General features: G+C 59.5%; 37 protein-coding genes, 1 tRNA gene, 2 other RNA genes and 7 pseudogenes (1 of these 47 running past the window's edge). 16 read left to right on the top strand and 31 right to left on the bottom strand.

The features are described from left to right. Positions 1-78 precede the first annotated feature (78 nt). A complete protein-coding gene (locus tag AC1M2H_RS01425) occupies positions 79-1,092 on the top strand; it encodes a magnesium transporter (protein WP_480150026.1) in 1,014 nt (337 codons plus the stop codon). 48 nt (positions 1,093-1,140) lie between these two features. On the opposite strand, the gene AC1M2H_RS01420 is transcribed toward AC1M2H_RS01425, so the two are convergent. Further along, entirely contained in the window at positions 1,141-1,722 is a 582-nt protein-coding gene (locus AC1M2H_RS01420; RefSeq protein WP_480150025.1) for a nuclear transport factor 2 family protein, read from the bottom strand. Between the two features lie 109 nt (positions 1,723-1,831). Here AC1M2H_RS01420 and AC1M2H_RS01415 point away from each other — a divergent pair, with 109 nt between their 5' ends. After that, positions 1,832-2,725 (top strand): LysR substrate-binding domain-containing protein, encoded by an 894-nt coding sequence (locus AC1M2H_RS01415; protein ID WP_480150024.1) that lies wholly within the window; start codon positions 1,832-1,834, stop codon positions 2,723-2,725. A 4-nt stretch (positions 2,726-2,729) separates the two neighbouring features. Here AC1M2H_RS01415 and AC1M2H_RS01410 read toward each other — a convergent pair whose 3' ends face one another. Further along, positions 2,730-3,923, bottom strand: coding sequence for a BaiN/RdsA family NAD(P)/FAD-dependent oxidoreductase (locus AC1M2H_RS01410; RefSeq protein ID WP_480150023.1), 1,194 nt, complete (start codon positions 3,921-3,923; stop codon positions 2,730-2,732). Positions 3,924-4,152: 229 nt separating this feature from the next. On the opposite strand from AC1M2H_RS01410, the gene pitA reads away from it, so the two are divergent. Next, entirely contained in the window at positions 4,153-5,649 is a 1,497-nt protein-coding gene (pitA, locus tag AC1M2H_RS01405; RefSeq protein ID WP_480150022.1) for an inorganic phosphate transporter PitA, read from the top strand. A 718-nt stretch (positions 5,650-6,367) separates the two neighbouring features. Here the strand turns inward: pitA and uspB are convergent. Beyond that, a complete protein-coding gene (uspB, locus tag AC1M2H_RS01400) occupies positions 6,368-6,703 on the bottom strand; it encodes a universal stress protein UspB (protein WP_480150021.1) in 336 nt (111 codons plus the stop codon). 377 nt (positions 6,704-7,080) lie between these two features. On the opposite strand from uspB, the gene uspA reads away from it, so the two are divergent. The 3 genes and pseudogenes from uspA to AC1M2H_RS01385 all read left to right on the top strand — a co-directional run. Beyond that, on the top strand, positions 7,081-7,518 hold the full coding sequence (uspA, locus tag AC1M2H_RS01395; protein ID WP_041143102.1) for a universal stress protein UspA: 438 nt from the start codon (positions 7,081-7,083) through the stop codon (positions 7,516-7,518). 320 nt (positions 7,519-7,838) lie between these two features. Further along, positions 7,839-9,311 carry a dipeptide/tripeptide permease DtpB gene (gene dtpB, locus AC1M2H_RS01390; RefSeq protein ID WP_480150020.1) on the top strand — a complete coding sequence of 491 codons (1,473 nt, stop codon included), beginning with the start codon at positions 7,839-7,841 and terminating at the stop codon, positions 9,309-9,311. Continuing rightward, a pseudogene (locus AC1M2H_RS01385) lies at positions 9,311-9,550 on the top strand (NAD(P)/FAD-dependent oxidoreductase); the annotation flags it as partial. The gene dtpB and the pseudogene AC1M2H_RS01385, both read left to right, overlap by 1 nt. 47 nt (positions 9,551-9,597) lie before the next feature. Here AC1M2H_RS01385 and rsmJ read toward each other — a convergent pair. The 3 genes from rsmJ to AC1M2H_RS01370 form a co-directional block, all read right to left on the bottom strand. Continuing rightward, a complete protein-coding gene (rsmJ, locus tag AC1M2H_RS01380) occupies positions 9,598-10,350 on the bottom strand; it encodes a 16S rRNA (guanine(1516)-N(2))-methyltransferase RsmJ (RefSeq protein WP_480150019.1) in 753 nt (250 codons plus the stop codon). Positions 10,351-10,475: 125 nt separating this feature from the next. Further along, a complete protein-coding gene (prlC, locus tag AC1M2H_RS01375; protein ID WP_480150018.1) occupies positions 10,476-12,518 on the bottom strand; it encodes an oligopeptidase A in 2,043 nt (680 codons plus the stop codon). A 185-nt stretch (positions 12,519-12,703) separates the two neighbouring features. Next, complete coding sequence (locus tag AC1M2H_RS01370) at positions 12,704-13,975, bottom strand: acid phosphatase (RefSeq protein ID WP_480150017.1); 1,272 nt, start codon at positions 13,973-13,975, stop codon at positions 12,704-12,706. Positions 13,976-14,168: 193 nt separating this feature from the next. Here AC1M2H_RS01370 and AC1M2H_RS01365 point away from each other — a divergent pair, with 193 nt between their 5' ends. Together AC1M2H_RS01365 and gorA are read left to right on the top strand one after the other, a co-directional pair. Next, a complete protein-coding gene (locus AC1M2H_RS01365; RefSeq protein WP_480150016.1) occupies positions 14,169-15,011 on the top strand; it encodes a 23S rRNA (adenine(2030)-N(6))-methyltransferase RlmJ in 843 nt (280 codons plus the stop codon). Between the two features lie 71 nt (positions 15,012-15,082). Further along, positions 15,083-16,435, top strand: a complete 1,353-nt coding sequence (gene gorA, locus AC1M2H_RS01360; protein WP_480150015.1) for a glutathione-disulfide reductase — start codon at positions 15,083-15,085, stop codon at positions 16,433-16,435. Positions 16,436-16,452: 17 nt separating this feature from the next. On the opposite strand, the pseudogene AC1M2H_RS01355 reads toward gorA, so the two are convergent. Next, positions 16,453-16,662: pseudogene (locus AC1M2H_RS01355) on the bottom strand (serine hydrolase domain-containing protein); the annotation flags it as partial. A gap of 86 nt (positions 16,663-16,748) precedes the next feature. Continuing rightward, positions 16,749-17,372, bottom strand: coding sequence for a glutathione S-transferase family protein (locus AC1M2H_RS01350; protein WP_480150014.1), 624 nt, complete (start codon positions 17,370-17,372; stop codon positions 16,749-16,751). A 259-nt stretch (positions 17,373-17,631) separates the two neighbouring features. On the opposite strand from AC1M2H_RS01350, the gene AC1M2H_RS01345 reads away from it, so the two are divergent. The 3 genes from AC1M2H_RS01345 to AC1M2H_RS01335 all read left to right on the top strand — a co-directional run bounded on the left by AC1M2H_RS01345 (position 17,632) and on the right by AC1M2H_RS01335 (position 21,308). Beyond that, positions 17,632-18,780, top strand: coding sequence for an iron-containing alcohol dehydrogenase (locus tag AC1M2H_RS01345; protein WP_480150013.1), 1,149 nt, complete (start codon positions 17,632-17,634; stop codon positions 18,778-18,780). A 257-nt stretch (positions 18,781-19,037) separates the two neighbouring features. After that, positions 19,038-20,690, top strand: coding sequence for an alpha,alpha-trehalase (locus tag AC1M2H_RS01340; protein WP_480151816.1), 1,653 nt, complete (start codon positions 19,038-19,040; stop codon positions 20,688-20,690). A gap of 69 nt (positions 20,691-20,759) precedes the next feature. Beyond that, positions 20,760-21,308 (top strand): GNAT family N-acetyltransferase, encoded by a 549-nt coding sequence (locus AC1M2H_RS01335; RefSeq protein WP_480150012.1) that lies wholly within the window; start codon positions 20,760-20,762, stop codon positions 21,306-21,308. Positions 21,309-21,357: 49 nt separating this feature from the next. On the opposite strand, the gene AC1M2H_RS01330 is transcribed toward AC1M2H_RS01335, so the two are convergent. Both AC1M2H_RS01330 and AC1M2H_RS01325 read right to left on the bottom strand, forming a co-directional pair. Then, positions 21,358-22,544 (bottom strand): IS3 family transposase gene (locus AC1M2H_RS01330; protein ID WP_480151815.1). Its coding sequence is split into 2 segments (ribosomal slippage): positions 21,358-22,268 and positions 22,268-22,544, totalling 1,188 coding nucleotides; the frame shifts between segments, so codons are not numbered across the junction. After that, positions 22,542-23,297: pseudogene (locus AC1M2H_RS01325) on the bottom strand (SDR family NAD(P)-dependent oxidoreductase); the annotation flags it as partial. The gene AC1M2H_RS01330 and the pseudogene AC1M2H_RS01325, both read right to left, overlap by 3 nt. Before the next feature lie 118 nt (positions 23,298-23,415). Between AC1M2H_RS01325 and AC1M2H_RS01320 the strand changes: the two are divergent. The 3 genes from AC1M2H_RS01320 to AC1M2H_RS01310 all read left to right on the top strand — a co-directional run bounded on the left by AC1M2H_RS01320 (position 23,416) and on the right by AC1M2H_RS01310 (position 27,061). Next, positions 23,416-24,315 (top strand): LysR family transcriptional regulator, encoded by a 900-nt coding sequence (locus tag AC1M2H_RS01320; protein ID WP_480150011.1) that lies wholly within the window; start codon positions 23,416-23,418, stop codon positions 24,313-24,315. A 122-nt stretch (positions 24,316-24,437) separates the two neighbouring features. Beyond that, positions 24,438-25,469 carry an inner membrane protein YhjD gene (gene yhjD / locus AC1M2H_RS01315; RefSeq protein ID WP_480150010.1) on the top strand — a complete coding sequence of 344 codons (1,032 nt, stop codon included), beginning with the start codon at positions 24,438-24,440 and terminating at the stop codon, positions 25,467-25,469. Between the two features lie 269 nt (positions 25,470-25,738). After that, on the top strand, positions 25,739-27,061 hold the full coding sequence (locus tag AC1M2H_RS01310; RefSeq protein ID WP_480150009.1) for an MFS transporter: 1,323 nt from the start codon (positions 25,739-25,741) through the stop codon (positions 27,059-27,061). A gap of 47 nt (positions 27,062-27,108) precedes the next feature. On the opposite strand, the gene AC1M2H_RS01305 is transcribed toward AC1M2H_RS01310, so the two are convergent. Further along, on the bottom strand, positions 27,109-29,160 hold the full coding sequence (locus tag AC1M2H_RS01305) for an AsmA family protein (protein WP_480150008.1): 2,052 nt from the start codon (positions 29,158-29,160) through the stop codon (positions 27,109-27,111). 194 nt (positions 29,161-29,354) lie between these two features. Here AC1M2H_RS01305 and kdgK point away from each other — a divergent pair, with 194 nt between their 5' ends. Then, positions 29,355-30,284 (top strand): 2-dehydro-3-deoxygluconokinase, encoded by a 930-nt coding sequence (kdgK, locus tag AC1M2H_RS01300; RefSeq protein WP_480151814.1) that lies wholly within the window; start codon positions 29,355-29,357, stop codon positions 30,282-30,284. Positions 30,285-30,341: 57 nt separating this feature from the next. Here kdgK and AC1M2H_RS01295 read toward each other — a convergent pair whose 3' ends face one another. From AC1M2H_RS01295 to AC1M2H_RS01280, 4 genes and pseudogenes are all read right to left on the bottom strand, one after another. Further along, entirely contained in the window at positions 30,342-31,838 is a 1,497-nt protein-coding gene (locus AC1M2H_RS01295; protein ID WP_480150007.1) for a M16 family metallopeptidase, read from the bottom strand. A 218-nt stretch (positions 31,839-32,056) separates the two neighbouring features. Beyond that, positions 32,057-33,343, bottom strand: a pseudogene (locus AC1M2H_RS01290) (dicarboxylate/amino acid:cation symporter). Positions 33,344-33,498: 155 nt separating this feature from the next. Further along, entirely contained in the window at positions 33,499-35,505 is a 2,007-nt protein-coding gene (gene hmsP / locus AC1M2H_RS01285; protein WP_480150006.1) for a biofilm formation regulator HmsP, read from the bottom strand. Positions 35,506-35,744: 239 nt separating this feature from the next. After that, positions 35,745-36,113 (bottom strand): annotated as a pseudogene (locus AC1M2H_RS01280) (cellulose synthase subunit BcsC-related outer membrane protein); the annotation flags it as partial. Here AC1M2H_RS01280 and bcsG point away from each other — a divergent pair. Next, a pseudogene (bcsG, locus tag AC1M2H_RS01275) lies at positions 36,103-36,426 on the top strand (cellulose biosynthesis protein BcsG); the annotation flags it as partial. The pseudogenes AC1M2H_RS01280 and bcsG overlap by 11 nt on opposite strands. A gap of 39 nt (positions 36,427-36,465) precedes the next feature. On the opposite strand, the gene AC1M2H_RS01270 reads toward bcsG, so the two are convergent. The 16 genes and pseudogenes from AC1M2H_RS01270 to eptB form a co-directional block, all read right to left on the bottom strand. Further along, positions 36,466-37,485: a family 8 glycosyl hydrolase gene (locus AC1M2H_RS01270; protein ID WP_480150005.1), complete on the bottom strand. Its 1,020-nt coding sequence runs from the start codon at positions 37,483-37,485 to the stop codon at positions 36,466-36,468. Positions 37,486-37,496: 11 nt separating this feature from the next. After that, positions 37,497-37,973 carry a cellulose biosynthesis protein BcsD gene (gene bcsD / locus AC1M2H_RS01265; RefSeq protein WP_480151813.1) on the bottom strand — a complete coding sequence of 159 codons (477 nt, stop codon included), beginning with the start codon at positions 37,971-37,973 and terminating at the stop codon, positions 37,497-37,499. Continuing rightward, positions 37,973-42,025, bottom strand: a complete 4,053-nt coding sequence (locus AC1M2H_RS01260) for a cellulose biosynthesis protein BcsC (protein ID WP_480150004.1) — start codon at positions 42,023-42,025, stop codon at positions 37,973-37,975. Before AC1M2H_RS01260 ends, bcsD begins: the two co-directional genes overlap by 1 nt. Next, the gene (gene bcsB, locus AC1M2H_RS01255) at positions 42,022-44,418 is read right to left on the bottom strand and encodes a cellulose biosynthesis cyclic di-GMP-binding regulatory protein BcsB (RefSeq protein ID WP_480150003.1); all 2,397 of its coding nucleotides are present in this window, start codon (positions 44,416-44,418) and stop codon (positions 42,022-42,024) included. Before bcsB ends, AC1M2H_RS01260 begins: the two co-directional genes overlap by 4 nt. Continuing rightward, positions 44,415-46,526, bottom strand: a complete 2,112-nt coding sequence (bcsA, locus tag AC1M2H_RS01250; RefSeq protein WP_480150002.1) for a UDP-forming cellulose synthase catalytic subunit — start codon at positions 46,524-46,526, stop codon at positions 44,415-44,417. The genes bcsB and bcsA overlap by 4 nt, the downstream gene beginning before the upstream one ends. Before the next feature lie 19 nt (positions 46,527-46,545). Then, positions 46,546-47,338 (bottom strand): annotated as a pseudogene (locus AC1M2H_RS01245) (cellulose synthase operon protein YhjQ/BcsQ). 1 nt (position 47,339) lies between these two features. Beyond that, complete coding sequence (gene bcsO, locus AC1M2H_RS01240) at positions 47,340-47,906, bottom strand: cellulose biosynthesis protein BcsO (protein ID WP_480150001.1); 567 nt, start codon at positions 47,904-47,906, stop codon at positions 47,340-47,342. 484 nt (positions 47,907-48,390) lie between these two features. After that, the gene (gene dppF / locus AC1M2H_RS01235) at positions 48,391-49,404 is read right to left on the bottom strand and encodes a dipeptide ABC transporter ATP-binding subunit DppF (RefSeq protein WP_480150000.1); all 1,014 of its coding nucleotides are present in this window, start codon (positions 49,402-49,404) and stop codon (positions 48,391-48,393) included. Continuing rightward, positions 49,401-50,384, bottom strand: a complete 984-nt coding sequence (gene dppD, locus AC1M2H_RS01230) for a dipeptide ABC transporter ATP-binding protein (RefSeq protein ID WP_480149999.1) — start codon at positions 50,382-50,384, stop codon at positions 49,401-49,403. The genes dppF and dppD overlap by 4 nt, the downstream gene beginning before the upstream one ends. A gap of 10 nt (positions 50,385-50,394) precedes the next feature. Next, positions 50,395-51,297, bottom strand: coding sequence for a dipeptide ABC transporter permease DppC (dppC, locus tag AC1M2H_RS01225; RefSeq protein ID WP_426813818.1), 903 nt, complete (start codon positions 51,295-51,297; stop codon positions 50,395-50,397). A gap of 9 nt (positions 51,298-51,306) precedes the next feature. Further along, positions 51,307-52,326, bottom strand: a complete 1,020-nt coding sequence (gene dppB / locus AC1M2H_RS01220) for a dipeptide ABC transporter permease DppB (protein ID WP_464415063.1) — start codon at positions 52,324-52,326, stop codon at positions 51,307-51,309. A gap of 106 nt (positions 52,327-52,432) precedes the next feature. Beyond that, positions 52,433-54,040, bottom strand: coding sequence for a dipeptide ABC transporter periplasmic-binding protein DppA (gene dppA, locus AC1M2H_RS01215; RefSeq protein WP_480149998.1), 1,608 nt, complete (start codon positions 54,038-54,040; stop codon positions 52,433-52,435). Positions 54,041-55,515: 1,475 nt separating this feature from the next. Further along, positions 55,516-55,649: non-coding RNA, RtT sRNA (locus AC1M2H_RS01210), on the bottom strand. A 33-nt stretch (positions 55,650-55,682) separates the two neighbouring features. Further along, positions 55,683-55,816: non-coding RNA, RtT sRNA (locus AC1M2H_RS01205), on the bottom strand. Positions 55,817-55,849: 33 nt separating this feature from the next. Then, a tRNA-Pro gene (locus tag AC1M2H_RS01200) sits at positions 55,850-55,926 on the bottom strand. 90 nt (positions 55,927-56,016) lie between these two features. Next, on the bottom strand, positions 56,017-57,671 hold the 3' portion of the coding sequence (gene eptB, locus AC1M2H_RS01195; protein WP_480149997.1) for a kdo(2)-lipid A phosphoethanolamine 7''-transferase. It continues 37 nt past the right edge of the window; 1,655 of the gene's 1,692 nt are visible here — the last part of the coding sequence; its start codon lies beyond the right edge, outside the window — the gene reads right to left on this strand; the stop codon is at positions 56,017-56,019.

Below are 57,671 nucleotides of genomic sequence, written 5' to 3'. Positions count from 1 at the left end.
AGGGATCTGCTCACGATCTGCCTGTGCTCATCCTGTCTTGTTCGCCCCTATGAGTGATTTTTTATAGGGAATTACACCATGTCATCCATCCAATACTGCGCCACCCATCCGGCTACCGCCGCCTTCGACGGCGATGCGATCGCCCAGTACATGCGTACCGATTTTATTACGCTGCCGGAGCAGCTCAGCGTCCATGAAGCGCGCGAGCGCTTCGTCTCGCAGCTCAGCAGCGATGATATTCCAGGCCAGGTTTTCGTCGTCGCCGGCAGGAAGCTGCGCGGCAGCCTGTCAGTTAAAAAGCTGCTGCAGGAGAGCGATACCACTCAGCCCATTCGCTACTTGATGGACAGCTGCCTGTTCCGCGTAAAGCCCGACGACGAGCGCCAGCAGGTGGTGGCCGAACTGGCCGATCGCGGGCTTGAGCTGGTGCCGGTGGTCGAAAAAGGCGAGCTGGTGGGCTGCCTGATGGAGAAGGAGATCGCCCACCTGCTGGAAGATGAGGTCACCGAAGACGCGCATCTGCAGGGCGCCACGCTGCCGCTGGAGAAACCCTATCTGGAGATAAGCCCGTGGACGCTGTGGAAGAAGCGTTCGGTCTGGCTGCTGCTGCTGTTCGTCGCTGAAGCCTACACCAGCAGCGTGATCCAGCACTTTGAAGAGGCGCTGGAATCGGCCATTGCGTTGGCCTTCTTTATCCCGCTGCTGATTGGCACCGGCGGCAACAGCGGCACGCAGATCACCTCCACGCTGGTGCGCTCCATGGCGCTGGGCGAAGTGCGGCTGCGCGATATGGGGCGGGTTATCCGCAAAGAGGTCTCGACGTCGCTGCTGATTACCCTTACGCTCGGGCTGGCGGGTTGCCTGCGCGCCTGGATGATGGGCATCGGCATGGAAATCACGCTGATCGTCAGCCTGACGCTGGTGTGCATTACGCTGTGGAGCGCGCTGGTATCGTCGGTGATCCCGCTGGTGCTCAAGCGCGTCGGCATTGACCCGGCGGTGGTCTCCGCGCCGTTTATCGCTACCCTGATCGACGGCACCGGGCTGATTATCTACTTCAAAATCGCCCAGTATTTTCTTGGTCTGAACTAACGGCGTACGGGCCCGCCGGCTCGCGCCCGGCGGCCCGCTTTGCCCACGCTATGCCGAGAGCCAGCGCATGCCTGCCGCCTTCATCTCCCGCTCCAGATCGCTGCCTCGGGTGGCAAAAACCCGCTGTACCGGAAAACCGCTCTGCTCAAGCAGATAGCCCAGCGCGGCGTACTCCCGCGGGTACTTTGCCGCCAGCGCCGAATCAATCTCAGTCGGCCCCAGCGGGAAGGTAAAGGTCCCCATATCGTAGATACTCTGCCGGTGGAAGAGCCGCCACACGCCGTCGCGCTTTTCCGCCATATCGTAAAAACGGTTGTGGCACTCGCAGCCGATATTCAGCCGGGTGTTTTCCGCAATAATCATCGCGCAGGTTTCGAGGATCGCGCGGCTGCCGTCGTCGCTGAACTGTACGACCGGAGAGCTAATAAGGTGGCGGGTCCGCAGCTCAGAGGCACCCATGCGCATCGAACCATCGATAAAATCGCTGGCCAGCCCTGCAAACCAGGTAATTTCTATCGTTCCTTCCGGGTGAAACAGCTCGCGTAATTTATCCCATTCGCTCAGGTCGCGATGGATCCAGCCGGTCATCAGGTCGTTAAGCTGCTGGCGGTCCTGCAGGTGGCTATGCATGTTGGTCTCTCCGATTAGTGAACCGGGTGTAGTTTGTGCCCGTGATGCAATAAACTCAAATATACAGATTTCATCGATCAATCACTTTAAGTGATGAATGAGGTTCCCTATGGAACTACGCCACCTACGCTACTTTTTGGCCGTCGCCGAGGAGAGCCATTTCGGCCGAGCCGCCGAGCGCCTGCACATCGTGCAGCCCGCGCTGAGCAAGCAGATTAAAGACCTCGAAAACGAGCTGGGGGGCGCGCTATTTATCCGCTCAAGCCGCCGGGTGACGCTCACCGAAGCCGGGAAACTGCTGCAGGTTCAGGCGCAAAATATCCTCGCCCAGACCGAGCATAGTCGCCTAATGGTCGAACGGTCGCTCAAAGGGGAGATGGGCCAGGTGCGGGTCGGCTTTGCCGGTAACGCGGTGCTCAGCGGGCGGCTGATTGCCGATATGCGGCTCTTCCACCGGCGCTATCCGCAGGCAGAACTCAAGGTGCAGGAGTTGGAGCCTCGCCAGCAAATCGAAGCCATTTTGCATGACCAGTTGGATATCGGCTATCTGCCGGATTTTCAGGGCGCAAACCACCCGGCGCTGCGCCGGGAGGCGGTCGGCAGCTGGCAGCGATTTGTGGCGATGAGTGCGGAGAGCCCGCTGGCTGCTCACGCTCGGCTGACCGTTGAGATGCTGGCGGACGAAGCGCTGATCCTCTACGCCAGCCACGATGCGGACGCGCGGTTGGCGTCAACGCTGCAGGCGCTCAGCGGCGGGGAAAGTCACCTCGTCTCGCGCGCGTCGGGGACGCTGAGCGTGCTGGCGATGGCCGGTGCCGGGCTGGGCGTGGCGCTGGTCCCCGAGCCGGTGGTGCAGGTCGGCATTCCGGGCATCGTCTATCGCCCGCTGGATGCCCCGGAGCTCTGCGCCAATCTGATCCGGGTCAGCCGCAAAGAGGAGATTAACGGGGCGGCGCGCGCCTGGCTGTCGCTGTTTACGCCTCCTTCTGCCGCCGGGGAGTAGCGCCCTACTTCTCTGCCAGCGCCTGGGCGCAGGCCCAGGCCGAGGACCATGCCCACTGGAAGTTATAGCCGCCGAGCCAGCCGGTGACGTCCATCACTTCGCCGATAAAATAGAGTCCCGGCACTTTTCGCGCTTCCATCGTGCGGGAAGAGAGTTCGTTGGTATCAACGCCGCCGAGGGTCACCTCCGCCGTGCGGTAGCCCTCGGTGCCGTTGGGCTGCACGCGCCATGCGGTCAGCATTTCAACCAGCGCCTCCTGCTCGCGAAGGTTGAGCTGCTTCAGCGTGACGTCCGGGATCTGCCCCCGCTGCTGCAGGCACTCGACCAGACGCTTCGGCAGCTGCATGGCGAGGGTATTTTTCAGACTTTGATTCGGATGCTCCGCCCGCTGCTGGTTGAGGAACGCCTCAAGATGGCAATCCGGCAGCAGATTAACGCTGACGAACTCCCCCGGCTGCCAGTAGCTGGAAATTTGCAGCACCGCCGGGCCGGAGAGCCCGCGATGGGTAAAAAGCAGATTCTCGCGGAAAATCGTGCCGTTCTCGGCGGTAATGGTCGACGGCACCGACACGCCGGAGAGCGTCTGCAGCTGCTCGAGCAGCGGTTTATGCAGGGTAAAAGGCACCAGCCCGGCGCGGGTCGGCAGCACCGTCAGGCCAAACTGTTCGGCAAGCTTGTAGCCGAACGGCGAGGCGCCAAGGCCCGGCATCGACAGGCCGCCGGAGGCGACCACCAGCCGGTTCGCCGCCGCCGTTTCGCCGTTAAGCTGTAGCGTGAAGCCCGCGTCGTCGCGCTCGACGCTCAGGATCTCCGTGCGCAGGCGGATCTGCACGCCGCCCTTTTCGCACTCGGCCAGCAGCAGGTTGACCACCTGATCGGCAGAGTCGTCGCAGAACAGCTGGCCGAGGGTCTTCTCATGCCAGGCGATACCGTGTTTCCCCACCAGCTCGATAAAATCCCACTGGGTATAGCGCGCCAGCGCCGACTTGCAGAAATGCGGGTTCTGGCTGAGATAGGCCGCCGGCTCAATATACATATTGGTAAAGTTGCAGCGCCCGCCGCCGGACATCAGGATTTTACGCCCCGGCTTTTTGCCATTATCCAGCAGCAGCACGCGCAGCCCCGCCTGTCCCGCCTGCGCCGCACAAAACATTCCCGCCGCCCCGGCGCCGATTACAATGGCATCAAACCTTTCCACACTGCTTCCTCATGTCCCGATTGTCGGGAATTGTAAATATTTCACGCTGGTCACACCAGCGAGAAAAATTAAGTATTTATGTACATCATTGAAAGATATAGGATTACTCCCAAGCGTTTTGCGCCTGAAGAGTAAGGAAATCAAAAAAAGTCTATATTTCACTTTGCCCGCGCCGCCAAAGTCACTGATAATGCGCCGCGTTCATGTCCTCAAAATGGCGTAACGTCCTATGCTACATTTATTTGCCGGTCTGGATTTCCATACCGGGCTATTACTATTGCTTGCTTTAGCTTTCGTACTGTTTTACGAAGCGATTAACGGTTTTCATGATACCGCAAACGCTGTTGCAACTGTGATCTACACGCGCGCAATGCGCTCGCAGCTTGCTGTGGCGATGGCGGCCCTCTTCAACTTTTTCGGCGTTCTGTTGGGTGGTCTTAGCGTAGCCTATGCCATTGTGCATATGTTGCCGACCGACCTGCTGCTTAATATGGGTTCTGCTCATGGCCTTGCTATGGTGTTCTCCATGCTGCTGGCGGCGATTATCTGGAACCTCGGCACCTGGTACTTCGGTCTTCCGGCCTCCAGTTCGCATACCCTGATCGGCGCCATCATCGGGATTGGTTTAACCAATGCGTTGATGACCGGCACCTCGGTGGTTGACGCGCTGAATATCCCGAAAGTCATCGGTATTTTCGCCTCGCTGATCGTCTCGCCGATCGTCGGTCTGGTGATAGCGGGCGGCCTGATTTTCATTCTGCGCCGCTACTGGAGCAACACCAAGAAACGCGCCCGTATCCACCTGACTCCTGCTGAACGTGAAAAGAAAGACGGCAAGAAAAAGCCGCCGTTCTGGACCCGTATTGCGCTGATTCTGTCAGCCATAGGCGTGTCATTCTCGCACGGCGCGAACGACGGTCAGAAGGGCATCGGCCTGGTGATGCTGGTGCTTATCGGCGTCGCGCCGGCAGGTTTCGTGGTAAACATGAACGCCTCCGGCTACGAAATCACCCGTACCCGCGATGCGGTCAATAACGTGGAAACCTTCTTCGAGCAGCGCCCTGAGCTGCTGAAGAAAGCAACCGGCGTTGACCAGCTGATTCCGTCGCCGGAACCCGGCGTGGCCGCTGCGGGCGAGTTCCACTGCCATCCGGCGAACACCGTCAACGCGCTTAACCGCGTGAAAACGATGCTCACCGGAATCGAAAGCTACGACGCGCTCTCTCTCGATCAGCGCAGCCAGATGCGCCGCATTATGCTGTGTATCTCCGACACCACCGACAAAGTCGCGAAGCTGCCGGAAGTGAACGGCGATGATAAGCGTCTGCTGAAGAAGCTGAAAACCGATATGCTGAGCACCATCGAGTACGCGCCAATCTGGATCATTATGGCGGTGGCTCTGGCGTTGGGTATCGGCACCATGATCGGCTGGCGCCGCGTGGCGACCACTATCGGCGAGAAGATCGGTAAGAAAGGCATGACCTACGCCCAGGGCATGTCGGCCCAGATGACCGCTGCCGTATCGATTGGTCTGGCGAGCTACACCGGGATGCCGGTTTCCACCACCCACGTGCTCTCCTCCTCGGTTGCGGGGACGATGCTCGTTGACGGCGGCGGGCTGCAGAAAAAAACCGTCACCAGTATTCTGATGGCGTGGGTTCTCACCCTCCCGGCGGCGATTGTGCTGTCAGGCGGGCTCTACTGGATAGCGCTGAAGCTTATCTAAGTAGCTGAGAGCGACAAAAAAGCGGGTCAGGAAACTGACCCGCTTTTTTTATGTCCCTTGTTTTACTTAATCTTTTTCTGGCTTGAGGAAAGTCTGAACATTTTTTTTCAAAAAACCTGGAGGGGAAAAAATATCATCCCGGGCAGGATAAAATAGCACACAGTGGAGAATGTATGGCTTCTGTCCCCCTACCCGGACCTGGTTCAATCGTCATAGCGAGCAATATGCGTGAAGCACGCCGTCAAGGAATGTCGCGTAATATGGAGATGACCCTACGGAACGGCGCAATATCAGAGAAGGGATAAATTATGCCATTCAGCACGGCTATTAGATGGATCCATCGGTTCGTTACGCTGGCACTTCTGGCCCTGATCGAGCGATGAGCTCCAGCGTGTTTATAAATTGTCTGACGGCGTCTGGCTCTATATGACCGTCAACAACCGGGGTGGCGCAACGGTGCCTACAATCTATCGTTACTATCTGTCGCATGAGATAGCAGGGAACAATACAGAAATTATCCAGCAGCTTACGCAGAAGAGCCCGGTGATTGAGGGGACCGGTAGTCTTACGAGCGCCGACATAGATAAAAACGGGGACGTGAACCTCTCTTACAGCGGGAAGGTTATCTCAATCCAGGACAATATCTCGAACCTCAGATTCTCAGTTAAGCCCTGACTCCGATGTAAAGAAGGCGAGACTAGCCTCGCCTTTCTTATGCTCAGTGCCAAATCATCAATGCAATCAGACTCACCACCACCAGGCCGCACAGCGCGCTGGTCAAAATAAACTGCCGGCGCACCCGTTCACAGCGGCGAATAAACTCGTCGTCGTGATGATCGCGATAGCGCTGGGCGTAGATATACCAGACCAGCCTCATCTGTTTACCCGGCTGGCCGTGAGAGGTGAAAAAGCCTCCGCCATCAACATATTGATACAGCAAGGGATCGCAACCACGCAGCACTACCAGTAACGCACGCAATGATGAGAAGTAGCGTGCCATATTCACCACACAAACGATACACAGGGCCCAAAACAGCGCAATTGTGCTGATCATACTTCCTCCCCGGCGACCCGCCCTCGGAGACGTCTCCGGGGCTAGCGCTCCCCAATACCCAACCCATACAATAGAAGAGTGCGATACCAATCACGTTTATTTATTCGATCGGCTCATTAAATAGTGTAGGAGATCAGTTAATTTTTTTACCACAAGGTTAATCGTTATCAATACCTAAGACGGATATATTTGTTTAACTATTAGGTGAACCAGGCGCATTGACGGCGCGCGAGGGGCGCTATAAGGTAGAAATATCTTCTACAATTAAGTCCTTAACGGACTGCACCCCCGCGAATTAGCACGCAGGACGCGGGCGAAGCGGCAGCGCTAGCTGTCTGGTCCAACGGTCATCGACAACTTATGGAAGGAGTAACACTATGGCTTACAAACATATTCTTATTGCAGTAGACCTCTCCCCGGAAAGCAAAGTGCTGGTAGAGAAAGCCGTTTCTATGGCGCGTCCCTACAATGCCAAGGTTTCCCTGATCCACGTCGATGTGAATTACTCCGACCTCTACACCGGTCTTATCGATGTCAATCTGGGCGACATGCAAAAGCGCATTTCTGAAGAGACCCACCATGCGCTGAGCGAGCTCTCCGGCAACGCGGGCTATCCGATTACGGAAACCCTGAGCGGCAGCGGCGATCTCGGTCAGGTGCTGGTCGATGCAATTAAAAAATACGATATGGACCTGGTCGTCTGCGGCCACCATCAGGACTTCTGGAGCAAGCTGATGTCCTCCGCGCGCCAGCTGATCAACACCGTACATGTCGATATGCTGATTGTGCCGCTGCGCGACGAAGAAGACGAATAACGTTGCCGCTTTTTTCAAGATCGGCCTGTCCGCGCCCGCTTATGCGGGCGTTTCTTTTCCCTCCGCACCGGTGACACCCGCCCGCGATTATCCGAAGCTCTCCAACGGACCATTTACATCGGCCCGCCGCTCATCACCAGAATATCAATCCATACATTTAATATCAGTTAGTGTGATCAACCAATTATAAGAAAAAATATCTATATAATAATCTAATTATTCAGTCAGTGAGCGCAGCATAGCGCGTCACCATACTTTTTCAGCGCGTTCTGGCATACGCGTTCATACTTTTTTGGGATAGCACGACAAGGCGAAGGAATATGAAAACAACTGCACCTACGGGCCTGCTGCAGCAACCGCGGCCGTTCTTCATGATTTTTTTCGTAGAGTTATGGGAGCGATTTGGCTATTACGGCGTCCAGGGTATCCTGGCGGTATTCTTTGTTAAACAGCTCGGATTCTCTCAGGAACAGGCGTTTATTACCTTTGGCGCATTTGCGGCGCTGGTCTACGGCCTGATCTCCATCGGCGGCTACGTCGGCGATCACCTGCTAGGCACCAAAAGGACGCTGGTGCTGGGAGCGATTGTGCTGGCACTCGGCTATTTCATGACCGGGCTGTCGCTCTTAAAACCCGATCTCATTTTTATCGCTCTGGGCACCATCGCCGTCGGGAACGGGCTATTTAAGGCCAACCCCGCCAGCCTGCTGTCAAAATGCTATCCCCCGGACGACGCGCGTCTGGACGGAGCCTTCACCCTGTTTTACATGTCGATTAACATCGGCTCGCTGCTGTCGCTCTCGCTGGCGCCGGTGATTGCCGAGAAGTTTGGCTATGCCGTCACCTACAATCTGTGCGGCGCGGGGCTGATTATCGCCCTGCTGGTCTATTTCGCCTGTCGTGGGATGGTTAAAGATATCGGTTCGCAGCCCGACCATCGGCCGCTGGTTCTACGCAACCTGCTGTACGTGCTGGCCGGTACGGTGGCGATGGTCTTCCTCTGCGCCTGGCTGATGCATAACGTGAAAATCGCCAATCTGGTGCTGATCGTCCTCTCCATCGCGGTGGTTATTTTCTTCTTTCGCGAGGCCTTTAAGCTGGATAAAACCGGCCGCAACAGGATGTTTGTCGCCTTTATCCTGATGCTGGAAGCAGTGCTGTTCTACATCCTGTACGCGCAAATGCCCACCTCGCTCAACTTTTTTGCCATCAACAACGTGCACCACCAAATCTTTGGTATCACCATTAACCCGGTCAGCTTCCAGGCGCTGAATCCCTTCTGGGTGGTGGTCGCCAGCCCGATGCTGGCGGCAGTTTACACTCATCTGGGCAACAAAGGCCGCGACCTGACCATGCCGATGAAATTTACCCTCGGGATGTTCTTGTGCTCGCTGGGCTTCCTGACCGCCGCTGCCGCCGGCATCTGGTTTGCCGACGCGCAGGGGCTCACCTCGCCGTGGTTTATCGTGCTGGTCTATCTGTTCCAGAGCCTCGGCGAGCTGCTGATTAGCGCGCTCGGCCTGGCGATGGTCGCCGCGCTGGTGCCGCAGCAGCTGATGGGCTTTATCCTCGGAATGTGGTTCCTGACGCAGGCGGCGGCCTTCCTGATGGGGGGATACGTGGCGACCTTCACCGCGGTGCCGGAAAATATCACCGACCCGCTGCAGACCCTGCCGATCTACACCAACGTGTTCGGCAAGATTGGCCTGGTGACCCTGGCGGTGACGATCGTGATGGCGATTCTGGTGCCGTGGCTCAACCGTATGATTAATACCCCTGCCGACGGCAAATAGCGGCGGCGAGCCTGCTGGAAGTCGCGCCGCTGCCCTATCTTCAGGAAAACTACGTCACCTGCCTGGACCTAGGCGCCTGGGGCGCGGTCTATACCGAAGGCTGGGACCAGCAGGTGAAGCTTACGCGAGAGGAGGCGAAAAAGGTGAAGATATCGATAACCAGCGAGCTTATCTATCCTCCGAAGGCCGATAGGGCTATCGCCTTTGCGATTGCCGATCCGCTGGCGCCGTTTGTGTAATCCGGAGCCCGACCAGCACCTTTGCGCCGCTGGCCGGGAACGGCCGTTTACTCCGCCGTCCCGGCGTAAATATCAAACCGATGGCCCTTGGTGACTACCGCGTTCGGCGTGGCGACGTCCGCCAGCGGCGGCGCGTAGTCGGGCCGTTTGACCACCACGCGTTTGGTCGCCAGCCGACGCGCCGGCTCCAGCAGGCCGTCGGCGTCTAAATCGGGCCCCACCAGCGACTGAAAGACGCGCATCTCTTTTTTCACCAGCGCGCTCTTCTGCTTGTGCGGGAACATCGGGTCGAGATAGACCACCTGCGGCCGCGGCGTAATATCGCCCAGCGCCGTCAGGCTAGAGGCGTGAATAAGCCGCAGACGCTGCTGCAGCCACGGGCCGATTTCCGGGTCGGCATAGCCGCGGGCCAGGCCATCATCAAGCAGCGCCGCCACCACCGGGTTGCGCTCCAGCATCCGCACGCGGCAGCCTACGCTGGCGAGCACAAACGCGTCGCGCCCCAGCCCCGCCGTGGCGTCCACCACCTCCGGCAGATAGTCGCCCTTAACGCCCACCGCTTTGGCCACCGCCTCGCCGCGTCCGCCGCCGAACTTACGCCGATGAGCCATCGCTCCGCCGACAAAATCAACGAAGATGCCGCCCAGCTTCGGCTCATCGCGCTTGCGTAATTCCAGATGCTCCGGCGTCATCGCCAGCGCCATCGGGTTATCTTCGTCATGCTCCAGCCCCCAGCGGGCGGCAAGAACGGATAAGGCGCCGTCTCCGGCGCCCGTTTCATCAATTAAGCAGATTTTCACTTCCGCTTTACCCTAAATCATTTGCGTTGCCTCAGGACAACGAGGGAAAAAATCCCCGGGAGCGTACGCGCCCGGGGTGAGTGAGTGCGGTTGCCGCAGAGGCAGCCTGAAGTATGACGGGTAAATTAGCCCTTAATCCCGTAGTGATCCAGCATCGCGTCAAGCTGCGGCTCGCGGCCGCGGAAGCGTTTGAACAGGATCATCGGCTCTTCAGAACCGCCGCGGCTCAGGATGTTATCGAGGAACGACTGGCCGGTTTCGCGGTTGAAAATCCCCTCTTCCTCAAAGCGGGAGAAGGCGTCCGCCGCCAGCACGTCGGCCCACAGGTAGCTGTAGTAGCCCGCCGCGTAGCCGCCGGCAAAAATATGGCTGAAGGCGTGCGGGAAGCGGCCCCACGACGGACCCGGCACCACGGCGACCTGCTTTTTGATCTCCGCCAGCGTCTCGAGGATTTTCGCCCCCTGCTCCGGCTGGTACTCCGCGTGCAGGCGGAAGTCGAACAGACCGAACTCCAGCTGGCGCAGAATAAACAGCGCGGCCTGGTAGTTCTTCGCGGCGAGCATTTTTTCCAGCAGCGCCTGCGGCAGCGGTTCGCCGGTCTCGTAGTGGCCGGAGATAAACGCCAGCGCCTCCGGCTCCCAGCACCAGTTCTCCATAAACTGGCTCGGCAGCTCAACCGCATCCCACGGCACGCCGCTGATACCGGACACGCCGGCGGTATCGATGCGGGTCAGCATATGGTGCAGACCGTGGCCGAATTCATGGAACAGGGTGATCACTTCATCGTGGGTGAACAGCGCCGGCTTGCCGCTAACCGGGCGGTTAAAGTTGCAGGTCAGATAGGCCACCGGTTTCTGCAGCGAACCGTCCAGCTTGCGCATCTGGCCGACGCAGTCGTCCATCCACGCGCCGCCGCGCTTGTGCTCGCGCGCGTAGAGATCGAGATAGAAGCTGCCGCGCAGCTCGCCTTTTTCGTCATACAGCTCGAAGAAGCGCACTTCCGGGTGCCAGACGTCAATATCGGTACGCTCTTTGGCGGTGATGCCGTAAATGCGTTTAACCACTTCGAACAGGCCGTTAACGGCTCTGTTTTCCGGGAAATAGGGGCGCAGCTGCTCATCGCTGATGCTGTAGAGATGCTGCTTCTGCTTTTCGCTGTAGTAAGCGATATCCCACGGCTGCAGCTCGTCAACGCCAAACTCCGCTTTGGCGAAGGCGCGCAGCTGGGCCAGCTCTTTCTCCCCCTGCGGACGGGCGCGTTTCGCCAGATCGGTCAGGAAGTCGAGCACCTGCTGCGGGTTCTCCGCCATTTTGGTCGACAGCGATTTTGAAGCGTAGCTGTCAAAGCCCAGCAGCTGCGCCAGCTCGTGGCGCAGGGCAAGGATCTCGGCCATCACCGGGCTGTTGTCCCATTTACCGGCGTTCGGCCCCTGGTCAGAAGCGCGGGTGGAATAGGCGCGATAGAGCTCTTCGCGCAGCGCCTGGTTGTCGCAGTAGGTCATCACCGGCAGGTAGCTCGGGATATCCAGGGTCAGCAGATAGCCCTCCTGCTCTTTGGCCTGCGCCTGAGCCTGGGCCGCCGCCAGCGCGCTCTCCGGCATCCCGGAGAGCTCGGCTTCGTCGGTCACCAGCTTGCTCCAGCCCATCGTGGCGTCGAGCACGTTGTTGCTGTACTGATTACCCAGCTCTGAGAGGCGCGCGGCAATCTCGCCGTAGCGCTTCTGCTGCTCTTTCGCCAGGCCGATACCGGAGAGTTCAAAATCACGCAGCGCGTTATCCACCGCCTTTTTCTGGGCGGTGTTGAGGGTGGCGTAGTGGTCGCCGTCGCGCAAATCGCGATACGCTTTGTACAGACCTTCGTGCTGGCCCACCCAGGTGCTGTATTCCGACAGCAGGGGCAGGGTTTGTTCGTAGGCTTCGCGCAGCTCCGGGCTATTTTTTACCGAATTCAGGTGGCTGACGGGAGAGAAAATGCGCCCCAGCACGTCGTCGACTTCCGCCAGCGGCTGGCACAGCGTCTCCCAGCTATAGGGCGCGCCTTGCGCCACGACGCTCTCTACCGCTGCCCGGCAATCGTCCAGCGCTTTGGTGACCGCAGGCACCACGTGCTCCGGCTTGATTGCGGAAAAAGGCGGCAATGAAAAAGACGTCAGTAATGGATTGGTCATATGCGCAGTCCTGTTGAAAAGGGGAAATGAAGCGCGCGTTCCGGCGCTTTAGCATGGGATCTAGAATGGGGGATAGTTGGGTGAATTTCAATGTCGCACGATGCGCAGCGCCGGGTATTGCTGCAATAAGCCCGGCCGTTGGGCAAAATCCCGGCGGGCGCGCTGCTTCGCCGGGCTGGGTGAGATTAATGCGCCTTCTGCGCCATCTGCCAGGCGGCAGGCAGGTTGAGGCGCTGCCAGAACTGCTGGTCGGCGGTTTCGCCCGATAGCGGATAGCCGGCCGGAAGCGCGGTTTTCACCATCAGCGTCCGACGCTGGGCGGCGGAAAGATGCGGCAGGGCGGTCTCCAGCAGCACCTCGGCCCCTTCCGGTACCTTCAGGGCCTGCTTCTCGCCCTTCTGCTGCGGCAGATCGTAGGTCATGGTAAAGCGATAAAACGCGCTCATGGCCGGGTCGCGATAGGGATCGTCCCTGCCGGCGGTTTTCGCGCATTCGGCAAGCGAAGTGCCGCACTCTTTCTCCAGCGCGGCGCGCAGCTGGTCGCGCGCTTCGTTAAACAGCGCACGATATTTTGCATCGTTGAGATAGTGGGCGACGTTACGCTGCGCCACCATCCGCGAGCCCATCACGTCCAGCGGATAGTGCAAGCCGAGCACGATGCGGGAATAGCCATAGCGCGCCCCGCGGGTCACCAGCGCATCGAAGCGCTCGGGGATCATTTCGGCCATCAGCAGGGCATCGGTATAGCCGGTGTTGGTGTGCCCGCTGGGGAAAGAGCCTTCGTCGGCGGAATAGGGCTGGTTATCCTTCACCACCACGTCGTCCGGCACCAGGTGGATGGTGTTGCCCTGAATCAGGAACGGGCGCGGGTTATTGAAGTGCTTTTTCGCCGCCCCGGTGCTGACTTCGCTGGCCTTAATCAGCGCCGCCGCCTTGCCCAGCTCGCCCTTGTCGTAGGCCGCAAGGAACGCTTTGCCGAGCCGGGGTCCCAGCGCATCGCTGAGGAAATAGAGATAGTTTATCCCCTCGGCATCGGCCAGCGCCTGATGACGGGTGGCCTGGGTGGCATCGCGGTTAATGGCGGTGACGGTAGCGAGGTTATCCTTCACCACCGCATCCGGGAGCTTGCTGAACGCCGAGAGCAGCGCAATCCCCGCCTGCTGGTTCGCTTTCCCCTGGAAGTCATAGCCGCTGGCCTTAAGCCAGGCCTTATCCGCCTGGGTTTTCGTCTGCTTAGCGTGCTCCAGCTGGGCGCGGGTGAGCGTCGCGGCGTCCCCTTTCAGCGCCTGGCGCAGCGCCGCCAGCGTCTGGCTTTCCAGCGCGTCAAACGCCGGGCTCTGCGCCGCAGGCGTTACGCTGGCGGCGATCGCCGCCGCCTGATTCAGCGGAACGTCTTTGGCCAGCGCCGGCAGCGCCAGGATCAGCGCCGACGTCAGAAGTGTGATTCGCAGTTTCATTATTTTTCCTTTTATTCAAACGATTACCTTGCCTGCACGCGACGCTAGCGCGACCGTTTGACGCTTTTATGACACCGTTATGTTTTGCAACGCTTTTGGCACAATTGAAACAGCACGGCGCTACAGCGGTAATCCGTACGGATCTGCGGTAAACTATCGGTTATCTTGTTTAATTCCCGGAATCTCTGCATCCATGCTCAGTTATCGCCACAGCTTTCACGCAGGCAACCACGCCGACGTCCTCAAACACACCGTTCAGAGTCTGATCATTGAATCGCTGAAAGAGAAAGAGAAGCCGTTTCTCTATCTGGACACCCACGCCGGCGCAGGGCGCTACCACCTGAGCAGCGAGCACGCCGAGCGCACCGGCGAATACCTGGAAGGTATCTCCCGCATCTGGCAACAGGATGACCTGCCGGCCGAGCTGGAGCCCTATATATCCGTGGTTCAGCACTTCAACCGCAGCGGCCAGCTGCGCTACTATCCGGGCTCGCCGCTGGTTGCCCGCCATCTGCTGCGCGAGCAGGACAGCCTGCAGCTGACCGAGCTGCATCCGAGCGACTTCCCGCTGCTGCGCGCGGAGTTCCAGAAAGACGAGCGCGCGCGCGTGGAGAAGTCCGATGGCTATCAGCAGCTGAAGGCTAAGCTGCCGCCCGCCTCCCGCCGCGGCCTGATTCTGATCGACCCGCCGTACGAAATTAAAAGCGATTACCAGGCGGTGGTTGCCGGCATTCACGAAGGCTACAAGCGCTTCGCGACCGGCACCTACGCGCTGTGGTACCCGGTGGTCCTGCGTGCGCAGATTAAGCGCATGATCAAAGAGTTAGAAGCAACCGGCATCCGCAAAATCCTGCAGATCGAGCTTGCCGTACGCCCGGATAGCGACCAGCGCGGCATGACCGCGTCGGGGATGATCGTGATTAACCCGCCGTGGAAGCTGGAACAGCAGATGAACAACGTCCTGCCGTGGCTGCACAAAAAGCTGGTGCCGACCGGCATCGGCCACGCAACGGTTAGCTGGATCGTTCCGGAGTAATCGCAGTCATCGACGGAACCTATTGATTTCCGGTATACAATCGCAGCATTCAGATATTAAGGATATGACTCATGAGCAAACATTATGACTACATTGCTATCGGCGGCGGCAGCGGCGGTATTGCCTCCATCAACCGCGCGGCGATGTACGGCCAGAAGTGCGCCCTGATTGAAGCGAAAGATCTGGGCGGCACCTGCGTTAACGTTGGCTGTGTACCGAAGAAGATCATGTGGCACGCGGCGCAGATCCGCGAAGCGATTCACCTGTACGGCCCGGACTACGGTTTCGATACCACCATTAATCACTTCGACTGGGAAAGGCTGGTTGCCAGCCGCAGCGCCTATATCGACCGCATTCATACCTCTTACGACAACGTGCTGGGTAAAAACCGGGTCGACGTGATTAAAGGCTTCGCCCGTTTTATCGACGCCAAAACGATTGAAGTCAACGGCGAAACCCTGACCGCCGATCATATCCTCATCGCCACCGGCGGCCGTCCGAGCCACCCGTCGATTCCGGGCGTAGAGTACGGTATCGACTCCAACGGCTTCTTCGAGCTGCCGGCGCTGCCTAAGCGCGTGGCGGTGGTTGGCGCGGGCTATATTGCCGTTGAGCTGGCGGGCGTGATTAACGGTCTGGGGGCCGAGACGCATCTGTTCGTGCGCAAGCACGCGCCGCTGCGCAGCTTCGATCCGCTGATTGTCGAGACGCTGGTTGAGGTGATGAACGCTGAAGGCCCGCAGCTGCATACCCAGGCCATTCCGCAGGCGGTGGTGAAAAACGCCGACGGCAGCCTGACCCTGACTCTGGAAGATGGCCGCAGCCAGACCGTCGACTGCCTGATTTGGGCCATCGGCCGCGAGCCGGAGACCGATAACTTCAACCTCCAGGCTACCGGGGTGAAGACCAATGACAAAGGCTATATCGTCGTGGATAAGTTCCAGAACACCAGCGTGGCGGGGATCTACGCGGTGGGCGATAACACCGGAGCGGTCGAGCTGACGCCGGTCGCCGTTGCCGCCGGTCGCCGCCTCTCCGAGCGTCTGTTCAACAACAAGCCGGAAGAGCATCTGGACTACAGCAACATCCCGACCGTGGTCTTCAGTCATCCGCCAATCGGCACCGTTGGCTTAACCGAGCCGCAGGCCCGCGAGCAGTACGGCGATGAGGCGGTGAAGGTCTATAAATCGTCCTTTACCGCGATGTACACCGCCGTGACCTCGCACCGCCAGCCGTGCCGCATGAAGCTGGTCTGCGTCGGCCCGGAAGAGAAGATTGTCGGCATTCATGGCATAGGCTTCGGCATGGATGAAATGCTGCAGGGCTTTGCGGTCGCGCTGAAAATGGGCGCTACCAAGAAGGACTTCGACAATACCGTGGCGATTCACCCTACCGCCGCGGAAGAGTTCGTTACTATGCGCTAATCCTCAAGGCCCCGTGCTCACGGGGCCCTTTTCAACGCCTCACGGCGCAGTCGATAATCCGTTCCCGCCGTCTGATTTTGCAAAATCGCATGCCCGATGTAGTTACTTCAGTTAAAGCTATTTTGCAGCACCACCACCGCATTGTGGTTCGCTTTGTCAAAGCCGATATAGCTGGAATAGCCGCCGATATAGCCCACCTGATAGGTAATCTTCTGCCCGCCGATCGTCACGGCAGTCATCGGTGATTGCAAAGCGAATAGGCTGAATTTAACGTCCGCGGCGATGTAAATCTGGACGTTTTTTTATCCTGCCGTCACGCCGTACCGTTATTGCCGTGGCGCATAAATGCCGGACGTTGATTGAGCGCCATATACCAGTGCTCAACCGCCGGCAGTTCCGGGTGGGCAAAAGGGGTCATTTTCCAGCGGTGAACCGACAGGCCGAGCACGATATCCGCCAGCGTAAATTGATTACCCGTCATCCACGCGCCGGTGCGTTGCAGCTGTGATTCAACGATGTGCACGCAGCGGGTCCAGCTGGCAATGCTCTCTTTCAGCGCCGCCGGGTCCTGAAAGCGCGGGTCCTTACGCACCAGCCCCATAAACGCGTAGCGCCAGGCGTTATTAAACTCCGTGGCCTGCCAGTCCATCCAGTGCTCGACCTCGGCTGCAGCCTGCGGCGCGGCGGGCAGCAGATCGTCCCGTCCGGCTTTGCGCGCCAGGTAGCGACAGATGCTGTTTGACTCCCACAGGACAAAGTCGTCATCCAGCAGCACCGGCACCAGGCTGTTCGGGTTCAGCGCACGGAACTCCGCGGTATCAATCGGCTGAAATCCGCTACCGTAATCTTCCTGCTGATACTCAAGGCCCGCTTCTTCGCAGGTCCACAACGCTTTACGGACGTTAATTGATGAGCGTTTACCCAGTATTCTTAGCATTGTCAGGGATTCCTTAACCGAAGGGACGTTTTATTCACCATACTCCATCGGCTGCGCGAGTACAGCCAGCAACGGGGCAGCCTGCCGGATAATATGTAATGACATGTGCGTTGGCTTTCCTCGCTCGCGCTCGCGCCAGCCGCTGGCCTGGGTAAGCTCCCGGGAATTCCCTGCGTTGCCGCCTTCCTGCAACCCAAATGATTTAGGGTATAGTTGATGCTTGCCTTTGTTTGCCTTTTTGCCGATACAGGAGCCCGTGATGCTGACCCCCTTTAACGTTTTAACCCCGGGAAATATCCGTTTTGGTCGCGGCCTGGCGCAGAGCGCTGCGCCCTGGCTGGCCCAGCGCAGCGACAAGGTGCTGCTGGTGCACGGCGCCAGCCCGCAGCGCGCCGACGTTCTGCTGGCCGAACTTCGCGCCCACGCGCTGGAAGTCACGACCCTCTCCATCGCCCATGAGCCCGACCTGCAGGCGATCGAGCAGGGCGTACGCCTGGCCCGCGAAAGGGGCGTCGGGGCGGTGGTGAGCCTCGGGGGCGGCGCGGTTATCGACGCCGGGAAAGCGATCGCCGCGCTGGTGCCGGCATCCGGAGAGGTTATCGAATATCTGGAAGTGGTCGGCAGCGGGCGGGTGCTGGAAGCGCATCCGCTGCCGTTTGTCGCCATCCCCACCACCTCCGGCACCGGAGCCGAGGTGACGAAAAATGCGGTAATTAACGTCGTGCCGCAGCAGCGTAAGGTCAGCCTGCGCGACGACCGGATGCTGCCGGACCTGGCGATCGTCGACCCGTCGCTTACCGATAACGCGCCGCGGGCGGTGACGCTGGGCTCCGGCCTCGATGCGATCACCCAGCTTATCGAACCCTGGCTGTGCACCCGCGCCAACCCGTTTACCGACGCCCTGTGCCGGGAAGCGATCCCGCGCGGCATTAAGGCGCTTAAAACGCTGATGACCAAAGAGTGCCCGCAGAGCCGCGATGAGATGGCCTGGGTCAGCCTGTGCGGCGGCCTGGCGCTGGCCAACGCCGGCCTCGGGGTGATTCACGGCCTCGCGGGGCCGCTGGGCGGCCTGAGCAACGCCTCCCACGGCGCGCTGTGCGGCTGCCTGCTGCCCTTCGGCCTCGCGCTGAATGAATCGCTGGTCACCGATGAAAGCCTGCGCGGGCGCTTCACCGACGTGCGCCGCTGGCTGGCCGACGGGCTCAACGTCGATCCTGGCACCGCCTGGGAGAGCCTGCGCGAATGGAGCCGCGGCGCGGGGCTCGGCAATCTGCATGAACTTGGCGTGGCGCATCGGGCGCTTGAGCCCGCCGCGCTGGCCGCCAGCGGCTCGTCGTCGATGAAAGCCAACCCGGTCACGCTGAGCAGCGAACAGCTGCTGGAGATGCTGGAAGCGGCGTGGGAGTGATCCCATGCCGGCATGAAAAAATAAGATTTTGTTGCAAAACGATTGCTCTGAATTTCTCCGCGCGACTCAGAGCATCAAATCGTAAATTATCATTAAAAATCAAAGAATAATAAAAAACCCCGCTTCAGGATTTTGCGCAGAAGCGTGACCTGACGCACAGTTTACCCCACGAAAACCGAAGCGAATGACTAAGCTTAAAAACCATGCCGGAGAAACCCGGCGCCATTAAGCGACGCGATCCGGAGGTCCGTATCACTATGTCCAGCCAGACATTACGCAACGATAATAGCGATGAGTTGAAGATCGACGTCGATCTGCGCTACGAAGCCGATCCGTATGAGTTAAAACTGGATGAAATGTTCGACGCCGAACCGGAGCCAGAAATTATCGAGGGGTTCCCGGCATCTGACGCCCTGACCCCCGCCGATCGCTATCTGGAGCTGTTTGCCCACGTGCAAAAATCGCGCATTTTCGCCGACAGCAAAACCTTCCCCGACTGCGCGCCAAAGCAGGATCCGCTGGATATTTTAATCCACTACCGGCAGGTGAAGCGCACCCCCGGGTTCGATTTGCGGCAGTTTGTCGAGGATCACTTCTGGCTGCCGGATCATCGCGCGGAGGATTACGTTTCCGATCCTAAGCGATCCCTGAAAGAGCATATCGATCATCTGTGGCCGATCCTCACCCGCGAGCCGCAGGATCATATCCCGTGGTCGTCGCTGCTGGCGCTGCCGCAGTCGTATATCGTGCCCGGCGGCCGCTTTAGCGAGACCTACTACTGGGACTCCTACTTCACGATGCTGGGGCTGGCGGAGAGCGGCCGCGAGGACCTGCTGAAGTGTATGGCGGATAACTTCGCCTGGATGATTGAAACCTACGGCCATATCCCTAACGGCAACCGCACCTACTATCTCAGCCGTTCCCAGCCGCCGGTGTTTGCCCTGATGGTCGAGCTGTTTGAAGAGGACGGCGTACGCGGCGCCCGCCGCTACCTTGAACACCTGAAGATGGAGTACCGCTTCTGGATGGACGGCGCCGAGTCGCTGATCCCCAACCAGGCGTATCGCCACGCGGTGCGCATGCCGGACGGTTCGCTGCTCAACCGCTACTGGGACGATCGCGACACCCCGCGCGACGAGTCCTGGCGCGAAGATGTGGAAACGGCAAAGCGCTCCGGCCGCCCGCCTAACGAGGTGTATCGAGACCTGCGCGCCGGAGCCGCCTCCGGCTGGGACTACTCCAGCCGCTGGCTGCGCGATATTACCCGCCTGGCGAGCATTCGCACCACCCAGTTTATCCCCATCGACTTGAACGCCTTCCTGTTCAAGCTGGAAAATACCATCGCCAATCTCTCCGGCGTGGAGGGCGATCGCGAAACGGAAGCCGCTTTTCGCCAGAAGGCCAGCGACCGCCGGGCGGCGGTGACCCGCTATTTGTGGGACGACGAAGGCGGATGCTTTCGCGACTACGACTGGCGCCGCGAGCAGCTGGCGCTCTTTTCGGCCGCCAGCATCGTGGCGCTGTACGTCGGAATGGCCACCCATGAGCAGGCGGATCGCCTTGCCGACGCCGTGCGGGCCCGTCTGCTGACGCCCGGCGGCATTATGGCCACGGAGTACGAGAGCGGCGAACAGTGGGATAGGCCCAACGGCTGGGCGCCGCTGCAGTGGATGGCGGTGCAGGGCTTTAAAATGTACGGCCAGGACCCGCTCGGCGATGAAATAGCCCAAAGCTGGCTGCAGACGGTGAACCACTTCTACAAGCAGCACCACAAGCTAATTGAGAAGTACCATATTGCCAGCGGCGTCCCGCACGAGGGCGGCGGCGGGGAATACCCGCTGCAGGATGGTTTCGGCTGGACCAACGGCGTGGTGCGTCGGCTGATCGGCCTCTACGGCGAGCCATTATAACCAGGTGCTATTCCTGCGGAGAATGTCCTGCTATGGTCAGGCTATTGACCTGTGCTGGAACCCTTACCGATGCCCGAACTGCTTACGCCACGGCTGCGCTGCTCGCCGCTGCAGCTGGATGACTGGTCCTTCTTTTTAGCCCTGCAGCGCGATCCGCAGGTGATGCTCTATATTGCCGACTCGCGCCCGCTCACCGAGATCCGCGAAGCGTTCGATTCCCGCCTGGCGCCGTGGGCGCCGGGCGCCAGGCACTGGCTGTGCCTGATCGTCCGCGATCGACACACCCATGTGCCGCTCGGCATAACCGGCTATCGGCACCACGAGGACGACTGCGCTGAGGTTGGATTCCTCTTCACTCCCCAGGCCCAGGGCAAAGGTTACGGCTACGAATCGCTGCAGGCATTGTGCGATTTCGCCTTTTCCGCAGGCGGGGTTCGTCGCCTGACCGCCACCGTTACCGCCGGCAACATCGCCTCGAAAAGCCTGTTACAGAAAACCGGCTTTCTGCTGGAGGGCGAGCTGCGCGAATGCTACTGGCTCAACGGCCGCTGGCATAACGACTGGCTATTTGGCCTGCTGCCGCGCGACTATCACCGCTCCGCCTCCGCGGCGGGCTAGCGCCGCGGCCTGGGGGCCTACAGGTACATCCCGCCGGAAACTGATCTGGTCAAGTTAAACAGGACACTTTTTTCTCAGCCATCTGTTCATATCGCACTGGCGATAAATACCCATTCGAAGCATGGTTTCTGTCAAGATTGTAATAACGCATATAGTCTGCAACATCACGTTTCATACCTGCCCGCGTCTGCTGCGGGATCAACAGCACCCATTCATGTTTCAAACTGCCCCAAAAACGCTCCATTACCGCGTTATCCCAGCAGGCGCCAACATCTCCCATGCTGCTTCTGAGTCCGTAACTGGTTAACAGCGTTTGGAAGCGCTTGCTGGTATACTGCGCTCCACGATCGGTATGGACGACCAGCCCTGTCGGTGGATTGCGCAGGTTGTAAGCCTGCATGAGAGCCCGGCAAACCAGCGACGATGTCATTTTCTTGTCAATGTGCCAACCGACGATCCGGCGGGAATATAAATCCATGATCGCAGCCAGGTACAACCAGCCTTCACCCGTTTTCAGATACGTAATATCACTCACCCATATCTGGTCCGGTCCGGGAGGATTGAAGTTCTGATTCAACAGATTTGGTGCAAAATCAGCCCCTTTCTTCGGTTTCGTTGTGACCTTCCAGGCACGGAGTTGCCGGCAGAGAAGTCCCTCTTCGCTCATGATTTTTCTAACGCGCCAACGACTTATGGTGACGCCTTCTTCACGGAGCTTTTTAACCAGCGTTCGGCTCCCGGCACTTTCCCGACTGGCAGAGAATAACGCCTTGAGCATCACCCTGACTGCGGTATCTTTCGACGGGCAGGCTATCGGCTTTTTTCGCCAGGCATACCATGCGGACGGGCTAATGCGCATCACGCGACAAAGCGTCCGTAGCCTGTAATTACCTGCGTTATCGAGGATAAACTGGTATCTCACGACATGTGCTTCGCAAAGAAGGCGCTCGCCTTTTTTAATATTTCCTTCTCAATGCGTAACTCTTTGTTTTCTAGACGTAGCCTTCGGAGTTCAGCTTGTTCATCTTCACTAAGCGGACTTTCATGGCGCTGGCGCGCGGCGGCGACCCAACTGCGCAATGTTTTGGCGCTGATCCCCAAAGAAGTTGCGGCACGCGCAATGGAGTAATTTTGCGTCAGCACCAGGGCCACCGTTTCCTTCTTAAATTCTGGCGTAAATTTTCGCTTCTGATTCACTAAACACCTCCATTTTGGATGTAAGTTTAGTGTCCTGATTATTCGACCACAGCAAACCTCCACGCGCTGGGCGTTCATCCACTGCAGATCGTCGCTCAGCAGCGCCGCTATCGCATCGCCGATATCGTCCGGCAGCCCTACCCGCCCCAGCGCCGTTTGCGCCGCGATATGCTGGTTTACCTGCGCATTATCGCGCACCACGCCGCCGGCAAAGTCCGTCTCAATGGCCCCCGGCGCAATAACGTTCACCGAGATCCCGCGCGCGCCCAGCTCTTTTGCCTGGTAGCGGGTCAGCACCTCCATCGCCCCTTTCATTGATGCATAGGCGGCGTATCCCGGCAGCGCAAAGCGGGCCAGCCCGCTTGAGACGTTGAGGATGCGCCCGCCGTCCTGCAGCAGCGGCAGCAGACGCTGGGTCAGAAAGAACGGGCCTTTAAAATGGATATTCATCAGCTCGTCAAACTGCGCTTCGCGGGTCTCAGCAAAGGCGACGTTGAGACCAATCCCGGCGTTGTTTAATAAATAATCAAAGGTGCCGCGCTGCCAGCGCTGCTGCAGGAGTTTTTCCACCTGCAGAACAAAGCTTTCGAAGCTCGCCGTATCGCCGACGTTAAGCGCTAATGCCGCAGCGTTACCCCCTTTTTGTTCGATTTCAGCGACAACTTCCAGCGCCGCCTGCCGGTTGCTGTGGTAGGTCAGGATAATATCGGTTCCCTTCGCCGCCAGCTTCAGAGCCGCGTTTTTTCCCAATCCACGGCTGCCGCCGGTCACTAAAGCAATACGTTGCGTCATCAGAAACCCCTTATCGGTTGCGTTTGCATCGTTAAAGAGCTTATTAGCTGACAGGAAAACAATAAATACGCTAGATTACGTTTTACTGTTTCTTTGAAAACAACAATGGGCCTCAGGCATGGATAAAATTCACGCAATGCAGCTGTTCATTCGCGTGGCGGAGCTGGAGAGCTTTTCCCGCGCCGCCGACACCCTGGGCCTGCCGAAAGGCAGCGTGTCGCGCCAGATCCAGGCGCTGGAAAGCCACCTCGGCGCACGCCTTCTGCACCGCACCACCCGCCGGGTGCAGCTGACGCAGGACGGGATGGTCTATTACGAGCGCGCTAAAGACCTGTTGAGCAACCTCGAGGAGCTGGACGGAATATTCCAGCACGATCCCTCCAGCATCAGCGGACGGCTGCGGGTAGATATGCCCATCGGCGTGGCAGCAAAGCTGATTATTCCGCGGCTGCCGGCCTTTTTGCAGCAGTATCCGGGGATCGAGCTCGAGCTGAGCAGCAGCGACCGGCTGGTTGACGTGATCCGCGAAGGATTCGACTGCGTCGTTCGCGTCGGCGCGCTGAAAGATTCCGGGCTGATCGCCCGTCCTCTGGGTAAGCTGACGCAAATTAACTGCGCCAGCCCGCAGTATCTGGCGCGCTTCGGCTACCCGCACTCTCTTGACGATCTCGGCGATCATGCCCTGATCCACTATGCCAGCACTCTCGGCGTCCGTCCGGCGGGTTTTGAGGTTGTCAGCGACGGCGCCGCGCGCTGGGTGAAAACCGGCGGCATACTGACCGTCAACAGCACCGAGACCTACCAGGCCGCCTGCCTCGCCGGGCTGGGCATTATTCAGGCGCCGCGCATCGGCGTTCGTGACGCGCTGCGTACCGGCGAGCTGATTGAAATTCTGCCGCAATACCGCGCGGAACCGCTGCCGGTCTCGATTATCTATCCGCATCGGCGCAATCTTTCGCGCCGCGTACACCTGTTTATGGAGTGGCTGGGTAAGGTGATGAAAGAGTACGTCGATTAACCCGCGGCGGGCCCGTTTTGCCTGCCGGCGCGCGGTCGGGTTTACCGCTCCGCCGCCGCAATCGGCATTTTGCGTATATAATTTTTGCTGAATCTCGCTGTAAAGAAAGGAAGAAATAACTAATGACACCGGAAAACGACGCCACACGCCCGACCCAGGATCCGGGCCAGCAGCCGGAAAAAAGTAAAAGCAAGCTGGCCGCCATCAACGAATCCGCCGTGGGGCAGAAAGCGAACCAGGCGCTGAAAAGCGTGACCGGGACGGCGGAAAAGGTCCAGCGGAATCCGATTATTGCGCACCTGATCCGCGCGGCCGAGCGCTTCAACGACCGCCTGGGCAATCAGTTCGGCGCGGCCATCACCTACTTCTCGTTTCTGTCGATGATCCCGATACTGATGGTCTCCTTCGCCGCCGCCGGCTTTGTCCTCACCTGGCATCCGACGCTGCTGCAGGACATCTTCGATAAAATCCTGCTCAACGTCAGCGATCCGACGCTGGCGGCGACGCTGAAGAACACCATCAGTACCGCGGTTCAGCAGCGCACCACCGTCGGCATCGTCGGACTGCTGGTCGCGCTCTATTCCGGCATTAACTGGATGGGCAACCTGCGGGAAGCCATTCGCGCCCAGTCCCGCGACGTCTGGGAACGTACGCCGCAGGATCAGGAAAAGATCTGGGTAAAATACTTCCGCGACTTTATTTCATTAATCGGCCTGCTGGTCGCCCTGATTATTACCCTCTCCATTACCTCCATTGCCGGCGCCGCGCAGCAGACCATTATCTCCGCGCTGTATCTCGATAACATTGAGTGGCTAAAACCGGCCTGGCGGCTGATTGGCCTCGGGATCTCGATTTTCGCCAACTACCTGCTGTTTTTCTGGATATTCTGGCGTCTGCCGCGCCACCGTCCGCGGCGCAAGGCGCTGATTCGCGGCACGCTGATTGCGGCAATCGGCTTTGAGGTGATTAAAATCGTCATGACCTGGACGCTGCCGGCGCTGGTGAAGTCGCCGTCGGGCGCCGCGTTTGGCTCCGTTTTAGGGCTGATGGCCTTTTTCTATTTCTTCGCGCGCCTGACGCTTTTCTGCGCGGCGTGGATTGCCACCGCCGAGTATAAAGACGACCGCCGGATGCCGGGGAAAACCCACGATTGATGCCGTAGCGGGCTGAATGGAGAGGTATCATTCAGCCCGATCGATCATTTCAGCAGATAAATCCAATGCGTAACTTTTATTTAACCTAAACCTGGTTTTATCTGCCATTATTTTATTTATGTGAAGCATTTCATAGAAGATATTTTACAGGCACGAAAATTATCCGCTTTTTGCCCATTTTTTCGCCTCTCCCGCCCCCTGTTACAGATTGAAATGTCGCTTTTGCTGTGGCTATATGGCCTTTCGTTCGCTAAAAATAAGAAAGATCTATGCAAGCCACAGCCACCACGCTCGACAAGGCGCAGGAAACCACACCGGTTAACTCGCGCAATAAGGTCGTCGTTGCCTCACTCATCGGTACCGCCATTGAGTTCTTCGACTTCTACATTTACGCCACCGCCGCGGTTATCGTGTTTCCGCATATCTTCTTCCCGCAGGGCGATCCGGCCGCCGCGACGCTACAGTCGCTGGCAACCTTCGCCATTGCCTTCGTCGCGCGCCCGATTGGCTCAGCGCTGTTCGGCCACTTCGGCGATCGCGTCGGCCGTAAGGTGACGCTGGTCGCCTCGCTGCTGACCATGGGGATCTCTACCGTAGTCATCGGCCTGCTGCCGGGCTATGAGAGCATCGGCATTCTGGCGCCGATGCTGCTGGCGCTGGCGCGCTTTGGTCAGGGGCTGGGCCTGGGCGGCGAATGGGGCGGCGCGGCGCTGCTGGCCACCGAGAACGCCCCGCCGCGCAAGCGCGCGCTGTACGGCTCCTTCCCGCAGCTGGGCGCGCCGATCGGCTTCTTCTTCGCCAACGGCACCTTCCTGCTGCTCTCCTGGCTGCTGACCGACCAGCAGTTTATGGCGTGGGGCTGGCGCGTACCGTTTATCTTCTCCGCGGTGCTGGTGATTATCGGGCTGTATGTCCGCGTTTCGCTGCATGAAACGCCGGTCTTCGCCAAAATCGCCGCGGCGAAGAAACAGGTGAAAATCCCGCTGGGGACGCTGCTGACTAAGCACGTGCGGGTCACCGTGCTCGGCACCTTTATCATGCTGGCCACCTATACCCTGTTCTATATCATGACCGTCTACTCGATGACCTTCAGCACCGGCGCGGCGCCGGTGGGCCTCGGCCTGCCGCGCAATGAAGTGCTGTGGATGCTGATGATGGCGGTGATTGGCTTTGGCGTGATGGTGCCGGTTGCCGGCCTGCTGGCGGACGCGTTTGGCCGTCGTAAGAGCATGATCGTCATCACTTCGATGATTATTCTCTTCGCTCTGTTCGCCTTTAAACCGCTGCTGGGTTCCGGTCAGCCGGCGCTGGTCTTCGCGTTTCTGCTGATCGGCTTAAGCCTGATGGGGCTGACCTTCGGCCCAATGGGCGCCCTGCTGCCGGAGCTGTTCCCGACGGAAGTACGCTACACCGGCGCATCGTTCTCCTATAACGTATCCTCGATTCTTGGCGCCTCCGTTGCGCCCTATATCGCCGCCTGGCTGCAGGGCAACTACGGCCTGACGGCGGTGGGGATCTATCTGGCTTCGATGGCCGCGCTGACGCTGATTGCGCTGCTGCTGACCCACGAAACCCGCCACCGGTCGCTGTAACCCTTTACTGCCCGGCGCGCCGCGCCGGGCATCTCTCCTCTACTCTTCTACTTTTTCATCTGCGATAAAATCGTCTGACACTGGTTGGCTTCGCCCTCCGCCGGCGACACCAGCGCCAGCAGCGCCGCCGCCGGCGTGACCAGCGTCGCCAGCGCGGCCGCAACCGCACCGCGCGCAATCAGCGGCCCCACCTTCACCCCGGCGTTCGGCGATTTAAACGTGCCGCGCACGTACAGCGGCGAGCGCAGGGTAATAATGCGCAGCCCCTTGCTTTCGGGGTCGATGGTTAAGTCGAGCTGCTCCGAGGCGAAGCTGGCGGTGCCGGTGACGTTAATCAGCGCATTTTCGGTATCAAAGGCAAAGATCTGCGGCCGCGCGACGCCGTTAACCACGTCAACGTTCGCCGCCGCGCAGTTGACCCGCACCTCGTCGTCGCCAAAGATCTGCCCGATAAGATAGTTACCGACGTTCAGCCCCAGAATTTCCATCAGGTTGCGGCTAATCAGGCCATCGTTCATCAGCAGCTTGATATTGCCGTTGCTGTTGCCCAGCAGCGCCGCCACCGAGTTACCGGTGCCACGCAGCTGCATATCGCCGTTCATCTCGCCGAGGGTCTTCTGCATCATCTCCACCTTCGGCATCAGCGCCTTGAGCTTCAGGCGCCTGGCCTGCAGGTTGGCGCTGCCCTGCAGCGGCTTTTTATCGCCCTGCAGGTGCAGGCTGCCGGCGATGGTGCCGTTGGCGAGGCCAAAGCGCAGCGGCTGCAGGCGCAAATCGCCGCGCTCGAGGATAACGTGGGTATTGAGGTCGCTAATCGGCAACGTGCCGCCGTGTTCAATCCGCCGCCCCTTGAAGCGGACGTCGGCATCCATCAGCTGCCACTTATCGGTCTCGAAGCGATCGTAGGGCAGGACTTTCCCGGCCGGCTGCGGCGCCGCTTCGCCTTTACGCTGCCCGGTTTTGCTCGCCTTACCGTCTGCGTTCACGCCAATCAGCGGCCCGAGGTCCGCCAGGCGCAGCTGGCGGGACTCCACGTCGCCCTCCAGCTTCGGCCGCGGCTTGCCGGTGGTGTAGGTCATGGAGCCGTGAATATCGCTTTCGCCGATGCGGCCGTTAAAATCGCGATAGCTAAAGCGCGATCCGCTCTGCTGATTGAAGACCGCCCGCAGGCGTCCGTCGGTGGAGAACGCCGGCGTATCCGGAAGGACGATGCCGGTGAGATCGTATAAATCCCCCAGCGAATCGCCGGAGAACTTGAGGCGCAGATCGACGCCGCCGAGGCTGAGCGGGTCGTTCACCGTCCCGCTAAAGGCTACCCGGGTATTGCCGGAGCGAAAGTCGCCCTGCAGCGGGAACGGCGTCCCCTCGCTGCGCAGCGCCAGCATGCCGCCAATTTTACCGCTGCCGGAGAGCGGCTGGTCACGATAGCTCCCCTTCGCCGTCAGCCCAAAAACGTAGTCCGCCACCTTCTGCGGCCCCTCTTTGTCTGCCGTACCGGTGACCTCGCTAAACGGCAGCGGTTTGCCCAGCGGGTCGACCGTCAGGGTAATATCGGCGCGCGTCACTTTGTCGGTATTGGCGATCCGCCCGCGATCGAAGAGAATATTATCCAGCCGGAAAGACCAGTCGGATGGCGCGGCCTGGCTGGCCGCAGCGTCGTCCGAACCGAGGGTAAAGGTCCAGTTATTGCTTTTCTCAGAGAGCCTGATCAGCCGGGCATCGGGCTGCTGCAGCTTAATCCACGGTAGATACACCGTTTTGCTCAGCAGCGACAGCGGCGCCAGCGTGGCTTCGACGCGCGGCAGGTGCACCATCACGACCTGCGGGATATCCGGCGGGTTGCCGAGGACGATATCTTCGGCATGGACGTGCGGCCAGGGCACCCAGCTCCGCCAGCCCCGCTCGTCGCGCTGCCGCTCCCAGACCACGCCGAGGTCGCCGCGAATGGCAAATGGCCGGTTCAGTTCGGCGGAGACCTTCTGGTTAATGGTTGGCTTCAGGCGGTTCCAGTCAAAGGTCGCCAGCACGATGAAAAACAGAACAATAACCAGGACTATCGTTCCCGAGATAATGGCAATCGTCTTGCGGGTTGTGGTCATACCCTCTCAGCTCCTTTGCTCCTCGTCAGTCCTGAATATAGTTGAAAAGCGCATCTTTCTCCGCCAAATGCGCTTTTCGTCACATTACGCGCGCGATGTCAAAAAAATAATGGAACGATGTTTTAATATGATTGACCATAAAAACGACGCGGCGCACACTAGCGCTAATTTCGATTCAATCTCGGGTCATGATGATGTCTAAAAAAATTGCCGTTATCGGCGAATGTATGATTGAGCTGTCAGAGAAAAACGCGGCGGTAAACCGTGGATTTGGCGGCGATACCTTGAATACCTCGGTCTATATTGCGCGTCAGACCGACGCCAGCGCGCTCGCCGTGCACTACGTGACCGCGCTGGGGACGGACGCGTTCAGCCAGCAGATGCTGGAGTCCTGGCAGGCTGAGGAGGTCAAAACCGACCTGATCCAGCGCATGGCCGATCGTCTGCCGGGGCTGTACTACATCGAAACCGACGATACCGGCGAGCGCACGTTCTACTACTGGCGCAACGAAGCGGCGGCAAAATTCTGGCTCGAAAGCGAGCAGTCCGCCGCGATCTGCGAAGAGCTGGCGACCTTTGACTACCTCTATCTCAGCGGAATCAGCCTCGCCATTCTCAGCCCGCAGAGCCGCGAGAAGCTGCTCACGCTGCTGTGCGAATGCCGCGCTAACGGCGGGCAGGTGATCTTCGACAATAACTACCGCCCGCGCCTGTGGGCCAGCAAAGAAGAGACTCAGCAGGTTTATCAGCAAATGCTGACCTGTACCGATATCGCCTTCCTGACGCTGGATGACGAAGATGCGCTATGGGGTGAAAAACCGGTAGCAGAGGTGATTGCCCGCACGCACGCCGCCGGCGTCAAAGAGGTGGTGGTAAAACGCGGGGCGGATTCGTGCCTGGTGTCGATTGTCGGCGAGCCGCAGCAGGAGATCCCAGCCGTGAAGCTGGCGAAAGAGAAGGTGGTGGATACCACCGCCGCCGGCGATTCGTTTAGCGCCGGCTACCTCGCAGTGCGCCTGACCGGCGGCGACGCGAAGTCCGCAGCCGCCCGCGGGCACCTGACCGCCAGCACGGTGATTCAGCATCGCGGGGCTATTATTCCGCGCGAAGCGATGCCGCAGTAACGCTCGCCCGGGCTACGCCATAGCGGCCGCAGCCCGGGAAGCCCCTCGTCAACCGGCCTACTGGGCGGGGGGAATATCCGTTGCGTCGCTGTGCGCGTCGGCCGCCTCGCCGCCTCCGACCGTCGCCGTTGGCGCAGGCAGCATCAGTTTCTCCCACGTCGCCTTCAGATCCTTCATGTTAAATTCCGGCTCGCCCTGCGGCTGCTGCAGCACCAGCGCCATATCCTGCGACAGCTGCTGGCGCAGATACTGATTCAGCATATCGACGGTCAGAGAATTAAGGAACTCCTGGCGCAGCTTCTGGTACTGCTCCGGCGCGATATCCACCACCTGATTCTGCAGCGAGCGGACGCGCTGGCTGATCAAAATATCGGTATCGGTACGCGCGTAGGTGGCGAAGAGCTTTTGCAGTTCGAGATTTTTCTGCGCCAGCAGGGTATCGAACTCTTCCTGCGGTAGCCCGTTATCGCGGACCTTCGCCAGCTCGCGGGATACCGCGATCAGGTTCGCGTTGAGCTTGTTGCCCGGCGATTCAATGTTGATCGCGCACTGGGCGCGCTGGTACAGCACCCGGCAGTCAAAGCCGAGGCTCACGTCTTTGATATTGTTTTTGCTCAAGTTCTGCTGCACGTGCCAGAACAGCGCCTCGCGCGCCAGATCGTCGCGCCAGTAGTGCTGCAGCGCGACCGAATCGCGAATCGGCTGCCACGGAGAGTCCCACATGAGCGACAGCTTATCCTGACGCACGGTATTGGTCATAATGCTGACCGGCGTCGTCGGCAGCGGAGCCAGCGTCGGCACCGCGGCCGGCGTTTCCCGTTTGCCCTTCAGCTCGCCGAAGTTTTTGTTAATTTGCTCCGCGACGCTGCGGCTATCGACGTTACCCACCACGATCAGCGTCATGGCGTCCGGGGTGTACCACTTCTGATAAAACTCTTTCAGCTGCGCAACATCGAGCGGATTTTTCAGCGACGCGGCGGGGTCATGCCCCAGCATGGCAGAGCCTTTCAGGCGATAGCGCCACCAGCCCTCTTTGGTATCCAGCGGCCAGGTCGCCACCATATCGCTGCCCTGCAGGGCGTGATTTACCGCTTCCGGCGTTACCGTCAGCTTCCCGCTGGCGTCAGCCAGCCAGCTCAGCGCCTCTTTCAGCAGATCGTTGCGGTTATTCGGCAGGCTCAGGTTAAACATGGTGTCGCTATAGGAGACGATCGCCGGCGGTAGCGGGCGGCTCGGATCGATGCTCTGCTGCCACAGGGAGCGCGCCTGCATCGTCGGCAGGCTGCCGCTCTGCGTCAAGGCCAGGCGGGGAATAAAGCGGCTAAAACCGCTCTGCTGAGTGCTTTCGCTCAGCGAGCCAATATTGACGAACAGGCGGACTTCAATACGATCGCTAGGACGCTGCGGAGTGGCTAAAACCTGCCACTGAAGCCCGTTGGCGAGAGTTCCCTGTTGCCAGGCCGGGTCCGGCTGGAGCGCTTCTGCTTGCACATAACCGGCCGCTGCCATCATCAGCAAACCACCCGTTAAGAGTTGAATTTTTGTGCCCTGCATGTGAACCCCTGATGAACGTTCCTGGTTACAAAAGCAGCCCGCTGGAGGGCTGCCAAAAATATGGTGAGTAAGTACGTCGGTTAGACCACGCGGAGAGGAAAATGTCGCACGGAGACGTAAAATAATCATTTAGTATCACTCCCCAACCCAGGGGAGCGATACCTAATTATGCGCAGGAGGCCGGAGTCCAGCAAGGGACAACGGCCTAACAGATGGATTTAAGAGGATAATTCTTGCGATTTGTTCGCCGGAGTGCGGTTATTCAGGACATCATCCAGCTGTTGGGTATCCAGCTCTTTCACCCATTTCGCCACCACGATAGTCGCCACGCCGTTGCCCACCAGGTTGGTCAGGGCGCGCGCTTCGGACATAAAGCGGTCGATACCGAGGATCAGCGCCAGGCCGGCAACCGGTAAATGGCCCACCGCGGAAAGCGTGGCTGCCAGGACGATAAAACCGCTGCCGGTAACGCCCGCGGCGCCTTTCGAGGAGAGCAGCAGCACCACCAGCAGCGTTATCTGATGGAAAATATCCATATGGCTGTTGGTCGCCTGGGCGATAAATACCGCCGCCATCGTCAGGTAGATGGAGGTACCGTCGAGGTTGAAGGAGTAGCCGGTTGGGATCACCAGCCCCACCACCGATTTACGGCAACCCAGCTTCTCCATCTTATCCAGCATGCGCGGCAGCGCCGATTCGGACGAGGAGGTCCCGAGCACAATCAGCAGCTCTTCGCGGATATAGCGGATAAATTTAAAGATGCTAAAGCCGGTCATCCGCGCGATGGTGCCCAGCACCACCACCACAAACAGAATACAGGTCAGGTAGAAGCAGACGATCAGCTGGCCCAGCTACACGAGGGTGCCGACGCCATATTTCCCGATGGTAAAGGCCATCGCCCCGAAGGCGCCAATCGGCGCGAGGCGCATAATCATGTTGATGATGCCGAAGATCACCTGCGAGAAGCTTTCGATAACGTTGAAAATCAGCTGGCCCTTGCTGCCCAGACGGTGCAGGGCAAAACCAAACAGCACCGCAAACATCAGCACCTGCAGGATATTGCCGCTGGCAAACGCGCCAATTACGCTGCCGGGGATAATATCCAGCAGGAAGGCGACGATGCCCTGATCTTTTGCCTGCTCGGCGTAGACCGCCACGGCCTTCGCATCGAGGGTCGCCGGATCGACGTTCATACCGCCGCCGGGTTGCACGACGTTGACGATGATCAGGCCGATAATCAGCGCGATAGTACTGACGACTTCAAAATAGAGGAGCGCGACCGCACCGGTACGGCCAACGGCCTTCATACTTTCCATCCCGGCAATCCCCGTCACGACGGTGCAGAAGATAACCGGAGCAATAATCATTTTAATCAGCTTAACGAAGGCGTCGCCGAGGGGTTTCATCTGCGCGCCCAGTTCCGGGTAGAAATGGCCCAGCAGAATACCGATCGCAATGGCCGACAAAACCTGAAAATAGAGGCTTTTGAAGAAGGAGGTTTTCATAGGGTGTCCTTTGGGTATAACCACAGACCTGGAAGGGTTATATGGCGTCTGTGGCTTAAAAGTAACACCCGGGAAACATTTCAGAAATAACTAAGCGTAATATTGCAACGAAATTGTTAAAAACTTTGAGCTGACTCGCACAAGTCAGCATCCCGTTACAGGTTTTCACCCTCTTCATTCAGCGGTAAAAACTGCGCCGCAAACGCCTCCTGCGGTAAGGCGCAACCGAACAGGGAGCCCTGAGCCGTCTCGACGCCGGCCTCATGCAGCCAGCGGCGCTGCTCCTCTCTCGCTACGCCTTCCGCCACGATGCGCAGGTTAAGACCGCGCGCCAGCTGAATAATCGCCGGCGCCATGCTGACATCTTCGGGCAGCATATCGATGAAAGCCTTATCGATTTTCAGGATATCCACCGGCAGCGGCTTCATATGCTGGAGCTGGCGCAACCCGGCGTAACCCATGCCAAAATCATCGAGGGCGATGCGCACGCCCGCCTCGCGCAGCGGGCGCAGCAGGGAGACCACCATCTGCGGATCGTCCAGCCGGCGGCTTTCGGTAATGTCGATAATCAACGTGCCCGGCGCAATACGATAGCGCGCGAGCAGGGTCAGCATCTCTGCGCCCCGGTCGTGATGCAGCAGCTGCAGCAGCGACACGTTTACCGATAGCGGCAGCATAATGCCCCGGCTTTGCCATGCCGCAAGCTGGCGACAGGCCTCTTCCATCACCCAGTAGCCGACCGGAACGATCAGCCCGCAGGCCTCAATACGCGCCATCAGATCCGGCGGCAGCAGCCAGCTGCCGTCCTCCTGGCGCTGGCGCAGCAGGACCTCCGCGCCGCACACTTCGCCGCTGGCGGTATTCACCTGCGGCTGCAGCCAGATGGCGAAGCGCTGATTTTCCAGCGCGGCCAGAATATCGTGCTCCTCCATCAGCCGACGCTGCGCCTTCTCCATCTGCTGCGGATCGAAAAATTCAATCTGGTTTTTACCTTTGCGCCGCGCGGCGACGGCGGCGGAAAACGCCCGTCGGTAGAGCTGCTCCGCGCTCAGTTCGCCATTAAACATCGCAATTCCGACGCTGGCGCAGGGGCGAAGCTGAATACCCTGCAGCGGCAGGCTCTCGCTGATAGCAGTGAGCACTTGCTTACTTAATGTCACCGCCTGCCAGGGCTCGGTGATGCCGCTGGCCAGAATCGCAAAGTCATAGCCGCTAACCTGCGCCAGCACCATACGCGATGGGATGATTGCCCGCAGCTTTTCCACCAGGGTCAGCAGCAGTATTTCGCGCTGGGCCTCTTTCAGGACGCCGGCGGTATCCTGCAGCGTTTCGCAGGCGACCACCAGCAGCGCCGAGGTTTGCGGGCGCGCCACCGCCTGCTCAAGCAGCGCCATCAGGAAGGCCTTATTCGGCAGGTCAGAGACCGGGAAGCGGGTGGACTGTAAAGAGAGCTCATCGTGCCGGCGCAGCAGGGTTTGCTGGTTGCGATTGTAGCTGCGCACCAGCATGCCTATCTCATCATCATGATGCAGCCGCGACAGGGTCAGCTGATGCCCGAGACGCTCCTGCTGCGGAACATCGTTGAGTTCACGCGCCACCTTGCGCAGCGGACGGACGATCAGCCGGTTGATGCACCAGGTGATCGCCACCGTCAGAACCAGCACCAGCAGGAAGTAAGCAGTCACCAACGTAGAAAGCGTACTCATCACGAATTTATACATCTGGTATGAGTCGGCCTGCAGCACCAGATAGGCAAGCGGCTGCGGATTAGCGGGTCGTTCCTGGGAGTAGATCGGCAGCGATATCTGTACCGGCAGCTCAAACATACGGGTAATCATCACCGGAACCGGGCGCTCGGGAATAAAGCGCATCCGCAGCGCCTGAAACTGGTTCGGCAGCACCACGTCCGCCCGGCTGACGATGCCAGCAGGCTGGATACGACCGAGAATGGTTTCCGCCTCCGGAATATCCGCCTTCAGAATAGCCGCGGAGAGCGGTTCGCGAACGGAACGGGCGATGCTTTCTAACTGCGTGGCCGTAGTAAAGCGGCTCTGTTGCACAAAGTGAAAGAGCAAAATAGAGCAAAAAACCAATACAAAGGCCATGGACACGCCTGCGACCATCGCCATCTGTTTAATTGTAAGTGAGCGGCTGACGCGCAACTGTGTTCTCCACTGATACTGAATGCTGTCCGGATTCCGTCCATCAACGCCGGTATTTTCAGGCGGCTTATCTCTGCAAAATAGCTCGCAAACGCCCGGCAAAGAGCGCTAAACGAGGCGCCAGGACGGGTACGAAGCGCCGGGCCGGCGTGCCGATTAGCCCCGCGGCGCGAAGTACGACGAGTATACGCGAACACGGGGGTGGAGTGACGGTTGATCGCGTAATTCAGCCTATTCTGCTACCAATCCGCGTAGGGAACCAGCGGCTGCGGCGGCATATTCATATCGCCCTGCCAGCCGGAGGCCGAGTAGCGCACGTAGAGCAGCGCGTGGCTCGGGGTTTAGTCCTTGGCCTGCTGGATATCGACCGCCGCGCCCACGAACCAGTTGCCGGTCACCCGCCGCTCGACCAGCGCCCGGGCGGTATAGCCAAAGCCCTGGCTGCTGCTGCCCTCCTCGCTAAACTGGCTGGCATAGGCGCGATACCCGGTGGGAATCAGGTTCAGCAGCGGGTAGCGCGCCTCGGTTTTCGTCCGCGAGTGTGACCAGGAGACGGAGCCGCCAAGTTCCCACGACCAGTTTTCGGTGCGCTGGCGCCAGGTCTCCGGCCTGCGCGATATCCCGAGCCCGTCGATCACTAACGTACCGGCGGCGGTGAAGTTCTTCGGCATGAAGGCGCCGCGCCAGGGCGCGCCGCTGATTATCGACCAGCCGAGCAGCTATCTGGCAATCTCTGAACTGGTGGTTCGCGCCCTCGACGGCAAAATGTTTACCGAGGATAACGTCAACTGGCCGCAGTACACCGCCAACCTGCCGCAAAGCGCTGCGGTCTCGGAGAACGCCAACGCCATCGTCATTCAGTATCAGGGCAAACCTTACGTCCAGCTGAATGGCGGAAGCTGGGTACCGTATCCGCAGTAAAAACGAAAAAGGCCGCCGGGTATCACCCCCGCGGCCCGTTCAGACGCCGGTCGTTGCCTGGCGACGGTCGTTATGCGCCAGCCAGGCCAGCATCTTCAGGCTGGCAGAATAATAATCATCCTGCGCGCTAAGCTGCGGATCCTCCTGCGCTTCACCGCTGGTCAGGTCGCGAACGGCCAGCAGGCCGCCGGTCATAAACCACGGGGCGACGTCGTTGGTATTGACGTTGACCCACGCCGGAGTCTGCAGCCGCGGATAGCTCTGAAACCAGCTTTTCCACGGCGTCAGCAGAGCGCTATGCGGATCGGCCCAGTAGAGATACAACGGGATGCGAATCGCGTCGTAACTCATCCGCGGCGGCCACTCCTTTGCCGGCTCCATCCTGCCGTCCGCTCTCAGCGCCACCCAATCGCTGGGCAGCTGCGCCTTACCCCACGCCATTTTACCCAGCAGCGCCTGACCGTCGCTCTGCAGCGTACGCCATGCGGTCAGGTGGGTACGCGCGGCAAAGGCCTGCCATGCGGGGAAGATAAAGTAGGAGGGGTTGAGATTAACATGATCGTTGCGGTTGAAGCCCTTCGCGCCGGGCAGCATCACCTGATGACCGGCAAAAGTAATCACCGTTGATTTCAGCAGCGACGCGGTGATGGCATCGGAAGCGATGCCGTAAGACTTCTCTCCCCACTGCTGCTGCGCGCGCAGCAGCGCCCATGCGATCAGGGTATCGCCGTCGGTGGCGTCGTTTTTATCCGCAATCGGGTCCGGCGCAACGGGGTTGTAGCGCCAGTAAAAAAGCCCGTTGTCTTTATTGCGCAGCGTTTTATCCGTCCACTGCCACAGCTTATCAAAGGTCGGACGATCGTTTTTGGCGACCGCCAGCAGCATGGCGAATCCCTGCCCTTCGGTATGGGAAACGTTGCCGTTGCCGGTATCAACGATTCGCCCGTCGGCCATCATAAAGCGGGATTTATAGCTTTCCCAGGCGGTATCGGCCCACGCGCGGGGAAGCACCATCATCGTCGTCGTAACCATGACTGCGACTAAAGCACGCAAGGACATAAGTGCACTCGTTATGGATGAAAGTAGAGAAACTGAACGTCAGACACAGAAAACAGCCGCTCACGCTGTAAAACAACGTGCGCGCCGCCGCCCTGCCCCCTCAGCCAGCGGGAATAAAGCCCTTCGAGTATGGCACAGAATGCATTACACCAGCGAACGCGACGCGCTTCATCGCGGCTGACCGGCAGCGCCCGATGGCGCAGCCGCAGCCCGTCGTCGCCGACCTCGACGCTGACCACTCCCCACTGAAAACGGCTCAGCAGCTGGTTGATATTGGCCTCCAGCTGGCCGACCGTCTCCGCATCAGGTAGAGGATAGTTGTCCGCCAGCGCCTCGCCCATCTGGCGCAGAAAGGGCAGGCTCTCCAGCTCGCCCGCGTTGTTGAGCATGCCATCCACCATAACGATCAGCAGATCGAACCATCCGGCAGGCGTTTGCTGCTGCTGAAACCAGGCCAGCGCCTCCGCGTTATTATTTTCCGTCATGATCAGTTATCTCCTAACATATAGCGGATATAAAGACCGGCGGTGCTTTCGTTATAATCGCCGAAGGTGTCATAGCCCACCTGGCCGCCAAGCGTCATCTGTTTGTTTACCTTGTAATCCGCACCGGCACGCAGGGTGTAGCCGATGCCGCTCTTCGAAGTTGCCGAATAGTAAGCTTCCTTGGCGAACCCGTTGGTGACGGCGGTTTCCAGGGTCCGCTGCCACTCGGCGTTGGTCGGGAAGTAGGCGCTCCTATCCTGGCTATAGGATTGATAGCCCACCGAGCCCCCCAGCTTCATCGTCCAGTTATCGTATTTCTCCGTTAGGTTGACCGGCAGCGAGACGCTCACGTAGTTTTGCGGGCTGAAATAGCCCCCCTGACCGTAGGTGAAGTAGCTCAGGTTTTTCGAGTAATCCATATAGCTCATGCTCAGGCCGGTCTGCAGCTGGCGATACTCGTCGTGGTAAGGCCTCAGGTAGACCCCGGCGTTGGCGTTAACGCTGGTGTTGCTGGCGACGTTGTCGCCAATATAGCTATAGCCTCCGCCGCCGACGTAGAAGCCGGCGTCGCCGTCATCGTAGCTCAGCTGCAGGGTGCCGCCGTTTTTGGTCACCTGGCCCCAGTTTTTCCCCGAGTAGGCGTCTTTCAGCCCGACGTAGGAGAGCAGGCTGTCGGTCAGCGAGCGGCGTTCGCCGGTGAAAATCAGCGACAGGTAGTTGGTCAGCTTCGGCGACCACTTCACGCCCCCGACGACGGTATTCAGATCCTGCCCCAGCGGGGTGCTGCCGATGTCGACGCGGTAATCATCCCCGCTCAGCGCCAGCGCCAGCTCGACGCCGTTGGCCTTCTGCGCGTCCGTCGAGCCGCTGGCCTGGTCGACGTTCGGTTTCAGGCTGGAGGCGGCCAGATAGCTGGCAACCTGCCCGGAATCATAGGCTCCCAGCTTCGCCAGATTCTCCATGCCGCTGCTGGTCGTGGCGTTAAAATCGGAGGCGTTCAGCGTCCCCAGCGAGCTCAGCGCCTCTGCACCAGGGTTGCTGGCAAAGTACGTCGTTCGCTCGGTATCCGTCATCGCCGCAATCGCCGCCTGCTCGCTGGTCACGGTACTAATCATATTAGAGACCGCGTTAGAGAGCGGGTTCGCGCCGTAGCGCCGCCACGCGTCGCCGGTCGCGGTTCCGGCGTTCAGCGTGATCGGCGTGACCGTGAAATCAAAGCGCGAATCGCCAAACGGCGACGAGGACCAGGTCAGCGGCGTTTTCAGTTCCGTCAGCTTGCTGGTACCGGATTCGCCATCGCGTCCGCGCACCTCCATGCCGCCCTGCAGCCAGCTGCCGGTTTTCTCCTGCAGCGACTCCATCATGGTATCCACCTGGCGCAGCGTGCGGGTCTGCGCGGTCTCTACCGGCAGGTCGGGACGCTGGATCCCCGGCAGCGAGGTTCCGTCGCCCGTCGATACCTGCGCGACCTGCCACGGCATATACTGCCCGTAGGTCGAGGCCGTGCGCGTCGCCGTCGAGGTGCGGGAGACGCCGACGAAGGGGTTATCCGCCGCCAGCACGCCGCCAACGGTCGGCGTTTGCGCGCTGTTGCTGCTCTGCAGACCCAGCAGCTTGCCGCGCGCGCTGCGCAGATAGGTCATCGCCTGCTGATGATGCCCCTGCGCCTCTTCAACCCGCGCCAGCAGCAGCAGGCGGTCCGGTGAATTATCCTGACGCAGCCCGCCGGCGAGCTGCTGCGCACGGTCGCTGTCGCCCGCCGAGAGCGCAACGTCAATCGCCCCGCTGCGCGCCGCCTGATCCGGCGTATCCCGGGTCATCAGATAGTCGTAAACCACCCCGGCTTCTTTGTTCATTTTGCCGCTCTGGTAGAGCCGCGCCATCGCGAACATCAGGTCGGTATTTTGCGGGTCGCTTTGCATCGCGCCCATCAGCTTATCGTAGGCCGCGGCGTAGTTCCCCTGCTCGCGCAGATGATCCGCTTCGTTGATCACATAGCCGTTGCGCATGCTCGCCAGCTGCGTTGGCGTACTGCTGGCCTGCAGTTGGGGGTTGCTCAGCAGGTTCTGCGCTTCGCGGGTCAGGCCCGCCTGATTCAGCACCGACACCTGATCGGCATAGTCGCCGGCGTTGCCCGAGATCCCGCCGCTGATATTGTTGCGCACCAGCGAGACGGCGGTCGTGACATCGCCGCTCTGCGCCAGCAGCCGCGCCAGCTTGCCGGCGTCCGCCGGCGATTTCGGCGGCGTGGCGGCCATCGCCCGCAGGGTGTTGGAGGCGGCAACCGTATTGCCCTGCGCCAGGTAGTTTTGCGCCGTCACCAGCTGCAGGTTGTAGTTCACCCGCTGATGGAGATCGCGCATCTGGCCGGTCTGACTGGCGGCGGGAATGCGCCCCAGCAGCGTTTGCGCCTGCTGCCAGCCGCCGTTTTCGCTGGCATACAGCGCCGCGGCGTACAGCGAGGCGCTGCTGGCGCCGGGACGCCAGGCCGCCGCCATCGTCGAGGCGGCTTCGCTCTCGTTGCCCGATTTTTGCAGCAGCCGGGCTAAATCAAGCCGCATCCAGGCATCATCCGGGTAGCGGGATACGCCCTGGCGCAGCAGCGCGATGGCGCCACTCACGTTACCGCTGCTGGCCTGCTCCTGCGCCTGCCGGCGCAGCGAATCGCCCGGCATGCCGGTTACCACCCGCGGCTGCAGTTTTTGCTGCAGGCTCTCCGGCAGCGTGCGCAGCATCGCCTGCGCCTCCGCCGTTTTATTCTGCTCGCGCAGCACGTAATAGAGGCTCTCCCGCGCCGGGCCGTTTTGCGGCTGCTCGTCGAGCAGCGAACGCAGCGTCTGCTCGGCCTGCGGCAGGTCTTTGTTATGCCGCAGAACGTCGGCGCGGAACAGCTTCGCCGAGGTGCCTCGCGTCCCGCCCTGCTGGGCCAGCGGAGCGGAAAGCGCCAGCGCCTGGCTGATATTGCCCTGCTTATAGGCCTGCTGCGCCTGGGCCAGCTGGCCGTAGAACAGCGCATCGGCAGCCTGCTGGCGCCGGGCGGCGGAGTCATCGCCGCCGAGATCCGCCGCCCGGGTCAAATACTGCGATGCCGCCTGGAAATCGCCGTTACGCTGGGCGATATAGCCCATGCCGGCCAGCGCATCCGCGTCCTGCGGGTTGGTTTGCAGCACCTGTTCAAACTGCTGCTTCGCGGCGGCGGTGTTGCCGCTGTTGAGGTTGGCGTACCCCTCCCCGCGCGCCTGGCCGCTTAGCCGCTGGCGATAGTAGTTCTGCACCTCGGAATCCTGCGGGTGGCGCTGCATCCAGGTGTCGTAAAACTGCTGGTCGCCGGACTGCGGTCCCAGCCACAGCAGCGCCTGGCGCAGCCCGCTATCGGCCTCTTTGCTGCCGCTGGCCATCGGCTCCAGCATGGCGATCCCTTCCCGCCGGGTATCTTCACGCCAGGTCAGCGCTTTGCCCAGCGCCACCCGCGGCGCGTTCTCCTGCGGATGCTGCGCCACGTACTGGCGCAGTTCGCCGATCGCCTGCGGATAGAGCGCTTTATCGCTGGCCATCGTCATGTAGTATTCGGCCGCCAGCCCCGCCGGCGGGACGTTGCCGTTAAACATGCTGCGCCAGGTGGCGAGCGCGGCGGGCACGTTGCCGCTGCGCGCCTGCTGCCTCGCAAGGCTCAGCTGCCCCTGCGGCACCTGGGTCATTTTTCTGGCATTGTCGAGCTCCTGCAGGCTGGCGCTGTCCGGAGAGGTTTTCGCCAGCCGCGCCCGCCACTGCGCCGCCGCCTGAAGATCGCCCCCCTGCTGCGCCCAGAGCGCCATCAGGTACAGCGCCTGGGTGTTGTTGGCATCAACCAGCAGCACCTTTTGCAGCGACTCCATCGCCAGCTCGTCGTGGGATTTTTCATGCCAGTAGTTGGCCTGGACAAAAAGCGCCTGCAGCGCGGCATCGTTGCTCGCGGCAAGGGCATCGCCGAACGCGCCAAGCGTCAGCGCGCCTGACAGGCAGAAGGTTGATAGTCTGCGGGTTGCCCTGCTATTCATTTTAATCGCTCGTTTCATTGGCCATCCCCCGAACTCAAACGCTTGCGAGCGTGCCGTTTAAACATGGCGGTTAACGCCAGGCCAATTATCGATGTGGCGATCAGCCCGAGGATCGCCAGCAGGCCGGAATGCTGGTTAGCGTACCAGATAGCCATCATGTACCAGGGCATTTGCCCGCTTGGGAACGGCGTGCTGACCTGGAAACTGCGTACGCCGTTATCGCTGGTGATCACCGCCGTATCGCCCCGAATACCGGCGTTGATCCGCGGCGAGTCGAGGTCGCTTTTCAGCCTCGCGAGCTGATCGTCATTGCTGGCCATTGCCACTACCACCGTACGCCGTGAATTCCACGGCGAGCGGTAGCTGATAAAACCGCGCCAGGCGCTGCTGGAGGAGAAGTAACGGTCGGCATCGACGCTTGCGGAGGTCCAGTCGCCGGTTAGCCAGCGCTGCACCTTCGCCCAGCTTCCTGATTCGCGAACGCTGAGCTGGTTATCCACCGGATTGTAGGGGGAGTCCGCCAGCAGGCGCTGGTTAAAGGTTTTTTGGTCAAGGGCGCTGACCGCCAGCACGTCGCGCTCCCTCAGGTACTGCAGGCCCGCGCCGCCCTCAGGGATCCCCAGCACCACCCGGTTATTGGCCAGCGCCGTACCGGTTGCATTACCCGAACGCGCGGCCAGGTTTAACAGGGTCGCCACCTGCGTTTCCGACGGCTGCTCCGGCAGCAGCAGCACGGTCTGCGAGTAGTCCGCCAGCCGCGAGAACGGGAACGAGGCGCCGACGAAATAGGAGAGATTCGGCAGCAGCGAGAAGTGCCGCGTATTGCTCAAATCAATCCATGAGTCGTCGGTAATGCGGCTCTTGATGTTGTTATTCAGCAGCACCGAGCAGGGGGCGTTATCCTTCGGCACCACGTTGAAGTAGAGCGAGAGCTGGTTATCCCCGTAGATCAGATAAGGCGCCAGCGGGATGGTAAAGCGCTCCTGGCGGGCATCGCCGCCCAGGTGACGCCAAAGCTTCTCCAGCGGCCCCTGCTTGTTCATCGGCAAGTTGTGCAGGAAGGTGTTGTTCAGCGTGACGCTCAGCAGCGACTGGTCTTCGTTGATCCAGCTTTCAGACGGGAAGCGGTAGCTAATCTGCAGGGGAATGGTTTCGCCATCCCACAGGTAGAGATCCGGCGCCGCGCGGAAAGCAACGCGCAGCGGCTCGTGCCACACTCCGCTCACCGTCGGGCTTTGATCTTTACGCAGCAGCTCGCTAATTTTGACCGGCCGATCGGTGGGGATCCAGCGCGGGGCGTCGTACGGTTTGCCCAGCGGAATGGCCTGCGGATCCACCGTCATGCTCGCGGTCTGCGGCGCAATATTGCCGCGGGTCAGCCGCCAGGCCGCCGCGCGCAGCGCCGCATCGTTCTGGCCGACGATCAGCAGCAGCTTGTAGCTCGGGTTGCCGGGGTTATCAACCACCCGCAGCAGCGGCCGGTCGGTTTGCGGCAGGGTCACACCGCCCACCTGGTCGCCCGGGTGGCCGATGATAATGCCGTTGCGCTCCGGCAAGCGATCGCGCAGGGCGTTAAAAGCAATCCCGCGATAGTCCGCCTGGATACCCAGCCATGACGACACCAGCGCCGCCGCGCTGAAGATATCCGCCCCCGATTTTTGCGGGTAGGCGATGGCGATATCCGCCGGGGTCATCTGCATGCTGTCGAAGAACGGCCGCGGGAAGTAGCTCAGGTCGTTGCTGATATTCAGCGGCTGGCTTTCCCAGGTAAAACGCGAGGCCGGTAAAACGGTGATGCCGTAGGCGTCGCGCGCGTTGAGCTGACACTGCATGGCGTCGCCGTCGTTCACCTTGAAGCTTAAATTGTTGCTCGAGACCATCAGCGCGGCCGGGATATCGAGCTGGAAGTGCGAGATATCGGCGCCGTCCGTACCCAGCGGCACCGTGCCCAGCGGCTGGCCGTTGAGCATCAGCTGCAGGGTGGCGTTGCGGGCCGCCATCTCCGGCGAGACCCGCACGTCCAGCATCAGCTCGGCGTGGGTGACCACCTGATCGGAAGGCAGGGTAAAGCTCACGCCGCCCTGCAGCTGGCCGCCGCTCAGCATAATGCCGTCCGGCATCCCCATTTGCGCCAGATTCAGGCTGCCACCGACGATCGGCGTTAGCGGCACCACGTCCGGAGCCGGATCGCTAACCGGCGGCATCGCGGGCAGAGAGGCCGGCGCCTCCGTCGATTCGGGTTCCGCCGCCGTCGGAGCAGGCGCGGCGCTCTCATCCGGCGCGCTATCGCTGGCCGCGTCCGGCAGCGGGAAGTTCAGCGGAGCCGAGCGATCGGCCGGCGCCTCTTCGCTATGCAGCGCGGGGGCGGAGAACATCCCCATCAGCAGCGCAAGGGTCGTTAATCGCTTCATAGCTGGCCATCCTCCTGCGCGGTCTGCGCAGCAGGACGCTGCCGACGCCGGTCGCGTCGCGTTTTCCACGTCAGCCAGAACAGCTCAAATACGCAGCGCAGAATGGTGGCGAAGGAGCGGAACGGCCTGTCCTGCGGACGCGGCGGATTAATCCACGCGTCGGCGCGGGCCAGCACCACGCGCACCAGCTCGCGGCGCAGGGAGAGCGGGATATTTTCATCAAACTTGAGGCGAATAAAGCGCGCATCGGCGGTAACCTGCTCGGCCGGGATGCAGATCGCCCCGGACTGCAGAATCAGCTCAATCTCTTCGATTTTATCCTGCAGGTGGCGATCGTCAGGCACGGTGATACGGCAGCCGCCCATCGACAGGTCGGCGGTATGGCTACGGGAGACAATGCCGCTGGCGTAGTGAATGAGCACCGGGATATCCACGTCAATACGGATCGTTTTGCGCACCTGGCGGGTTTCCCGCGCCACCGCAATCGCCGCCAGCAGGAAGATCAGGCTGTAGATCCCCCACCCGACGTTCAGCGCGATAACGTTCGGATCGGAGCCGAAATAGTCGTGGCCGATGGCGCGCACGAGACCGACCACCACGCCTACGCCCAGCAGACAGGCCACCACCAAATGCGGCCTGACCACGGTAAAGTCGAAGTAGCCGACGTCCAGCAGGCCGCCTTTATCGGTGACGTTGAATTTGCCGCGTTTGGGGAAAATCATCGTCACCAGCGTCGGCAGCACCAGGTGGAATGCCAGAACGATGTCGTAAATTTCACCCCAGAAGCTATAGCGATAGCGGCCGTTCATCCTCGAGCCAACGTAGATGGCGAGGAACAGGTGCGGCAGCGCATACGAGACGATCAGGCTCGCCGAGGAGTAGATAATATTGAGGTTAAACAGCAGGTAGGCCAGCGGCGCGGTGACAAAAACCACGCGCGGCAGCGCAAACTGGTAGTACAGCATGGCGCTGAGATAGCACAGGCGCTGCTGGAAGGTCAGCCCGCGGCCAAATAGCGGGTTATCAAGGCGGAAGATTTGCGTCATCCCGCGCGCCCAGCGGGTTCGCTGAATGACGTGCACCACTAAACGTTCGGTGGCTAAACCTGCCGCCAGCGGGATATCGAGGAACGCCGATTTCCAGCCCAGGCGCTGAAACTTGAGCGCGGTGTGCGCATCTTCGGTGACGGTTTCTACCGCAAAACCGCCAATCTGCTCCAGCGCTTTGCGGCGAATAACGGCGCAGGAGCCGCAGAAGAAGGTCGCGTTCCAGTTGTCGTTGCCCTGCTGGATTGGGCCATAAAACAGCATCCCCTCATTGGGAATATTGCGCCCAACGGAGAGGTTGCGTTCGAACGGGTCCGGCGAGTAGAAGTAGTGCGGCGTCTGCACCAGCGCCAGCATCGGGTCCTTGAGGAAGCCGCCCACCGTGGCCTGCAGGAAGACGCGGGTGGCGACGTGGTCGCAGTCAAACACGCAGATAAGCTCGCCCTGGGTGAGGGTCATCGCGTGGTTCAGGTTGCCCGCTTTGGCATGCTTGTTGTCGTTACGGGTGATGTACCCCACCCCAACGTCGGCGGCAAACACCGCAAACTCGCTGCGTTTGCCGTCGTCCAGCAGATAAATTTTCATCTTATCCGCAGGATAATCAATGCACTGTGCGGCCAGCACCGTATCGCGGACCACCTCGAGCGGTTCGTTATAGCTGGGAATATAAATATCAACCGTCGGCCAGGTGCTCATATCGTCCGGCAGCGGGACAATTTCGCGCTTCAGCGGCCAGACCGTCTGCAGGTAGTTGAGTATCAGCATCACCCAGATATAGACTTCCGCCAAAAAAAGCCCCATCCCCAGAATCGTCTCGATTCCGGAGTTAAAATGCAGGGTTTGCGTCAGGCGGAAATACATATAACGGGTCGACATCAGCAGCGAAGTCACGACCATAATGACGGAAACGCTGCGATTCTTACTGAATCCCATTAAGAACAGAATACCGATGCTCAGCAGACCAAAAAGATACTGCTTTTGGCTGTCCATCGGCGTGATAACGACCAGCACGGCAACCGGCGACAGCAGCAGTACCAGCAACCAGAAAAGTGACTTTTTCATTCAGCAGCCCTGCAATAAGTTAAAGCCCTGACATGCGAGGCTGGCTGTGCACCGTGCCGTCGCCAATATTGATACCCAACAGCGCAGAGATTTTTTTGCCAATAATTTCAATATCAAAGGCGGCTGAAGAGGATGAACTAAAGTCGAGAATCGACTTTTGGGAAGCATTTGCCTCTACGACGCTTTCATCACGGTGGATAATGCCCAGCAGGCGGTCGCTCAGCTTATCCTCCATTAACGCAACCACGTCACGACTCACCTGACGGCGATTATCGCTCTGGTTTATCACGAAAAAGTGTCCGAGCTTATGATTGAGCTCACCGCCGGTTAAGCGCTGCTTTTCCACATGGGATAGCGTTGACATCGAGGCGGTATCCGCCAGCAGCGGCACCAGGTGCAGGTCCGCCAGCGGCGTTAACGCCGTCAGCGCCGCGGAGGGGCCAGGAGGAAGGTCAGCGATAATAACCAGGCCCGGATAGTTGAGCAGCGCCGACAGCCCGCGAGTCAGGAAATGCGGATCGCTGGCGAGCCGGTCGTCAAACGCCTGATGCTGCTCTTCGGTCACGTCGCCATAGGGCAGCACGAAGATATTACTGCCCGCGCTTAGCACGCACTGGCTCCAGTCGTGCAGCTCGAGCGCCTTCGCTACGTACCCGCGCTCATCACCAAGCGGGACGCCAAAATGCAGGCGCAGCGCGTTCTGGACGTCAAAATCGAGTGCCAGAACTTTGCTACCCGCGCGCGCCAGCGACCAGGCCAGGTTTGCTGCGAGGGTCGTCTTTCCCACGCCGCCTTTTGGGGAACACACGCAGATCAGCGGCATGTCGCAATCCTTTCTAAAAGAGATTTAAGCGGCTGATCTTTATCTTTAGCCGCAGGTTCAGCGACTTTCGTCGCAAATAAGTGCGCATAACCTTCCGCGGCCGGCAGCGGTGCCGGCTGCGGACGAGGCGCAGCGCTCATCGCCGGCGCGGGCGTCGTTACCGGCGCAGGCGCGGCAATCGGCGCGGCAGCGGGGATCGCCGGTATCGGTTCCGCTGGGGCGGCGGCTGCAACGGCAGGCAGCGGCGCAGCGGCAGCCGGCACGACGGCAGCGGGGGCCGATTGTGGCGTCAGGATCGGCGCAGAGGGCTCGGGAGCGGGCTGCGCTGGCGCAGCCTCAACCCACAGAAACGTATCCGCGGGGACCTGCTGCGGCAGGGGCAACGACACCGACCCTCCCATTGCCAGCGAGGACTCTTTTTCCCCGGGAGCGAGCTGATTGAGAATAACCCAATCTCCCTGTTCCCGGGCGGCTGATTGTGATGAAAGGTCCTTGAAATGAAGACCTTGTGTCCGCGTCTTTTCCTTGAAGCGCTGCAAATCATCATAATGGTTCATAGATAACCCCATGATTCTAAATTCATTATATTTTAGCTGCTTTTATTGAGACCCTATACCTCCAGAGCATAGAGTATTTTATTGTTTTTCATAAAGTTAAGTTGATCAGGAAGATCGGCTATGCGACAGATGGTATCCGGGTATAGGTCAGAGCGGCTTTAATTGACTGATAGTTATGCGTTTACCCTATCAGTTCTTATCCGAAATGATAGCTCCATTTTCCAGGAGGTGTCTTAATGCGCCTCTCAGATTCACCTTATTAATAAAAATAACCAGATTTTTATTCCAACCATTTATATCGGATAAGCATAACAGGCGTTCAATATAATCAATTTAATATAGTTTAACCCTTTTACAACTTTGTATATATAGGTCGACGGGCTGATGCATTTAAAAAGAGGGCGCATTGTTCTGCGGGGGAAAAGGGCAGCAGGCAAGTACGCTGCTGCCGAGAGGCTTTCGCCCTTCAGCAGCAGCGGGATCGTCAGGCGGAGTGTTTATCCTGGTTTTCGTCCTGGTCAACGGCAAAACAGGCCACCAGCTGACCGCCGTACTCCTTCAGCTGCGGCTGCAGCTGGGTGCAGGGTCCGAAGCGGCGGCTGCAGCGGGCGTTAAACGCGCAGCCCGGCGGCGGGTTCAGCGGGCTTGGCAGCTCGCCGGTCAGCTTAATGCGCTGGCGACGATCGTCCGGATTGAGACGCGGGGTCGCCGACAGCAACGCCTGAGTGTACGGATGCTGCGGGTTGTTGAAGATCTGATCCTTGGTCCCTTTCTCCACGCAGCGCCCGAGGTACATCACCATCACTTCATCGGCGATGTGCTCAACCACCGACAGGTCGTGGGAGATAAACACGTAGGAGAGCCCCATCTCCTGCTGCAGGTCCATCATCAGGTTCAGCACCTGCGCACGCACCGATACGTCCAGCGCAGAGACCGGCTCATCGGCAATCACTACGTCCGGGTCCAGCATCAAACCACGGGCAATAGCAATACGCTGACGCTGGCCGCCGGAGAACATATGCGGATAACGATCGTAGTGCTCGGTTTTCAACCCCACCTTCGCCATCATCGCCAGCGCTTTCTCACGGCGCTCCTCTTTACTCAGCGAGGTGTTGATCTGCAGCGGCTCTTCCAGAATCTGCCCCACCTTTTTACGCGGGTTCAGCGAGCCGTACGGGTTCTGGAACACAATCTGGATTTTCTGCCGACGCAGGCTCTGCGCGTGCGGATCGTGCTTCAGCAGATCCTGTCCCTGGTAGTACAGCTCGCCGCCGGTAGGGATTTCAATCATCGTCAGCAGGCGGCCGAGGGTGGATTTCCCGCAGCCGGACTCCCCAACCACCGCCAGCGTTTTGCCGCGTTCGAGGGTAAAGGAGACGCCGTCCAGCGCCTTGACCAGCCTTTCAGGGGAAAATAGCCCCTTCTTCACCGGATAGTATTTTTTCAGATCGATGGCCTGCAACAGCAGCTGTTGCGCGGTGGCCTGTTCGGTACTCATAGGGTTGGCCTCCCGGCATCATCGAGTGGGAAGTGGCATTTGGACTGACGCCCGTGGTCCACAACGTTCAGTTCTGGCTCTTCGCTGCGGCAGCGGTCCGTAGCATACGGGCAGCGCGGATTGAGCAGGCAGCCGTTCGGGCGGTCATATTTGCCGGGAACCACGCCCGGCAACGACGCCAGCCGCGCTTTATCCTGGGCAAACTCCGGCAGCGCGCGCAGCAGCGCCTGGGTATACGGGTGGCGCGGCGCGCGGAAGATATCCTTCGCATCGCCGGCTTCCACCACCTGGCCGGCGTACATCACAATAATTTTGTGCGCCGCTTCGGCCACCAGCGCCAGATCGTGAGTAATCAGGACCAGCGCCATGTTCTCTTTCTGCTGCAGATCCAGCAGCAGCTCGATGATCTGCGCCTGGATGGTGACATCCAGCGCGGTGGTTGGCTCATCGGCAATCAGCAGCTTCGGCCGACAGGCAATCGCCATCGCAATCATCACGCGCTGGCTCATCCCGCCGGAGAGTTGGTGCGGATAGACGTCGAGACGCGATGCCGGATCGGGGATGCCCACCAGCGTCAGCAGGTCAATCGCCCGCTGAATGCGGGTTTTTTTATTGCCGCCCTGGTGCACCTTGATGGCTTCCATAATCTGGTAGCCGACGGTGTAGCACGGGTTGAGGCTGGTCATCGGGTCCTGGAAGATCATCGCCACTTCGGCGCCCACCAGCTGGCGACGCTCTTTTTCCGAAATACGCTTCAGATCGCGACCGTTAAACTCCAGCTTATCCGCCATCACGCGGCCGGGGTAATCAATCAGCCCCATAATCGCCAGCGAGCTCACCGATTTACCGGAACCGGATTCACCGACAATACCCACCACTTCGCCCTGATTCACGCTGTAGCTCACGCGATCTACGGCACGGAACGGCGTCCCTTCGTCGCCGAAGTGCACCGATAATTTATCAACATTTAATAACGCCATCTCGAACCTCTTACTGCTTCAGTTTGGGATCGAGCGCGTCACGCAGACCGTCGCCCATCAGGTTAAATGCCAGCACCGTCAGCAGGATCGCGACACCCGGGAAGGTGACGACCCACCAGGCGCTCTGCGCGAACTGCAGCACATCGGAGAGCATGGTGCCCCACTCCGGTGTCGGCGGCTGCGCACCCATGCCAAGGAAGCCAAGAGCGGCCATATCGAGAATGGCGTTAGAGAAGCCCAGCGAGGCCTGAACAATCAGCGGCGCAAGGCAGTTAGGCAGAATATTGACGAACATCTGACGCAGCGCCCCGGCCCCCGCCACGCGCGAAGCGGTGACGTAGTCGCGGTTGACCTCGACCATCACCGCCGCCCGGGTCAGGCGCACGTAGTGCGGCAGGGCGACAAAGGTGAGCGCCAGCGAGGCGTTAACAATCGACGGGCCGAAGATGGCCACCAGCACCAGCGCCAGCAGCAGGCTAGGCAGCGCCAGCATGATGTCGACGATGCGCATGATGATAGAGTCCGCAACCCCGCCAAAATAGCCCGCCACCAGGCCAAGCACCACGCCGAGGATCAGCGACAGCACCACCACCAGGCAGCCGACCAGCAGCGACAGGCGCGCGCCGTACATCAGGCGCGACAGGATATCGCGGCCCACGTCATCGGTTCCCAGCAGGTGCGCGAAGCTCCCGCCCTCCTGCCAGGCCGGCGGCGCCAGCAGCACGTCGCGGAACTGATCCGCCGGGTTATACGGCGCGATGAAGTTGGCAAATACGGCGATGATAATCATGATCGCCACGTACACCAGACCGACGACCGCGCCCTTATTGCGTTTGAAATAGTGCCAGAACTCCTGCAGCGGGGTCATTGGCACCGGTGCGGCGACAACTTTATTTTCAGTAACTTGTGACATGATGGCCCCTTACTTCCTATGCCGAATACGCGGGTTCACCACGCCGTAGAGCAGATCGACCAGCAGGTTGACGAGGATAATCATCGTCGCGACCAGCAGAACGCCGCCCTGCACTACCGGATAATCGCGGCGCTGCAGCGCGTCGATAAGCCAGCGCCCTAAGCCAGGCCAGGAGAAGATGGTTTCGGTCAGAATCGCGCCCGCCAGCAGCGTGCCCACCTGCAGACCGATGACCGTGACGACCGGCAGCATCGCGTTACGCAGCGCGTGGACCACAATGACGCGCATCCGGGTCAGCCCTTTGGCGCGCGCGGTGCGGATATAGTCCTCGCCCAGCACTTCCAGCATCGACGAACGGGTCATACGCACAATCACCGCCAGCGGAATGGTGCCCAGCACCACGGCGGGCAGGATCATATGCATCAAGGCATCGATAAAGTCGCCCGGCTCGCCCCAGATAGCGGTGTCGATCAGCATAAAGCCGGTCAGCGGCAGGGTATCGTCAAGGAATACGGTATCGCTAATGCGCCCGGAGACCGGCGTCAGGTTAAGCTGCACCGAGACCAGCATAATCAGCATCATGCCCCACCAGAAGATAGGCATGGAGTAGCCGGTCAGCGCGAGGCCTACGGAGGTGTGATCGAAGATAGAACCGCGTTTTACCGCCGCCAGTACGCCAACCGGAATACCGACGACGACGGCGAAAATCATCGCGCAGACGCCCAGCTCCATGGTGGCCTTAAAGCGCGGCACAAACTCTTCCCATACCGGAATACGGCTTTTCAGCGAGATGCCTAAATCACCGTGCAGCACGCCCCAGATATAGTGGGCATACTGTTGCCACATCGGCTTATCGAGGCCCATTTCGGCCAGCAGCTGAGCGTGACGTTCAGGGGAAATACCACGTTCGCCCGCCATAATCATCACCGGGTCACCGGGGATCATATGCACGAAGGCAAAGGTGAGAAGGGTAATACCGATAAATGTTGGGATGACAAGTCCCAAACGTCGGAGGATGAACTGCAACATAACCCGGATTCTCTATAGTGACGCTCTGCCTGGTGACAGGACGTCTGCATTGCTCACAAATGTCAATTCCCTCTCCCGGTGAAGGGAGAGGGGGACCACACTGTTTTTATTCGATTGAGACGTTTTCGAAGTGGTGTTTGCCTAACGGATCGACCACGTAGCCTTTAACTTCTTTACGCACCGGCTCAAACACGGTGGAGTGGGCAATAATCAGCGCCGGAGCCTGATCGTGCATCACCACCTGGGCCTGTTTGTAGAGTTCAATACGCTTGTTATGATCGTCGGTGGCGCGAGCCGGCTGAATCAGATCTTCAAACGGCTTGTAGCACCAGCGGGAGTAGTTGGAGCCGTCTTTCGCCGCCGCGCAGCTGAACAGGGTCGCGAAGAAGTTATCCGGATCCCCGTTATCACCGGTCCAGCCCATCATCACGGTCTGATGCTCGCCCGCTTTCGCGCGCTTGAGGTATTCGCCCCACTCGTAGGTCACGATCTTGGCCTGGACGCCAACTTTGGCCCAGTCGGCCTGAATCATCTCGGCCATACGGCGCGCGTTCGGGTTGTACGGACGCTGTACCGGCATTGCCCACAGGTCGATGGTGAAGCCTTTTTCCATACCGGCTTCTTTCAGCAGCGCTTTCGCTTTTTCCGGATCGTAGCTGTAGTCTTTAACGTCGTCGTTATAGCCCCACATGGTCGGCGGAATCAGGTTTTTCGCCGACTGGCCTGCGCCCTGGTAAACGGCTTTAATGATCGCTTCTTTGTTGACCGCATAGGTCAGCGCCTGGCGAACTTTCACATTATCCAGCGGTTTCTTCTCGGTGTTGAACGAGAGGTAGCCGACGTTCAGACCCGGCTGCTCCAGCAGGGTAATGCTTTTATCTTCTTTCATGCGCGCAATGTCTGCCGGGTTCGGATACGGCATGATCTGGCACTCATTTTTCAGCAGCTTCGCGTAGCGCACGGAGGCATCAGGCGTGATAGAGAAGACCAGGCTGTCGATCTTCGGCTTGGTGCCCCAGTAGCCCGGGAACGCTTTGTAGAGGATGCGCGAATCTTTCTGGTACTGCAGCAGCTGGAACGGGCCGGTACCGATCGGGTTGAGGTCCACTTTTTCCGGCGAGCCGGCTTTCAGCATGTTGTCAGCATACTCTTTTGACAGAATAGAGGCGAAGTCCATCGCCAGATCGGCGAGGAACGGAGATTCAGGACGGGTCAGCACGAACTGGACGGTATTATCGTCCACTTTCTTCACTTCGCTAATCAGGTCCGGCAGGCCCATGCCTTCGAAGTATTCGTAGCTGCCGCCAGACACTTTATGGTACGGGTTTTGCGCGTTTTTCTGACGATCGAACGAGAACACTACGTCGTCGGCATTGAAGTCACGGGTCGGTTTAAAGTCTTTATTGTCCTGCCACTTCACGCCTTTACGCAGGTGGAAAGTATAGGTTTTACCGTCTTCGCTCACGTCCCATTTTTCAGCCAGGCCAGGAATAACTTCCGTGGTCCCGGTTTTGAATTCAACCAGGCGGTTATAGATTGGCACCGAGCTGGCGTCATAGGTAGTACCAGAGGTGAATAGCTGTGGGTTAAAGCCTTCCGGCGAACCTTCAGAACAGTAAACCAGGGTCTTAGCTTGTACGCTTGCGGCAACGGTCAGAGCGACCAGGCTCAGGCCAAGCTTCAGCATCCCTGACTTTTTCAAGGAAATACTCATTATTCTGCTCCAGATGTGATGTTGTTTGCATATTTCCGCCCGACCTTTATTTATTTTTTACCCGGTCTGGTCGGTTGTGCCCGAGGGCGCTGAGAGAGATGGGGATTCCTTTCACAAAAACGACTGAGTTGCAGTGCGGATTCTCCATGAAATGCCCCTCATGCCCTACAATCTGTCAACAGAATGGGAAAACGTCAATACAGCCAACCTGGTTTTACATCCGGGGTGAGAAACCGCAGGCAAAGATTAAAAAAACTCCGCGAGGCTATTTTCAGCAGAGAAATTTATGCTACCGGCACTGAGCCAGCATAAATGCCTTAATACCCTCCAACATGTAGTGATAAGCAATTCTGGCAAATGGCCAAAATTTATTACCATGTGACCAATATGTGAGCGATTAATAGCGCGAACGTTAAAGCGCACAGCGAAAAATGCTGCCTTTATCCATAAGCTTCGCGAAAAAAGATCGGTTCATATATAAAAAAATACAATGGAAGATGTCACAAAACGATAAACAGGCGGGTAGAAACGGGGATCAGCGCCTTTTTGACGAGTCGGATAGAGTCACGCACCCGCTACGTCCGCTCAACGCGCATACTACCGACCCTCCCTTACTCCGCGATGTTGAACCTTCTGTGAAGAAAAGGCGTACAGCGGGGCCCTGGCTCCCCCGCTGAAATCGGCGAACCGAAGGCCGGAAGACAAGGGCTGGCCGCCAGGGATGGCGGCAAGAGGCGAATCGAGACAGGAGCGAGCCCGGAACGGGCGAGCAGGTCGAGTTGAGCCGACCGCAGGCTGCAGGCCGGGAGGTGAGCGCAGTGCGCAGCACCGATTTCCGTGCGGGACCGCGGGGATTGTTAAGGGGAAGACGGTTATCTTCCCCTTAACCCGGTCACCTGGCGCCGGGGCCGCATGTTCTGCCAGACGTCTGGTGAACGGAACGCCTCCGGGCTGACAAACATCCTCACCGGCTAAAATCATTCAACACACACCATGCCGTTCAGTTAAGCAACCATCGCCTCATATCTTCATCTCGTTCCATTACTTCATACCATCGCTTCATACCCTCCCCCACCCTCCGCGATGCTGAACCTTCTGTGAAGAAAAGGCGTACAGCGGGGCCCTGGCTCCCCGCTGAAATCGGCGAACCGAAGGCCGGAAGACAAGGGCTGGCCGCCAGGGATGGCGGCAAGAGGCGAATCGAGACAGGAGCAAGCCCGGAACGGGCGAGCAGGTCGAGTTGAGCCGACCGCAGGCTGCAGGCCGGGAGGTGAGCGCAGTGCGCAGCACCGATTTCCGTGCGGGACCGCGGGGATTGTTAAGGGAAAGACGGTTATCTTCCCCTTAACCCGGTCACCTGGCGCCGGGGCCGCATGTTCTGCCAGACGTTCGGTGAACGGAACGCCTCCGGGCTGACAAACATCCTCACCGGCCACAAACGCAAAAAGCCCGCTCTAAGAGCGGGCTTTTAAATTTGGTCGGTGATAGAGGATGACTTCGCCACTGCGTGGCTCGCCCTGCGGGCCGTTGCTAAAGCAACGTTCTCTCGCTGCGCTCGAGTCGAACCTCTGCCCCCGGAGGTTCTCATCCTCACTGGCCACAGACGTAAAAAAAGCCCGCTCTAAGAGCGGGCTTTTAAATTTGGTCGGTGATAGAGGATGACTTCGCCACTGCGTGGCTCGCCCTGCGGGCCGTTGCTAAAGCAACGTTCTCTCGCTGCGCTCGAGTCGAACCTCTGCCCCCGGAGGTTCTCATCCTCACTGGCCACAGACGTAAAAAAAGCCCGCTCTAAGAGCGGGCTTTTAAATTTGGTCGGTGATAGAGGATTCGAACCTCCGACCCCTTCGTCCCGAACGAAGTGCGCTACCAGGCTGCGCCAATCACCGAATGCGGGCGCATCTTACTGCTGAGACCCACACCCGTCAATGCCTTAGTACGAAAAAATCACTCAAGCGGCGAGAAACTCACCACTCTCGTTATTCCTGCGCCGCTTTGCTCGCGCCGGGAACGCGGCACCAGTTGTTGTTCTCGTTAATCCCGCCATCCGGCGAGGTATATCCGAGACAGCCCATAATAGTATCGTACAGCTCAACGTGACGACGCGGGACCTTCATCGCCGCCTGCTGCTTGAGTCGGGCAAAGGAGGCCGCGTGGTCAGGCGCTTCCAGATACTTATCCGACATCCACACCATCATCGGCACGCGGAACTGCTCCGGCGGCGCCATCTTGCGCGGCGTCCCGTGCAGGTGCTCGCGCTCGTTGATCGACTCACCGTGATCGGAGGCATAGAAGACAATCGCTTTCTTATCCCGCAGCTGATCCAGCACGCTAACGATAAAGTGATCGACATAGGTCACGCTGTTATCGTAGGAGTTAATCAGCTCTGCTTTCGAACATTTGCTGTCCACGCCGACGCACTCCGGCTTCCACTGGGCGAAGCTGCGCGGATAGCGCTGGGTATAGTTAAAGTGCGAACCCTTGGTATGCAGAATAATCAGGTGCTTACCGCGGGTGTTCTTCAGCATCGAACGCTTCACCTCATCGATAAGCAGCATATCATCGACGCTCTTGCCGCGGTTACGCGGCTCGGCGCCAATCTGCTCACGATAGGCAATGGTGTTCGACATCGTATTGCTGTAGAACCACATCTCGCTCTGCATGGCGTAGAGATCGCCGGTAAAGCCCAGCTGATGCAGGACGGCAAAGACGTTTTGCTCTTTCAGCGTACGCTGGGGGTTATCTTCCGCCCCGCCCTCGCGAACGAACATGCAGCGCAGAGAGAGCTTGGTCGCGGTATCGCAGGAGTAGCCGCGGAAGGCCACGAGGTTTTTCTCCTCGGCCAGCTTCGGCGTGGTGTTGCGGTTATATCCCAGAATCCCCATGTGATCCCAACGGGTCGTCTCACCGATAATAAACACCACGTAAGTGTCATCCAGCCCCTGTGGCGCAACGTAGGTGAATTTCTTCGCCGGGTTAATCAGGGAGCCGTTATCGGAAGATTCATCGACCTGCGCCCAGGCGTACAGCCCCAGCGCGGAGAGCCAGTTCGAGGGCAGATAGGAGTTAGCAATCACCCCGCCGTAGCTCGGCATATCCACTTCTGAGCTCCGCTCAACGTTCTTCTGGCGAACCTCCAGCAGGCGAATCGGCCCCCAGACCATCAGCCCCGCCAGCAGGACAATAGCAATACTCTTCACCCGCTGGCCCGGGGTAAGGATCTGCCGCAGCAGGGTATGGCGGCAGCGGTTATTCCAGATAAGCAGCAGCGGCGGCGCGCTGACCAGCACCAGCCAAAGAATCAAATGCCAGCCGATAACTTCCTGGGAAAGATCGATATCCGTGGTCATCACCGAGGCGATAATACCGTAGCCAATAACCACGTTGAGGAAGGTCATGTAGTAGCTGGCGGCCGCCGAGAACAGCACCACCAGGGTAGCTAATATTCGCCATACCCGCCGTCCCGTCAGCGACAGAAGACGCAGCAGGAAGAAGGTCACCAGCACGGTCGCAACCAGTTCCACAAGCCCGGAAAGTCCTTTCCAGAAGGTAAATTCCTGAGCATAACCGTCGAAACGACGGATAAACACGGCAACGTTCATAAACCAGCCGATGTACAGCGCCAGCCATATAC

This window comes from Klebsiella sp. F11 (assembly GCF_056712265.1).
Note: the sequence above shows the minus strand (reverse complement) of the source record. Positions and strands in the feature narration are given on the sequence as shown.

Excerpts from the sequence above, each read along its gene's own strand:
- AC1M2H_RS01425 (WP_480150026.1), top strand. The coding sequence starts at position 79 with ATGTCATCCATCCAATACTGCGCCACCCATCCGGCTACCGCCGCCTTC.
- AC1M2H_RS01420 (WP_480150025.1), bottom strand. The coding sequence starts at position 1,722 with ATGCATAGCCACCTGCAGGACCGCCAGCAGCTTAACGACCTGATGACC.
- AC1M2H_RS01415 (WP_480150024.1), top strand. The coding sequence starts at position 1,832 with ATGGAACTACGCCACCTACGCTACTTTTTGGCCGTCGCCGAGGAGAGC.
- pitA (WP_480150022.1), top strand. The coding sequence starts at position 4,153 with ATGCTACATTTATTTGCCGGTCTGGATTTCCATACCGGGCTATTACTA.
- uspB (WP_480150021.1), bottom strand. The coding sequence starts at position 6,703 with ATGATCAGCACAATTGCGCTGTTTTGGGCCCTGTGTATCGTTTGTGTG.
- uspA (WP_041143102.1), top strand. The coding sequence starts at position 7,081 with ATGGCTTACAAACATATTCTTATTGCAGTAGACCTCTCCCCGGAAAGC.
- dtpB (WP_480150020.1), top strand. The coding sequence starts at position 7,839 with ATGAAAACAACTGCACCTACGGGCCTGCTGCAGCAACCGCGGCCGTTC.
- prlC (WP_480150018.1), bottom strand. The coding sequence starts at position 12,518 with ATGACCAATCCATTACTGACGTCTTTTTCATTGCCGCCTTTTTCCGCA.
- AC1M2H_RS01370 (WP_480150017.1), bottom strand. The coding sequence starts at position 13,975 with ATGAAACTGCGAATCACACTTCTGACGTCGGCGCTGATCCTGGCGCTG.
- AC1M2H_RS01365 (WP_480150016.1), top strand. The coding sequence starts at position 14,169 with ATGCTCAGTTATCGCCACAGCTTTCACGCAGGCAACCACGCCGACGTC.
- gorA (WP_480150015.1), top strand. The coding sequence starts at position 15,083 with ATGAGCAAACATTATGACTACATTGCTATCGGCGGCGGCAGCGGCGGT.
- AC1M2H_RS01350 (WP_480150014.1), bottom strand. The coding sequence starts at position 17,372 with ATGCTAAGAATACTGGGTAAACGCTCATCAATTAACGTCCGTAAAGCG.
- AC1M2H_RS01345 (WP_480150013.1), top strand. The coding sequence starts at position 17,632 with ATGCTGACCCCCTTTAACGTTTTAACCCCGGGAAATATCCGTTTTGGT.
- AC1M2H_RS01340 (WP_480151816.1), top strand. The coding sequence starts at position 19,038 with ATGTCCAGCCAGACATTACGCAACGATAATAGCGATGAGTTGAAGATC.
- AC1M2H_RS01335 (WP_480150012.1), top strand. The coding sequence starts at position 20,760 with ATGCCCGAACTGCTTACGCCACGGCTGCGCTGCTCGCCGCTGCAGCTG.
- AC1M2H_RS01320 (WP_480150011.1), top strand. The coding sequence starts at position 23,416 with ATGGATAAAATTCACGCAATGCAGCTGTTCATTCGCGTGGCGGAGCTG.
- yhjD (WP_480150010.1), top strand. The coding sequence starts at position 24,438 with ATGACACCGGAAAACGACGCCACACGCCCGACCCAGGATCCGGGCCAG.
- AC1M2H_RS01310 (WP_480150009.1), top strand. The coding sequence starts at position 25,739 with ATGCAAGCCACAGCCACCACGCTCGACAAGGCGCAGGAAACCACACCG.
- AC1M2H_RS01305 (WP_480150008.1), bottom strand. The coding sequence starts at position 29,160 with ATGACCACAACCCGCAAGACGATTGCCATTATCTCGGGAACGATAGTC.
- kdgK (WP_480151814.1), top strand. The coding sequence starts at position 29,355 with ATGTCTAAAAAAATTGCCGTTATCGGCGAATGTATGATTGAGCTGTCA.
- AC1M2H_RS01295 (WP_480150007.1), bottom strand. The coding sequence starts at position 31,838 with ATGCAGGGCACAAAAATTCAACTCTTAACGGGTGGTTTGCTGATGATG.
- AC1M2H_RS01270 (WP_480150005.1), bottom strand. The coding sequence starts at position 37,485 with ATGTCCTTGCGTGCTTTAGTCGCAGTCATGGTTACGACGACGATGATG.
- AC1M2H_RS01260 (WP_480150004.1), bottom strand. The coding sequence starts at position 42,025 with ATGAAACGAGCGATTAAAATGAATAGCAGGGCAACCCGCAGACTATCA.
- bcsB (WP_480150003.1), bottom strand. The coding sequence starts at position 44,418 with ATGAAGCGATTAACGACCCTTGCGCTGCTGATGGGGATGTTCTCCGCC.
- bcsA (WP_480150002.1), bottom strand. The coding sequence starts at position 46,526 with ATGAAAAAGTCACTTTTCTGGTTGCTGGTACTGCTGCTGTCGCCGGTT.
- bcsO (WP_480150001.1), bottom strand. The coding sequence starts at position 47,906 with ATGAACCATTATGATGATTTGCAGCGCTTCAAGGAAAAGACGCGGACA.
- dppF (WP_480150000.1), bottom strand. The coding sequence starts at position 49,404 with ATGAGTACCGAACAGGCCACCGCGCAACAGCTGCTGTTGCAGGCCATC.
- dppD (WP_480149999.1), bottom strand. The coding sequence starts at position 50,384 with ATGGCGTTATTAAATGTTGATAAATTATCGGTGCACTTCGGCGACGAA.
- dppC (WP_426813818.1), bottom strand. The coding sequence starts at position 51,297 with ATGTCACAAGTTACTGAAAATAAAGTTGTCGCCGCACCGGTGCCAATG.
- dppB (WP_464415063.1), bottom strand. The coding sequence starts at position 52,326 with ATGTTGCAGTTCATCCTCCGACGTTTGGGACTTGTCATCCCAACATTT.
- dppA (WP_480149998.1), bottom strand. The coding sequence starts at position 54,040 with ATGAGTATTTCCTTGAAAAAGTCAGGGATGCTGAAGCTTGGCCTGAGC.